The organism is Isoptericola sp. NPDC056618, from assembly GCF_042792715.1.
GTDB classification, from domain to species: Bacteria; Actinomycetota; Actinomycetes; order Actinomycetales; family Cellulomonadaceae; genus Isoptericola; species Isoptericola nanjingensis.
This window is the reverse complement of sequence record NZ_JBHTVZ010000014.1, coordinates 1-54,040: the sequence shown is the minus strand read 5'-3', so window position 1 is coordinate 54,040 and position 54,040 is coordinate 1. Positions and strand designations below refer to the sequence as shown.

65 protein-coding genes (1 of these 65 cut by a window edge) are annotated in these 54,040 nt (G+C 71.3%); 11 read left to right on the top strand and 54 right to left on the bottom strand.

The features are described from left to right. A protein-coding gene (locus ACFQ8T_RS15915) for a pseudouridine synthase (RefSeq protein ID WP_430547452.1) crosses the window boundary here: on the bottom strand, positions 1-516 show its 5' portion. The gene continues 510 nt to the left of window position 1, outside the view; only the first 516 of its 1,026 coding nucleotides appear in the window; it begins with the start codon at positions 514-516; the stop codon falls past the left edge of the window. Positions 517-548: 32 nt separating this feature from the next. Between ACFQ8T_RS15915 and ACFQ8T_RS15910 the strand changes: the two genes are divergently transcribed. Next, complete coding sequence (locus ACFQ8T_RS15910) at positions 549-1,031, top strand: glutathione peroxidase (protein WP_430547451.1); 483 nt, start codon at positions 549-551, stop codon at positions 1,029-1,031. Positions 1,032-1,138: 107 nt separating this feature from the next. Here ACFQ8T_RS15910 and ACFQ8T_RS15905 read toward each other — a convergent pair whose 3' ends face one another. Then, positions 1,139-2,740 (bottom strand): bifunctional ADP-dependent NAD(P)H-hydrate dehydratase/NAD(P)H-hydrate epimerase, encoded by a 1,602-nt coding sequence (locus ACFQ8T_RS15905; protein WP_430547450.1) that lies wholly within the window; start codon positions 2,738-2,740, stop codon positions 1,139-1,141. Positions 2,741-2,809: 69 nt separating this feature from the next. On the opposite strand from ACFQ8T_RS15905, the gene ACFQ8T_RS15900 reads away from it, so the two are divergent. Beyond that, positions 2,810-3,865: an LLM class F420-dependent oxidoreductase gene (locus ACFQ8T_RS15900; protein ID WP_430547449.1), complete on the top strand. Its 1,056-nt coding sequence runs from the start codon at positions 2,810-2,812 to the stop codon at positions 3,863-3,865. A gap of 3 nt (positions 3,866-3,868) precedes the next feature. Then, a complete protein-coding gene (locus ACFQ8T_RS15895; protein WP_430547448.1) occupies positions 3,869-4,702 on the top strand; it encodes an alpha/beta fold hydrolase in 834 nt (277 codons plus the stop codon). Positions 4,703-4,708: 6 nt separating this feature from the next. Here ACFQ8T_RS15895 and ACFQ8T_RS15890 read toward each other — a convergent pair whose 3' ends face one another. Continuing rightward, positions 4,709-5,059 (bottom strand): holo-ACP synthase, encoded by a 351-nt coding sequence (locus ACFQ8T_RS15890; protein ID WP_429764727.1) that lies wholly within the window; start codon positions 5,057-5,059, stop codon positions 4,709-4,711. Positions 5,060-5,126: 67 nt separating this feature from the next. On the opposite strand from ACFQ8T_RS15890, the gene ACFQ8T_RS15885 reads away from it, so the two are divergent. Next, positions 5,127-5,951, top strand: a complete 825-nt coding sequence (locus ACFQ8T_RS15885) for an alpha/beta fold hydrolase (protein ID WP_430547447.1) — start codon at positions 5,127-5,129, stop codon at positions 5,949-5,951. A gap of 19 nt (positions 5,952-5,970) precedes the next feature. Here ACFQ8T_RS15885 and ACFQ8T_RS15880 read toward each other — a convergent pair whose 3' ends face one another. Further along, positions 5,971-6,318, bottom strand: coding sequence for a pyrophosphatase (locus ACFQ8T_RS15880; protein WP_430547446.1), 348 nt, complete (start codon positions 6,316-6,318; stop codon positions 5,971-5,973). Between the two features lie 93 nt (positions 6,319-6,411). Between ACFQ8T_RS15880 and ACFQ8T_RS15875 the strand changes: the two genes are divergently transcribed. Continuing rightward, a complete protein-coding gene (locus tag ACFQ8T_RS15875; protein WP_430547445.1) occupies positions 6,412-7,248 on the top strand; it encodes a DUF72 domain-containing protein in 837 nt (278 codons plus the stop codon). A gap of 137 nt (positions 7,249-7,385) precedes the next feature. Continuing rightward, positions 7,386-8,345 (top strand): type I pantothenate kinase, encoded by a 960-nt coding sequence (coaA, locus tag ACFQ8T_RS15870; RefSeq protein WP_430547513.1) that lies wholly within the window; start codon positions 7,386-7,388, stop codon positions 8,343-8,345. 6 nt (positions 8,346-8,351) lie between these two features. Here the strand turns inward: coaA and ACFQ8T_RS15865 are convergent, their stop codons facing one another. The 5 genes from ACFQ8T_RS15865 to rplM form a co-directional block, all read right to left on the bottom strand. Further along, on the bottom strand, positions 8,352-9,107 hold the full coding sequence (locus tag ACFQ8T_RS15865) for a DedA family protein (RefSeq protein ID WP_430547444.1): 756 nt from the start codon (positions 9,105-9,107) through the stop codon (positions 8,352-8,354). A gap of 74 nt (positions 9,108-9,181) precedes the next feature. After that, the gene (locus ACFQ8T_RS15860; RefSeq protein ID WP_430547443.1) at positions 9,182-9,862 is read right to left on the bottom strand and encodes a peptide deformylase; all 681 of its coding nucleotides are present in this window, start codon (positions 9,860-9,862) and stop codon (positions 9,182-9,184) included. Continuing rightward, entirely contained in the window at positions 9,859-11,223 is a 1,365-nt protein-coding gene (gene glmM, locus ACFQ8T_RS15855; protein ID WP_430547512.1) for a phosphoglucosamine mutase, read from the bottom strand. The genes ACFQ8T_RS15860 and glmM overlap by 4 nt, the downstream gene beginning before the upstream one ends. 182 nt (positions 11,224-11,405) lie before the next feature. Then, a complete protein-coding gene (gene rpsI / locus ACFQ8T_RS15850; protein WP_429764736.1) occupies positions 11,406-11,894 on the bottom strand; it encodes a 30S ribosomal protein S9 in 489 nt (162 codons plus the stop codon). Positions 11,895-11,926: 32 nt separating this feature from the next. Further along, positions 11,927-12,376 (bottom strand): 50S ribosomal protein L13, encoded by a 450-nt coding sequence (gene rplM / locus ACFQ8T_RS15845; protein WP_429764738.1) that lies wholly within the window; start codon positions 12,374-12,376, stop codon positions 11,927-11,929. A gap of 288 nt (positions 12,377-12,664) precedes the next feature. On the opposite strand from rplM, the gene ACFQ8T_RS15840 reads away from it, so the two are divergent. Further along, on the top strand, positions 12,665-13,078 hold the full coding sequence (locus ACFQ8T_RS15840) for a DUF5709 domain-containing protein (RefSeq protein ID WP_429764740.1): 414 nt from the start codon (positions 12,665-12,667) through the stop codon (positions 13,076-13,078). Between the two features lie 16 nt (positions 13,079-13,094). On the opposite strand, the gene truA is transcribed toward ACFQ8T_RS15840, so the two are convergent. Further along, a complete protein-coding gene (truA, locus tag ACFQ8T_RS15835) occupies positions 13,095-13,997 on the bottom strand; it encodes a tRNA pseudouridine(38-40) synthase TruA (RefSeq protein ID WP_430547442.1) in 903 nt (300 codons plus the stop codon). Positions 13,998-14,027: 30 nt separating this feature from the next. Between truA and ACFQ8T_RS15830 the strand changes: the two genes are divergently transcribed. Next, positions 14,028-14,858, top strand: coding sequence for an ROK family protein (locus tag ACFQ8T_RS15830; RefSeq protein ID WP_430547511.1), 831 nt, complete (start codon positions 14,028-14,030; stop codon positions 14,856-14,858). 3 nt (positions 14,859-14,861) lie between these two features. Here the strand turns inward: ACFQ8T_RS15830 and ACFQ8T_RS15825 are convergent, their stop codons facing one another. The 42 genes from ACFQ8T_RS15825 to ACFQ8T_RS15620 form a co-directional block, all read right to left on the bottom strand. Continuing rightward, entirely contained in the window at positions 14,862-15,653 is a 792-nt protein-coding gene (locus ACFQ8T_RS15825; protein WP_430547441.1) for an alpha/beta fold hydrolase, read from the bottom strand. A gap of 82 nt (positions 15,654-15,735) precedes the next feature. Continuing rightward, positions 15,736-16,272, bottom strand: a complete 537-nt coding sequence (gene rplQ, locus ACFQ8T_RS15820) for a 50S ribosomal protein L17 (protein ID WP_430547440.1) — start codon at positions 16,270-16,272, stop codon at positions 15,736-15,738. A gap of 76 nt (positions 16,273-16,348) precedes the next feature. Next, entirely contained in the window at positions 16,349-17,365 is a 1,017-nt protein-coding gene (locus ACFQ8T_RS15815) for a DNA-directed RNA polymerase subunit alpha (protein ID WP_429727860.1), read from the bottom strand. Between the two features lie 160 nt (positions 17,366-17,525). Further along, positions 17,526-17,930 (bottom strand): 30S ribosomal protein S11, encoded by a 405-nt coding sequence (gene rpsK / locus ACFQ8T_RS15810; RefSeq protein ID WP_380321664.1) that lies wholly within the window; start codon positions 17,928-17,930, stop codon positions 17,526-17,528. 74 nt (positions 17,931-18,004) lie between these two features. Further along, positions 18,005-18,379 (bottom strand): 30S ribosomal protein S13, encoded by a 375-nt coding sequence (gene rpsM, locus ACFQ8T_RS15805; protein WP_380321661.1) that lies wholly within the window; start codon positions 18,377-18,379, stop codon positions 18,005-18,007. Positions 18,380-18,574: 195 nt separating this feature from the next. After that, on the bottom strand, positions 18,575-18,688 hold the full coding sequence (rpmJ, locus tag ACFQ8T_RS15800; protein WP_009740505.1) for a 50S ribosomal protein L36: 114 nt from the start codon (positions 18,686-18,688) through the stop codon (positions 18,575-18,577). Positions 18,689-18,759: 71 nt separating this feature from the next. Then, entirely contained in the window at positions 18,760-18,981 is a 222-nt protein-coding gene (infA, locus tag ACFQ8T_RS15795) for a translation initiation factor IF-1 (protein ID WP_012867920.1), read from the bottom strand. A 258-nt stretch (positions 18,982-19,239) separates the two neighbouring features. Next, on the bottom strand, positions 19,240-20,124 hold the full coding sequence (gene map / locus ACFQ8T_RS15790) for a type I methionyl aminopeptidase (protein ID WP_430547439.1): 885 nt from the start codon (positions 20,122-20,124) through the stop codon (positions 19,240-19,242). A 13-nt stretch (positions 20,125-20,137) separates the two neighbouring features. Beyond that, positions 20,138-20,695 carry an adenylate kinase gene (locus tag ACFQ8T_RS15785; RefSeq protein ID WP_430547510.1) on the bottom strand — a complete coding sequence of 186 codons (558 nt, stop codon included), beginning with the start codon at positions 20,693-20,695 and terminating at the stop codon, positions 20,138-20,140. Between the two features lie 101 nt (positions 20,696-20,796). Next, complete coding sequence (secY, locus tag ACFQ8T_RS15780) at positions 20,797-22,095, bottom strand: preprotein translocase subunit SecY (RefSeq protein WP_429764750.1); 1,299 nt, start codon at positions 22,093-22,095, stop codon at positions 20,797-20,799. A 304-nt stretch (positions 22,096-22,399) separates the two neighbouring features. Continuing rightward, positions 22,400-22,867: a 50S ribosomal protein L15 gene (gene rplO / locus ACFQ8T_RS15775; protein WP_429764752.1), complete on the bottom strand. Its 468-nt coding sequence runs from the start codon at positions 22,865-22,867 to the stop codon at positions 22,400-22,402. Positions 22,868-22,869: 2 nt separating this feature from the next. Continuing rightward, positions 22,870-23,052, bottom strand: a complete 183-nt coding sequence (rpmD, locus tag ACFQ8T_RS15770; RefSeq protein WP_079573239.1) for a 50S ribosomal protein L30 — start codon at positions 23,050-23,052, stop codon at positions 22,870-22,872. Next, on the bottom strand, positions 23,052-23,729 hold the full coding sequence (gene rpsE / locus ACFQ8T_RS15765) for a 30S ribosomal protein S5 (RefSeq protein WP_430547438.1): 678 nt from the start codon (positions 23,727-23,729) through the stop codon (positions 23,052-23,054). The genes rpmD and rpsE overlap by 1 nt, the downstream gene beginning before the upstream one ends. A gap of 43 nt (positions 23,730-23,772) precedes the next feature. Next, positions 23,773-24,144 (bottom strand): 50S ribosomal protein L18, encoded by a 372-nt coding sequence (rplR, locus tag ACFQ8T_RS15760; protein ID WP_429764754.1) that lies wholly within the window; start codon positions 24,142-24,144, stop codon positions 23,773-23,775. Beyond that, positions 24,144-24,680 carry a 50S ribosomal protein L6 gene (gene rplF, locus ACFQ8T_RS15755; RefSeq protein ID WP_429764756.1) on the bottom strand — a complete coding sequence of 179 codons (537 nt, stop codon included), beginning with the start codon at positions 24,678-24,680 and terminating at the stop codon, positions 24,144-24,146. Before rplF ends, rplR begins: the two co-directional genes overlap by 1 nt. Before the next feature lie 20 nt (positions 24,681-24,700). After that, positions 24,701-25,099: a 30S ribosomal protein S8 gene (gene rpsH / locus ACFQ8T_RS15750; RefSeq protein ID WP_429764758.1), complete on the bottom strand. Its 399-nt coding sequence runs from the start codon at positions 25,097-25,099 to the stop codon at positions 24,701-24,703. Positions 25,100-25,172: 73 nt separating this feature from the next. Further along, entirely contained in the window at positions 25,173-25,358 is a 186-nt protein-coding gene (locus ACFQ8T_RS15745) for a type Z 30S ribosomal protein S14 (protein ID WP_013837851.1), read from the bottom strand. 1 nt (position 25,359) lies between these two features. Next, positions 25,360-25,932 (bottom strand): 50S ribosomal protein L5, encoded by a 573-nt coding sequence (gene rplE / locus ACFQ8T_RS15740; RefSeq protein WP_429727852.1) that lies wholly within the window; start codon positions 25,930-25,932, stop codon positions 25,360-25,362. Then, positions 25,932-26,273, bottom strand: coding sequence for a 50S ribosomal protein L24 (rplX, locus tag ACFQ8T_RS15735; protein WP_429764760.1), 342 nt, complete (start codon positions 26,271-26,273; stop codon positions 25,932-25,934). Before rplX ends, rplE begins: the two co-directional genes overlap by 1 nt. 2 nt (positions 26,274-26,275) lie before the next feature. After that, on the bottom strand, positions 26,276-26,644 hold the full coding sequence (gene rplN / locus ACFQ8T_RS15730; RefSeq protein ID WP_079572436.1) for a 50S ribosomal protein L14: 369 nt from the start codon (positions 26,642-26,644) through the stop codon (positions 26,276-26,278). A gap of 145 nt (positions 26,645-26,789) precedes the next feature. Further along, positions 26,790-27,080, bottom strand: a complete 291-nt coding sequence (gene rpsQ, locus ACFQ8T_RS15725) for a 30S ribosomal protein S17 (protein WP_429764762.1) — start codon at positions 27,078-27,080, stop codon at positions 26,790-26,792. Positions 27,081-27,087: 7 nt separating this feature from the next. Further along, positions 27,088-27,327 (bottom strand): 50S ribosomal protein L29, encoded by a 240-nt coding sequence (gene rpmC, locus ACFQ8T_RS15720; RefSeq protein ID WP_079572432.1) that lies wholly within the window; start codon positions 27,325-27,327, stop codon positions 27,088-27,090. After that, positions 27,327-27,746 (bottom strand): 50S ribosomal protein L16, encoded by a 420-nt coding sequence (gene rplP, locus ACFQ8T_RS15715; RefSeq protein WP_380244191.1) that lies wholly within the window; start codon positions 27,744-27,746, stop codon positions 27,327-27,329. The genes rpmC and rplP overlap by 1 nt, the downstream gene beginning before the upstream one ends. A 3-nt stretch (positions 27,747-27,749) precedes the next feature. After that, complete coding sequence (rpsC, locus tag ACFQ8T_RS15710) at positions 27,750-28,583, bottom strand: 30S ribosomal protein S3 (protein ID WP_430547437.1); 834 nt, start codon at positions 28,581-28,583, stop codon at positions 27,750-27,752. Beyond that, positions 28,583-28,951: a 50S ribosomal protein L22 gene (rplV, locus tag ACFQ8T_RS15705; RefSeq protein WP_079572426.1), complete on the bottom strand. Its 369-nt coding sequence runs from the start codon at positions 28,949-28,951 to the stop codon at positions 28,583-28,585. Before rplV ends, rpsC begins: the two co-directional genes overlap by 1 nt. 59 nt (positions 28,952-29,010) lie before the next feature. Next, entirely contained in the window at positions 29,011-29,292 is a 282-nt protein-coding gene (rpsS, locus tag ACFQ8T_RS15700) for a 30S ribosomal protein S19 (protein ID WP_075829208.1), read from the bottom strand. A gap of 15 nt (positions 29,293-29,307) precedes the next feature. Then, positions 29,308-30,144, bottom strand: coding sequence for a 50S ribosomal protein L2 (gene rplB, locus ACFQ8T_RS15695; RefSeq protein WP_429764765.1), 837 nt, complete (start codon positions 30,142-30,144; stop codon positions 29,308-29,310). Between the two features lie 29 nt (positions 30,145-30,173). After that, complete coding sequence (gene rplW / locus ACFQ8T_RS15690; RefSeq protein WP_079572420.1) at positions 30,174-30,476, bottom strand: 50S ribosomal protein L23; 303 nt, start codon at positions 30,474-30,476, stop codon at positions 30,174-30,176. Further along, positions 30,473-31,171: a 50S ribosomal protein L4 gene (rplD, locus tag ACFQ8T_RS15685; protein WP_430547436.1), complete on the bottom strand. Its 699-nt coding sequence runs from the start codon at positions 31,169-31,171 to the stop codon at positions 30,473-30,475. The genes rplW and rplD overlap by 4 nt, the downstream gene beginning before the upstream one ends. A gap of 4 nt (positions 31,172-31,175) precedes the next feature. Further along, positions 31,176-31,829 (bottom strand): 50S ribosomal protein L3, encoded by a 654-nt coding sequence (gene rplC / locus ACFQ8T_RS15680; protein WP_429764768.1) that lies wholly within the window; start codon positions 31,827-31,829, stop codon positions 31,176-31,178. A gap of 13 nt (positions 31,830-31,842) precedes the next feature. Beyond that, positions 31,843-32,151, bottom strand: a complete 309-nt coding sequence (rpsJ, locus tag ACFQ8T_RS15675; protein WP_013837837.1) for a 30S ribosomal protein S10 — start codon at positions 32,149-32,151, stop codon at positions 31,843-31,845. Positions 32,152-32,645: 494 nt separating this feature from the next. Beyond that, the gene (gene tuf, locus ACFQ8T_RS15670; protein WP_429764770.1) at positions 32,646-33,842 is read right to left on the bottom strand and encodes an elongation factor Tu; all 1,197 of its coding nucleotides are present in this window, start codon (positions 33,840-33,842) and stop codon (positions 32,646-32,648) included. A gap of 129 nt (positions 33,843-33,971) precedes the next feature. Continuing rightward, positions 33,972-36,074, bottom strand: a complete 2,103-nt coding sequence (gene fusA / locus ACFQ8T_RS15665) for an elongation factor G (protein WP_430547435.1) — start codon at positions 36,072-36,074, stop codon at positions 33,972-33,974. Positions 36,075-36,186: 112 nt separating this feature from the next. Continuing rightward, on the bottom strand, positions 36,187-36,657 hold the full coding sequence (gene rpsG, locus ACFQ8T_RS15660) for a 30S ribosomal protein S7 (protein ID WP_429764774.1): 471 nt from the start codon (positions 36,655-36,657) through the stop codon (positions 36,187-36,189). Next, positions 36,657-37,031 carry a 30S ribosomal protein S12 gene (gene rpsL / locus ACFQ8T_RS15655; RefSeq protein WP_416342463.1) on the bottom strand — a complete coding sequence of 125 codons (375 nt, stop codon included), beginning with the start codon at positions 37,029-37,031 and terminating at the stop codon, positions 36,657-36,659. The genes rpsG and rpsL overlap by 1 nt, the downstream gene beginning before the upstream one ends. Before the next feature lie 392 nt (positions 37,032-37,423). Further along, complete coding sequence (locus tag ACFQ8T_RS15650) at positions 37,424-41,305, bottom strand: DNA-directed RNA polymerase subunit beta' (protein WP_430547434.1); 3,882 nt, start codon at positions 41,303-41,305, stop codon at positions 37,424-37,426. A 56-nt stretch (positions 41,306-41,361) separates the two neighbouring features. Next, positions 41,362-44,874, bottom strand: coding sequence for a DNA-directed RNA polymerase subunit beta (gene rpoB / locus ACFQ8T_RS15645; RefSeq protein ID WP_430547433.1), 3,513 nt, complete (start codon positions 44,872-44,874; stop codon positions 41,362-41,364). Positions 44,875-45,436: 562 nt separating this feature from the next. Continuing rightward, complete coding sequence (gene rplL / locus ACFQ8T_RS15640; RefSeq protein ID WP_429764780.1) at positions 45,437-45,829, bottom strand: 50S ribosomal protein L7/L12; 393 nt, start codon at positions 45,827-45,829, stop codon at positions 45,437-45,439. 83 nt (positions 45,830-45,912) lie between these two features. Next, a complete protein-coding gene (gene rplJ / locus ACFQ8T_RS15635; protein WP_429764782.1) occupies positions 45,913-46,443 on the bottom strand; it encodes a 50S ribosomal protein L10 in 531 nt (176 codons plus the stop codon). A 288-nt stretch (positions 46,444-46,731) separates the two neighbouring features. Beyond that, the gene (locus ACFQ8T_RS15630) at positions 46,732-46,854 is read right to left on the bottom strand and encodes a hypothetical protein (RefSeq protein ID WP_281251988.1); all 123 of its coding nucleotides are present in this window, start codon (positions 46,852-46,854) and stop codon (positions 46,732-46,734) included. Between the two features lie 101 nt (positions 46,855-46,955). Next, positions 46,956-49,508 (bottom strand): CHAT domain-containing protein, encoded by a 2,553-nt coding sequence (locus ACFQ8T_RS15625; RefSeq protein WP_430547432.1) that lies wholly within the window; start codon positions 49,506-49,508, stop codon positions 46,956-46,958. Positions 49,509-49,524: 16 nt separating this feature from the next. After that, positions 49,525-50,640, bottom strand: a complete 1,116-nt coding sequence (locus ACFQ8T_RS15620) for a S8 family serine peptidase (RefSeq protein ID WP_430547431.1) — start codon at positions 50,638-50,640, stop codon at positions 49,525-49,527. A 148-nt stretch (positions 50,641-50,788) separates the two neighbouring features. Here ACFQ8T_RS15620 and ACFQ8T_RS15615 point away from each other — a divergent pair, with 148 nt between their 5' ends. Further along, positions 50,789-50,965 (top strand): hypothetical protein, encoded by a 177-nt coding sequence (locus ACFQ8T_RS15615; RefSeq protein WP_430547430.1) that lies wholly within the window; start codon positions 50,789-50,791, stop codon positions 50,963-50,965. A gap of 582 nt (positions 50,966-51,547) precedes the next feature. On the opposite strand, the gene ACFQ8T_RS15610 is transcribed toward ACFQ8T_RS15615, so the two are convergent. Together ACFQ8T_RS15610 and ACFQ8T_RS15605 are read right to left on the bottom strand one after the other, a co-directional pair. Continuing rightward, positions 51,548-52,069, bottom strand: coding sequence for a carboxypeptidase-like regulatory domain-containing protein (locus ACFQ8T_RS15610; protein WP_430547429.1), 522 nt, complete (start codon positions 52,067-52,069; stop codon positions 51,548-51,550). Further along, positions 52,066-52,701 (bottom strand): RNA polymerase sigma factor, encoded by a 636-nt coding sequence (locus tag ACFQ8T_RS15605; protein ID WP_429764791.1) that lies wholly within the window; start codon positions 52,699-52,701, stop codon positions 52,066-52,068. The genes ACFQ8T_RS15610 and ACFQ8T_RS15605 overlap by 4 nt, the downstream gene beginning before the upstream one ends. A 281-nt stretch (positions 52,702-52,982) precedes the next feature. Between ACFQ8T_RS15605 and ACFQ8T_RS15600 the strand changes: the two genes are divergently transcribed. Beyond that, positions 52,983-53,390, top strand: coding sequence for a DUF4383 domain-containing protein (locus tag ACFQ8T_RS15600; RefSeq protein WP_430547428.1), 408 nt, complete (start codon positions 52,983-52,985; stop codon positions 53,388-53,390). Beyond that, positions 53,387-53,977 carry a hypothetical protein gene (locus ACFQ8T_RS15595; RefSeq protein WP_430547427.1) on the top strand — a complete coding sequence of 197 codons (591 nt, stop codon included), beginning with the start codon at positions 53,387-53,389 and terminating at the stop codon, positions 53,975-53,977. Before ACFQ8T_RS15600 ends, ACFQ8T_RS15595 begins: the two co-directional genes overlap by 4 nt. Positions 53,978-54,040 lie beyond the last annotated feature (63 nt).

Here is a 54,040-nt window from a genome sequence, read left to right as displayed (position 1 = left end):
GCCGCGCACCTCGGGCCGCACGGTGAGCACGAGCACGCCGGCGGTGGGGCGGTCGAGCCGGTGGGCGGGCACCAGCTCGGGCAGGTCGAGCGTCGCGCGCAGGTGCACGAGCACCGTGCGGGTCACCCACCGCCCGCGCGGCATCGTCGCGACGAGGTGCGGCTTGTCCACGACCAGCAGGTCGTCGTCACGGTGCAGGACGTCCAGGTCCGCGAGCGCGGGCACCTCCGGCTCGTCGGCGGGCGGGTCGCGGTAGAGGTAGAGGAAGCCCCGCGGCTCGTACGGCGTCGCGTCGTCGACGACGGCGCCCGCGCCCGTGACGACCTCGCCCGCGGCGAGCTTCTCCCGCAGCCGGGCGGCGTCACCGACGTCATGGCCGAACCGCTCCAGGAGGTACTGCGCCGCCGTCGCGTACCGGGCGACGGCGGCCGCGTCGTGGGGCAGCACCAGGCGCGTCGGGTTGAGGCCGTCCCGCACGGGCAGGGGCGGGACGTGCTTGCGCGGACCGGGTGGCACCGGACCATTGTCGCGCGCGGCATGATGGCCGCATGAGCCTCTACGACATCCCGTTCGAGCGCATGGACGGCACGACGACGACCCTCGCGGAGCACTGCGACGACGTCGTGCTGGTGGTCAACGTCGCCTCGCGGTGCGGCCTCACCCCGCAGTACGAGGCGCTGGAGCAGCTGCAGAAGACGTACGGCGACCGCGGGTTCACCGTGATCGGCTTCCCGTCCAACCAGTTCCTCCAGGAGCTCTCCACCGACGAGAAGATCGCCGAGTTCTGCTCCACCACCTACGGCGTCACGTTCCCCGTGGTCTCCAAGGTCCGCGTGAACGGCCGGCACACGCACCCGCTGTACGCGGAGCTGAAGAAGACGGCCGACGACGGCGGGCACGACGGCCGCATCCGCTGGAACTTCGAGAAGTTCGTCGTGCTGCCCGGCGGCGACGTGCACCGGTTCTCCCCGCAGACCGTCCCCGACTCCCCCGAGATCGTCGACCTCGTCGAGAAGTCCCTGCCGCGGTAGTACCCAGCAGGGCGAGGTAGTACCCAGCACGGCGAGGTAGTCCAGGACTCCGCGCGGTAGTACGACCCGCCGACGGGCGGCCCTGGTCAGGCAGCGTCCGACCGTCGTCAGACCTCGGACAGCAGCGCGGCGACCTCGCCGGGCACCGCGGCCGCGACGTCGAGGGCCGCCACGGGACCGCCCGGGTTCGCGCGGCGGGCGGCGCGGCCGTGCACCAGCGCCGCCGCGGCGGCGACCTCGGCCGCGAGCGCCGGGTCCGCGACGACGTCGCGCGACCGGGCGGCGAGCATCGCGCCGAGGATGCCGGCAAGCACGTCCCCCGCGCCCGCGGTGGCGAGCCAGCCCGGCCCGTCGGCCTGCGCGTACGCCGCGCCCGTCCCGACGACGACGGTCACGCCGCCCTTGAGCAGCACCGTCGCGCCGGTGAGCTCGTGCGCCCGCCGCGCCCAGCGCAGCGGCTCGGCCTCGACGTCCTGGCGGCGCACGTCCTCGCCCCGCGAGCGCAGCAGCGCCGTCAGCTCGCCCGCGTGCGGGGTGAGCACGAACCACGCCGGGACGCGACCGTCGAGCAGCCCCAGCCCGCCGGCGTCGACGACCGCCGGCACGGGGCCGCCCGCGGTCCCGGCGAGCTTGCCGGCCGCCGCGGCGAGCCCTGCCCGGCCGCGCTCGTGCTGGCCGTCGTCCAGGCCGTCGCCCTCCCCCTCGTGCGCGGCCTCCGGCCCGCCGGGGACGCCCGGCCCCACCACCCACGACTGCACCCGGCCTGGCGCGGTGACGACCTCCGGGCGGGCGTCGAGCACGCGTCCGCCCACCGCGGCCGACCCCCGGTACCGCACCATCCCGGCCCCGCTCCGCACGGCGGCCGTGGTGGTGAGCACCGCCGCCCCGGGATACGTCGCCGTGCCCGCGACGACGCCGACCACGCCGCGCGTGTACTTGTGGTCTGCGGGCCCGGGCACCGGCCACGACGCGGCGACGTCGGCCGGCTCCAGCTGACGCACGGCCGGCCTGCCGGCGAGGTCGAGGCCGATGTCGGCGACGCTCACCTCGCCCGCGAGCCCCGACGCCGGCGGGAGCAGCAGCCCGGGCTTGGCCGCGCCGAACGTCACCGTGCGGTCGGCCGGCAGCACCGGGCCGGGCACCGCGCCGTCGTCCACCCCGATGCCCGACGACGCGTCCACCGCCACCACCCACGGCCGCCCCGGCCCCGACGCCGTGAGCGGGCCATCGGCCCCGACACGCCGGTCGATGCGGGCCGAGAGCCCGCTCACGACCTCCTGGGCGAGGCCGCGCAGGGGGCCGCGCGCGCCGATGCCGACGAGGCCGTCGAGCACGACGTCGGCGCGGGCGGCGTCGTCGGCCACCGCGTCGAGTCCCTCGGGCGCGGCGAAGAGCTCCACGACCCGCCCGCCCGCACGCTCCAGCGCCGCGCGGCCCTCCGCATGGAACTTCTCGGCGACCAGCACCGCCGTCACCGCGAGCCCGCGCCGCGCCAGCACCGCGCCCGCGTGCAGCGCGTCGCCGCCGTTGTTGCCCGCCCCCGCGAGCACCACGACCCGCGCGCCCCGCACCGGCCCCCGGCGGGCGGCGACGTCGCGGAGCACGTGCGTCGCGAGCGCGAACGACGCCCGCTCCATCAAGGGCGTCCCCGCCGCGAGGAGCGGCTCCTCGGCGGCACGGACGTCGGCGGCGGACCAGGCGGAGATCATGGGACGCATCCTGCCGCGCGTCGTCGCGCCCCGCAGCGTCGCCGCAGGTCCGGGCATAGGCTCGAGCCCATGCGATTCGGACTCTTCATCCCGCAGGGCTGGCGCCACTCGCTCACCGACGTCCCCCCGGAGCAGCACTGGGAGACCATGCTGTCCCTGCTCCACTACGCCGACAACGCCGCGGCGGGCGAGCCGATCCCCGGCGGCCCCTGGGCCTGGGACTCGGTCTGGGTGTACGACCACTTCCACACCGTCCCGGTCCCCAGCACCGAGGCGACGCACGAGGCGTGGACGCTGATGGCGGCGTTCGCGGCGGCGTCCCAGCGCGTCAAGCTGGGCCAGATGTGCACGTGCATGTCGTACCGCAACCCCGCCTACCTGGCGAAGGTCGCCTCCACGGTGGACGCGATCTCCGGCGGACGCACGCAGCTCGGCATCGGCGCCGGCTGGTACGAGCACGAGTGGCGCGCGTACGGGTACGGCTTCCCCCGCGCGGGCGAGCGCCTGCGCGCCCTGGACGAGGGCCTGCAGATCATCACCCAGATGTGGCGCACCGGGTCGTCCGGCACGTTCGACGGCGAGCGCTACCAGGTGGACGGCGCGCTCTGCTACCCGCAGCCGCTGCAGCAGCTCCCGGTGGGCGACGGCGGCGCCGAGGTGCCGAGCATCCCGCTGTGGGTGGCGGGCGGCGGCGAGAAGAAGACGCTGCGGATCGCCGCGCGGTTCGCGCAGTACACGAACTTCGCGGGCGACCCCGAGACGTTCGCGCACAAGTCGTCGATCCTGGAGCAGCACTGCCGCGACCTGGGCCGCGACTTCGGGGAGATCACCCGCTCGTCCGACTACAACGTGGTCATCGGGGAGAACCAGGCGGAGGTGGACGACCGGTTCGCCTGGATCGAGTCGCACTTCCGCAAGCACGCCCCCGGCGAGCGCGGTGAGCAGGAGATCGCGAACTGGCGCAACAGCCCCCTGGTGGGCACGCCCGAGCAGGTCGTCGAGAAGCTCTCGGCCCTGCGCGACCTCGGCATGACGTACGCCATCACGTACTTCCCGAACGCCGCGGGCGACCGCGACCAGATCGAGCTCTTCCAGCGGCAGGTCATCCCCGCCCTGCAGGACTGAACGATGGGCTCGCGGCACGAGCTGGGCCTCCCGGACGGTCGACGTCTCGTCGTGCACGACGACGGCCCTCCGTCCGCCGACGCGGTCGTCTGGCACCACGGCTCGCCCCAGTCCGGCGAGCTGCTGCCCCCGGTCGCCGAGGCCGCCCGGGCGCGCGGGCTGCGGGTGGTCTCCGCGGCCCGTGCCGGGTACGGCGGGTCCACCCCTCGTCCCGGGCGCACCGTGGCGGACGCCGCGTCGGACGTGGCGCACGCCCTGGACGCCCTCGGCGTGGCCCGGTGCCTCGCCGTCGGCGCCTCGGGCGGCGGCCCGCACGCCCTGGCCCTCGCCGCGCTCCGGCCCGACCTGGTGTCGGGCGCGGTGACCCTCGCGGGCGTCGCGCCCTACCCCGGCCGCGGTCACGACGACCTCTGGTTCGCCGGGATGGCCGACGACGGCGGCCTGCGCTCGGCACTCCACGGCCGGGAGGCCCGCGCCCGGCACGCGGAGACGGCGGAGTTCGACGAGTCGAGCTTCACGGCGGACGACTACGCGGCGCTCGCGGGGACGTGGGCCTCGCTCGGCGCCGACGCCTCGCGGTCCGGCCAGGCGTGGCCCGGCGGGCAGGTCGACGACGACCTCGCGTTCGTGCGGCCGTGGGGCGTCGGGCTGGGCGACGTCGCGCCCCCGACCCTGGTCGTGCAGGGCGGCGCCGACCGGGTCGTGCCGCGGCACCACGCCGCCCTGCTGGTCGACGCCCTGCCCGCCGCGGAGCTGTGGCTGCGCCCGCGCGACGGCCACGTCAGCGTGCTCACCGCGCTCCCGGTCGCGCTCGACTGGTGGCGGTCCGCCGCCTGACCGTCGTCAGCCCTCCGCGACCACCATGGCGGACGCGATGCCGGCGTCGTGGGAGATGGACAGGTGCCACGCCTTGACGCCCAGCTCGTCGGCGCGGGCCTGGACCGTGCCGCGGAGCTCGACCTCGGGCGGACCGCCGACGGTGCGGTGCACGGTCGCGTCGTGCCAGTGCATGTTCCCGGGGGCGCCCAGGGCCTTGGCGATGGCCTCCTTGGCCGCGAAGCGCGCCGCGAGGGACGACGCCGGCAGGTCCCGCTCGGCCTCGGTGAAGAGCTTCTCGCGCAGGCGCGGCACCCGCTCCACCGTCGCCATGAACCGGGCGACGTCCACCACGTCGATGCCCACGCCGATGATCATGGCCCTCAGCCTAGGTCCGTCGACCGTCAGGTCGGTGGTGTCGGTGCCGTGACCTAGCGTGCGCGCCATGCCCGACCACCTCGCAGCCCCGCTCCATCACGTCGAACGCGGCGCTCCGGCGGCGCCCGGGACCCCCACCATGGTGCTGCTGCACGGGTTCCCCGTGGACCACCGCCTCATGCTGACGCCCTTCGAGGCCGCCCTCGCCGACCGCCCGGGCTGGCGGCGGGTCTACCTGGACCTCCCGGGGATGGGCGCGAGCCCGCCGTCGGGCGTGGCGAGCACGGACGACGTGCTCGCGGTCGTGCGGGAGGCGGTCGACCGGCTCGTGCCCGGGCCGTACGTCCTCGTGGGCGAGTCGTTCGGCGGCTACCTCGCGCGCGGGCTGGTCGCCGTGGAACCGGACCGCGTCCACGGGCTCGCCCTCCTGTGCCCCCTGATCGTCCCGGAGCACGACCGGCGCGACGTCCCGCCGCACCACGTGCTGGTCCGCGACGACGCGCTGCTGCGGGAGGTCGGCGCGGCGGCCCTGGCCGCCGACGACGTCGGCGTCGTGCAGACGTGCGAGACGTGGCGGCGCACCGAGGCCGAGGTGACGCCCGGGCTCGACGCCGCGGACCCTGCGACGGTCGCGCGGGTCGGTGAGCGCTACGCCGGCACCTTCGCGGTCGAGCCGCGGCCCTACGGCGGCCCCACGCTGTTCCTCACCGGCCGCCAGGACTCCTCGACCGGCTACCGCGACGCCTGGCGGGTCCTCGAGCACTACCCGCGCGCGACGTTCGCCGTGCTGGACCGCGCCGGCCACAACCTGCAGATCGAGCAGCCCGCGCTGTTCGACGCCCTCGTGGGCGAGTGGCTCGACCGGGTCGAGGAGGCGGCGTCGGGCCTCTAGGACGACAAGGGGCCAGGCGTCACCCCTCCGGGCGGACCCCTGCCTCGTCCGCCGGCTCCACGAGGTGCCGCCACCGGAACCACTTGCGCTCGATCTCCGCCTCGAGGTCGACGTCGAACCGCCGCGCGACGAGCAGCACCTGCGCGAGCACGTCCGCGAGCTCGGCCCGGAACGCGGCGTCCACCGCCTCCTCGCCCACGCCCCGGTCCCGCGAGCGACCCGACCGCGCGAGGTACGCCTGCGTGAGCTCCCCGACCTCCTCGTGCAGCTTCAGGACGAGCCAGTCGTCGGTGCGCGGGACGCCGAAGCGGCGCTCGTACACCCGCGAGATGATCTCCAGCTCGTCCGACAGCTCACCCAGCTCCATGCGCCGATCATGCCTCCTGCCCTCCCGCGACGGGGCGCGCCACCACGGCCGCCCCGGACGGCGACCATGTCGGCACGCTCGTAGGCTCGCGCCGTGGTCAGCGTCCGCGTCGGTCTGTCGGGGTGGCAGTACCGCCATTGGCGCGGGGACTTCTACCCGGCCGGCACCCGTCGCGCCGACGAGCTGACCTACGCCGCGGGGCGGTTCTCGACGCTCGAGCTCAACGGCACCTTCTACGGGCTCCAGCAGCCCGCATCCTTCCTGCGCTGGCGGGACTCGGTGCCGCAGGGCTTCACGTTCGCGGTCAAGGGCAGCCGCTACGTCACCCACCTCAAGCGCCTCCGCGACCCTCGCACGGCCCTGGCGAACTTCGTCGCGAGCGGCCTCCTCGCCCTCGGCGACCGGCTCGGGCCGGTCCTGTGGCAGCTCCCGGAGCGCGCCGAGTTCGACGCCGAGGTGCTCGCGGCCTTTCTCGACGCGCTGCCCCGCACGACGACGGACGCCGCGCGCCTGGCCGCGGACCACGACGACCGGCTCCGGGCGGAGGCCTGGACCGAGGCGGGCACGTGCCGCCCCCTGCGGCACGCCCTGGAGCCGCGCCACGCGTCGTTCGAGGACCCCGAGGCGCTCCGGCAGCTGCGCGACCACGACGTCGCGCTCGTCGCCTCGGACGGCGCCGGGCGATGGCCGCTCCTCGACCACCCCACGGCGGGCCTCGCCTACCTCCGGCTGCACGGTCCGACTACCCTGTACGCGAGCCGTTACGACGACGCACGCCTCGACGCGTGGGCGGCCTGGATACGGCGGCGGGCGGACGCCGGCCAGGACGTCGTGGCGTACTTCGACAACGACGGCCACGCCCACGCCCCGCGGGACGCCCTGCGCCTCGCGGACCGGCTCGGCGACGTCGTCGATCCGTGGCCGGCGTGAGCCACGCGCCGTCGACGACACCCGCGGTTGTCGTTCCCCGCCCGGCCTCGGGCAGAATCGTGCAGGTGGCACCGCAGTCCCCCGACACCGCACCCGGCACGACGCCCAGCCCTGCCCCCGGCACGGCCCCCCAGCCGTTGGGCGAGCACCTCACCCGGCTCGCTCCGGCGTCCCCGTACGTCGACCTCGACCGCGCGGCATGGAGCCGCCTGTCGGCGTCGACCCCGCTGCCGCTGACGGACGCCGACGTCGAGCGGCTGCGCGGCCTGGGCGACCCGATCGACCTCGCCGAGGTGGACGCCGTCTTCCGCCCGCTGTCACGACTGCTCAACCTGTACGTGGCCGCGAGCGCGGGCCTGCACCGCGCCACGTCGACGTTCCTGCACGAGGAGCCGCCGCGCACCCCGTACGTCATCGGCGTCGCGGGGTCCGTCGCGGTCGGCAAGTCGACGACGGCGCGCATCCTGCGCGAGATGATGGCGCGCTGGCCCGACACCCCGCACGTCGAGCTGATCACGACCGACGGCTTCCTGTACCCGAACGCCGAGCTGCAGCGCCGCGGGATCATGGACCGCAAGGGCTTCCCCGAGTCCTACGACAGGAGGGCCCTCATCCGCTTCCTGTCGCGCGTGAAGGCGGGGCAGGCCGAGGTGCGTGCCCCGGTGTACTCGCACGTCGTCTACGACATCGTGCCCGGCGAGGAGGTCGTGGTGCGCAAGCCGGACGTGCTCATCGTCGAGGGTCTCAACGTGCTGCAGCCCGCGCGCCCGTCGGCGATCGACGAGTCGACCGTGGCGGTGAGCGACTTCTTCGACTTCTCGATCTACGTCGACGCCCGCACGCGCAACATCCGGCAGTGGTACGTGGAGCGCTTCCTGCAGCTGCGCAGGACGGCGTTCAGCAGGCCGGAGTCGTACTTCCGGCGCTACGCGGACCTGTCCGACGCCGAGGCGACGGAGCGGGCGCTGTCCATCTGGGAGTCGATCAACGCGCCGAACCTGGAGCACAACGTGCTCCCCACCCGGGGTCGCGCCACCCTCGTGCTCACCAAGGGGTCGGACCACTCCGTCCAGCGGGTGCGGCTGCGCAAGCTCTGAGGCCGGTCAGGCCGCCCGGCTCGTGGGCTCGGCGTCGGCCTCGTCGCCCTCGTCCTCGTCGGCGGGCACCGGCTCCGCCCTGGGCGGACCGGCGACGCGCTGCACCACCTGGTCGACCAGGACGCCGAGCAGGATGCCCGCCACGACGCCGACGGCCATGGCGAGCAGCGTGTTGTGCCCGAGCCAGGAGGCCGCGGCGAGGCCGATGAGCATCGAGTAGATGCCCCACGTCACGGCGGCGATGCCCGAGTAGAGCATGAACCGGTGGCGCGGGTAGCCCACGGCGCCGGCGGTCATGTTGACGGCCACGCGCCCGATGGGCACGTACCGCGCGGCGAGGATGAACGACGCCCCGCGGTGCTCCAGGGCGTGCCGCGCCCAGTCGACGGCCTTGCGACCGCGGGCCGAGCGCAGGAACGCGAACCGCTCCGTGCCGACGGCGCGGCCGATCTGGTAGGCGATCTGGTCGCCCGTCCACGCGCCGGCGATGGCGAGGGCGAGGACGCCGGGGAGCCACGGCTCGCCCTCGGAGTGGGCGAGCACGGTGAGGGTGATGACCACGGACTCGCTGGGAATCGGGGGGAAGAAGCCGTCGATCGTCGCGAAGACGTACATGGCCGGGTAGATCCACAGGGACGCGCCGAGGTCGAGGACCCAGCCCTCCAGCTGTGCCAGCATCGTCGACAGGTTCACCAGGTCGGTCCTCGGTTCGTCGGCCGGGAGGTGGGCCTCCGGCGGTCGCACGACGCCGGGCGGCGTCACGGCACCAGCCTAGGCAGAACCAGGGCACCGGCTGCATGGGGAATTCCCCCGGTTCCACCCTGAGTGCCGAATGTTCACCCGAGGTCCACGAACCCCGGGTCCACGACCTGGCCGTAGCGCAGGAGGTTCTCGTTCGAGGTGAGCGTCCGCAGCAGCGCGTGGTCGAGGTACAGCTCGCCCGCGAGGTGGTCCGTCTCGTGCTGGACGATCCGAGCGGGCCAGCCGGTGAGGACCTCGTCGATCGGCGCCCCGGTCTCGTCGCGGCCGGTGAGCCGGACGCGACGGTGCCGCGCGACGACGGCCTGCCACCCGTGCACCGACAGGCAGCCTTCGTGGAACGCCGCCCGCTCCGGCTCCCCGTCCGGGCCGGGCAGCGGCTCGTACGCGGGGTCGAGCAGCACCCGGTACGGCAGCGGGGCCCGCTCCCGGGGGTCGTCGGCCCCGGCGCCGCCGTCCTCGACGACGGCGATCGCCAGCGCGATCCCGACCTGGGGCGCCGCGAGGCCCACGCCCGGCGCGGCGTGCATGGTGCGGCGCATCGCGTCGAGCAGCCGCGGCAGCGCGTCGCCGAGCTGCCCGGTGTAGGGGGCCGCGGGGGCGCGCAGCACCGGCGCACCGGCCTGCACGATCGGCAGGAGCCCGGTGCCCGGCCCGCCCGCCGCCGCGTCCGCCCGGTCCAGCAGGTCGACGACGGCGGCCCGCAGGGCCTCGTCCACGCCGGCCGCCGGGCGCGCGGCCGGCGCGCCCTCGGTCACAGTGCCAGCCGGTCGCGCACGACGGCGGCGAGCGTGTCCGCCACACCGTCGGCCTGCGTCTGCGTCGCCGCCTCGACCATGACCCGCACGAGGGGCTCGGTGCCCGACGGGCGGAGCAGCACACGACCCGTCTCCCCCAGGAGCGTCTCCGCGCTCTCGATCGCGGCGCGCACGCCCTCGTCGTCGGCCGCGCGGGCCTTGTCCACGCCCTTGACGTTGACCAGCGTCTGCGGCAGGCGCGGGACGTCGGAGGCGAGGTCGGCCAGGCGACGCCCGGTCGCCTTCACGCGCGCGGCGAGGTGCAGCGCGGTGAGGACGCCGTCGCCGGTCGTGGCGTGGTCGGCCAGGATGATGTGGCCCGACTGCTCGCCCCCGAGCCCGTAACCGTGCGCCCGCATCTCCTCGAGCACGTACCGGTCGCCCACGCCCGTCTGGATCGTGGTGATGCCCGACTCTCGCATCGCGAGCAGGAGGCCGAGGTTGCTCATCACGGTGACGACCAGGGTGTCCGACGGCAGCCGGCCCTCGTCCTTGAGCCCGCGGGCGAGGATCCCGAGGATCTGGTCGCCGTCCACCAGCACGCCGCCGTGGTCGACGGCGAGGCAGCGGTCCGCGTCGCCGTCGAACGCGACACCGAAGTCGGCCTCCGCGGCTACGACGACGGCCTGCAGCTGCTCCGGGTGGGTGGATCCGGCCTTCTCGTTGATGTTGCGGCCGTCGGGGCTCGCGTTGATGACGACGACGTCGGCCCCCGCCTCGCGCAGCGCCTCCGGGCCGACCTGGCTCGCGGCGCCGTTGGCGGCGTCGACGGCGATGCGCAGGCCCTCCAGCGGGCGGACGTCCGCCGTCGTGCCGATGCTCGCCACGAGGTGCTCCACGTACTGCTGGGCGGCGATGCCGGTGTCGGAGCGCATGCGCCCGACGTCGGCGCCGATCGGCCGCTCCCAGTCCTGGCCGAGGCGTGCCTCGATCTGGTCCTCGACGTGGTCCGCCAGCTTGAAACCGCCGCGCGCGAAGAACTTGATGCCGTTGTCCGGCATCGCGTTGTGGGACGCGGAGATCATGACGCCGAGGTCCATGTCCATCGCCCCCACGAGGTGGGCCAGCGCCGGGGTGGGCAGCACGCCCAGGTTGACCACGTCCACGCCGGAGCTCGCGAGGCCCGCGCCGACCGCGGCGGACAGGAACTCCCCGGACGCGCGCGGGTCGCGCCCGACGACGGCGCGCGGGCGGTGCCCGGCGAAGTCGCCCGACGTGCCGAGCACGTGGGCCGCCGCGCTGCCGAGCCCGAGGGCCAGGTCCGCGGTGACGTCCCGGTTGGCCAGCCCACGGACCCCGTCGGTGCCGAACAGTCGCACGATGTCTCCTCCTCCGGGCGCGGCGGTGGATCCGCACGCACACCCCACGACGCCCCTGCGGACGCCGCACCGATCGTAGCCGGACGTGCGGACGGCCCCGCCGGAAGAGTTCCGACGGGGCCGTCCGTGGCGCTGACGCTCCTGTCGACGCCCGAGGGCAGCGCCCTCGAGCAAGGAGCGCTCGATCAGCGCTTCGAGTACTGCGGCGCCTTGCGCGCCTTCTTGAGACCGGCCTTCTTGGACTCGACCGCACGCGGGTCACGCGTGAGGTAGCCGGCCTTCTTCAGCGCGGGGCGGTTCGCCTCGGCGTCGATCACGTTGAGCGCGCGGGCGATGCCCAGGCGCACCGCGCCGGCCTGGCCCGAGGGGCCGCCGCCGGTGATGCGGACGATGACGTCGAAGCGGCCCTCGACCTCGACCAGCTTCAGCGGCGAGTTCACGAGCTGCTGGTGCACCTTGTTCGGGAAGTAGTCCTCGAGGGTGCGACCGTTGATCTTCCACGTCCCGGTGCCGGGGACGAGGCGCACGCGCGCCACGGCCTCCTTGCGGCGGCCGACGGCCGCGCCGGGAGCGGTGATGGACTGGCCGCCGTCCGCGACGGGCGCGGCGGACTCAGAGGTGTAGGTGCTGGGCGTGTTCTCGTCCAGCTCGGTGTCGACGGTGGTCTCGGCCACTGTGAATCCTTCGCTTTGCATCCGGCAGCGGCTCAGGCCTGCTGCGAAACCTGGGTGATCTCGAACTGCTTGGGCTGCTGCGCCGCGTGCGGGTGCTCCGCGCCGCGGTAGACCTTCAGCTTGCCCAGCTGGTCGCGACCGAGGGACGTCTTGGGGAGCATGCCGCGCACGGCCTTCTCCACGGCCCGCTCGGGGTTCTTCTCGAGAAGCTCGCCGTAGTTGACCGAGCGGAGACCGCCCGGGTAGCCGGAGTGGCGGTAGGCCAGCTTGGTCTCCCGCTTGTTGCCGCTCAGGGCGACCTTGTCCGCGTTGATGACGATGACGAAGTCACCGCCGTCGACGTGCGGGGCGAAGGTCGGCTTGTGCTTCCCGCGCAGGAGGGTGGCGACCTGGCTCGCCAGGCGGCCGAGGACGACGTCGGTCGCGTCGACGACGTACCAGTCGCGCTGGACGTCGCCGGGCTTGGGGGTGTAAGTACGCACGGTTGCGTCACCTTTTCATGTTCGGTGTCGTCGGGCGAGAAGCGGCGCCCGATGAGTCAGGTGTTGTGCGCGGGTGCTCCGGTGGCGTCCTGGCCGGGGCATCGTCGGTGCGAGTGGGCGCGCTGACGACGCGGGACGCCGGAGGCATAGCACAACGACGAGCCAGTTTAGCCGGGGCCGGGTGCGGGGGTCAAAGCGACGCCGGTCACGCCCGCGCCGGGGACGGGAACGGGTCGGCGCCGGCCGCCCCTCGTTGCAGCGCCACCGCCGCGGGTGCACCGTGGTGACATGACCCAGGAGACACCCGGCACCACCCCTGACCCCGAGACCGGAGCCGAGGGCGACGAGGACCAGCTTCCTCAGGAGGACACGCTCCTCGACCCCGAGCTCGACGACGTCCTCGACGAGGGCTACTCCCCCCTGGAACGGTCGCGCTCGAACCACTGGGGCGAGACGGCGTGGGAGGAGTCCGCCGGCGAGCCCCTGGACCGGCGCCTCGCCGAGGAGCAGCCGGACGTCTGGGAGCGCGACCCGCTGGACCGCCCGGACACGACCCGCGCCGGCCGGCTCGCGGAGGACCCCTTCGCCGACCCCGGGGAGGACGGCGACCGCGAGAACGACGTCTACGGCGAGGACGCGGGCATCGACGGCGCGGGCGCCAGCGCCGAGGAGGCCGCCGTGCACTGGGTCGAGGAGCCGTAGGCCGGAGCCCCGCGCGTCAGCCGGCGTCGACCTCGCCCGGGTCCCGCCTCGCGCGGACGCGCTCGGCGCGCGCCGCGAGCTCGTCGTCGTCCGGGTAGGCGACGCTCTCGAGGGTCAGCCCCCGTGCGGCGACGACACCGGCCGCCGCCGAGCGGGACCGGCCCGCCAGCACCGCGGCGGGATCGTCCGGGCCACGGCGCCCCTCCCCCACGGCCAGCGACATGCCGACCAGCGCGCGCACCATCGAGTGGCAGAACGCGTCGGCCTGCACGGTCGCGACGACGAGCCCGGCGTCGGGCCCGTCCGCGGGGCGCTCCCACGACAGGTGGGTGAGCTCGCGGATGGTCGTGGCGCCCTCGCGAGGCTTGCAGAAGGCGGCGAAGTCGTGCAGCCCGACGAGCGGCTGCATCGCCCGGTGCATCGCCTCGACGTCGAGCCGGCGGCGGTGCCAGAGCACCCAGTCCCGGCGCAGGGGGTCGCGCAGGTCCGGACGGTCGGCCACCCGATAGGCGTAGCGGCGGTGCAGCGCGGAGAACCGCGCGTCGAACCCTTCGGGGGCCTCGACCGCCCGGTGCACGACGACGTCGGGCGGCAGCACGCCGGCCAGCCGGTCGGCGAGCGCGACGCCGGGCTCCCGGTCGGAACGACCGGGCATCTCCTCCCAGCGTCCGCGCGCCACGTCGACGTGCGCGACCTGGCCGCGCGCGTGCACCCCCGCGTCGGTGCGACCGGCCACCGTCAGCCGCGGCCGGGGCAGGCCGAGCGGCTCCGTGCGGAGGATGGTCGCGAGGGCGTCCTCCAGCACCCCCTGCACGGTGCGCAGCCGCGGCTGGGTGGCCCAGCCCGCGAAGTGGGTGCCGTCGTAGGCGAGGTCGAGCCGGACCCGGAGGGTGTCGGCGGGAGGTGTCGGCGTGCTCACCGACCCATTGTGGCCGGATGATGTCCCGTGATGGTCGACCCAGGCGCCCCGGCGCGCACCCCCGCTCCCCGCCCCGACGACGGCGCCTCCCGGACGCCGCCGCCCTCCGACGTGCTCACCCTCGCCGTCGACTGCGGCGGCGGAGGCATCAAGGCGGCGGTCCTGGACTCCGCGGGCACCGCGCACGCGTCGCCGGTGCGGGTCCCCACGCCCTACCCGCTGCCCCCGCAGCTGCTGCTCGACACCGTGGCCGGCATCGCGGACCGCCTTCCCGCCGCGCACCGCGTGACGCTCGGGATGCCCGGCATGATCCGCCACGGCGTGGTCGTCCACACGCCGCACTACGTCACCCGCTCGGGTCCCCGTTCGCGGGTGCTGCCGGAGCTCGTGGAGGCGTGGGCCAGCTTCGACGTCCGCGGCGCGCTCGCCCACCGGCTCGGCGTGCCCGCCCTCGTGCTCAACGACGCCGAGGTGCACGGCGCCGGCGTCGTGGCGGGCTCCGGCGTCGAGCTGGTGCTCACCCTCGGCACGGGGCTCGGGTCCGCGCTGTTCGACGGCGGCCTGCTCGCACCCCACCTGGAGTGGTCGCACGCCCCCGTGCGGCGCGGCGCGACGTACGACCAGTACGTCGGCGAGCCGGAGCGCCGCCGCCTGGGCGACGGGCTGTGGTCGCGGCGCGTCGTCGCGACGGTCGACGGGCTGCGCCCGGTGTTCCGCTGGGACCGTCTGTACCTGGGCGGCGGGAACTCCCGCCGCATCACGCCCGCCGCCCTCGACCGCCTGGGCGACGACGTCGTCGTCGTGCCCAACTCGGCCGCGCTCGTCGGCGGCGCGCGGGCGTGGGACCTGACCCTGCCCTGACCGTCACCGGTGGACGGGTGACGTCACGACGCCTGCCTCCTCGGACGTGACGACGGTCTCCGCCTCGAGGAGGGCCCGCGTGAACGCGACCGGCGCGTCGAGGCTGACGAGGTGCCGGGCGTGCGGCACGACGACGAGCCGGGCGGCCGCCCCGCCGGCCCGGGCCGCGGCGACGAACGCACGCTCCTGGGCGCGGAAGTGGTCGTAACGCCCGTTGACGAACCACACGGGGCTGCGCGCGGCCGCGAGGGCGCCGAGGGTGTCGGTCGGGCCGAGCTCCCGCAGCACCGCGGCCATGGCGGTGAGCGCGTACCCGCCGGCCCCCAGGTCCCCCGCACCTTCGGCGTCGAGGGCGAGGCGCACGAACGTGTCGTTCAGGCGGGCGCCGTGGTCCGGCCAGCCCTCGATCCACCGGGCGAGCGAGAGCCACGCCGGCCGCAGCGCCGACGAGGACTCCGTGCAGCACGACGCCGCCACGAGGCCCGCGCTCTGCTCGGGATGGCGCGCGCGGTGCTCGATGCCGACGTAGCCCCCGAGCGACAGGCCCGCGACGAGGGCCCGCCCGCCGAGCCCCTCCACGGCGTCGTGCACGGCGTCCACCGCGCCGTCGAGCGTGAACGGCTCGCCCCGTCGCGCACCGTGGCCCGGCAGGTCGGTCGCGACGGCGGGGACCCCGGCGCGGCCCAGCGCCTCGAGCTGACGCCGCCACATGGTCGCCGACGTGCGGGAGCCGTGCACGAGCACGACCGGCACGGGGGCCCGGGGTCGGGGCGGCGCGTCGGAGCGGGCGGGCATCCTCCCAGCCTAGGAACGACGAGGCCCCGCGCCACCTCGAGAGGTGGCACGGGGCTCGTCGTGGTGCGGGGGACGCGGGAGGTCAGGCCTCCTTGGTCTCCTCGGCCTTCTCGTCAGCCTTGTCCTCCGCGGGCGCCTCGGCCGGGGCCTCGGTGGCCTCCTCGACGGCGGCCTCGTCCTTGGCGGGCTTCTCGTCCTCGACCTTGGCAGCCTTCTCGGCGGCCTTCGTGGCCTCCTTGACGACGGCCTGCTTCGGGCTCACAGGCTCGGTGACGAGCTCGATGACCGCCATGGGGGCGTTGTCGCCCTTGCGGTTGCCGATCTTGGTGATGCGCGTGTAGCCACCGTTGCGCTCGGCCATGGCCGGGGCGATCTCGGTGAACAGCGTGTGCACCACGGACTTGTCACGGACGACGGTCAGCACCCGGCGACGGGCGTGCAGGTCGCCGCGCTTCGCGAAGGTGATGAGGCGCTCGGCCAGGGGGCGCAGGCGCTTCGCCTTCGTCTCCGTGGTCGTGATGCGGCCGTGCTCGAAGAGCGACGTCGACAGGTTCGCGAGGATCAGTCGCTCGTGAGCCGGGCTGCCACCGAGCCGCGGACCCTTGGTGGGGGTAGGCATTTCTGGTTCTCCTTGAGGGTGGTTCCGCACCGCGCGGCCCGGTCAGGTCGAGCGGGCTGCTGCGGGCGCGGAGACGTCAGTACGACTGCTCGTCCGAGTACGTGGCCTCGTCGTCCCCGCCGCTGAAGTACGCGGAGCTGGACGGGTCGAAGTCGAGGGGCGAGTCCTTCAGCGAGAGGCCCAGCTCGGCGAGCTTCTCCTTGACCTCGTTGATGGACTTCGCGCCGAAGTTCCGGATGTCGAGCAGGTCGGCCTCGCTGCGAGCCACGAGCTCACCCACCTGGTGGATGCCCTCGCGCTTGAGGCAGTTGTACGAGCGGATCGTGAGGTTGAGCTCCTCGATCGGCAACGCCAGGTCCGCGGCCAGCGCGGAGTCCGTCGGCGACGGGCCGATCTCGATGCCCTCGGCCTCGACGTTCAGCTCGCGGGCGAGACCGAACAGCTCGACGAGCGTCTTGCCGGCCGAGGCGAGCGCGTCGCGCGGGGCGATCGCGGCCTTCGTCTCGACGTCGACGATCAGCTTGTCGAAGTCCGTGCGCTGCTCGACACGCGTGGCCTCGACCTTGTAGGTGACCTTGAGGACCGGCGAGTAGATCGAGTCGACGGGGATCCGACCGATCTCGGCCTCGTCGTTCTTGTTCTGCGCCGCGGACACGTAGCCACGACCGCGCTCGACGGTGAGCTCGATCTCGAGCTTGCCCTTGTCGTTGAGCGTGGCGACGTGCAGGTCCGGGTTGTGCACCTCGACGCCCGCCGGCGGCACGATGTCCGCGGCGGTGACCACGCCCGCACCCGTCTTGCGCAGGTACATCACGACGGGCTCGTCGTTCTCCGAGGAGACGACGAGGTTCTTGATGTTGAGGATGATCTCGGTGACGTCCTCCTTCACACCCGGCACGGTGGAGAACTCGTGGAGCACTCCGTCGATGCGGATGGAGGTGACGGCCGCGCCCGGGATGGACGACAGGAGGGTCCGGCGCAGGGAGTTGCCGAGCGTGTAGCCGAAGCCAGGCTCGAGCGGCTCGATGGAGAAGCGCGAACGGTACTCCGAGATGACCTCTTCGGTCAGGGAGGGGCGCTGTGCGATCAGCACGGTCAGGTCCTTTCAGTGTGCGTCCGCCATATGACGCATCACGGATCCGCGAGTACTCGCGGCCCCGGGTGGGACTCGGTCCACCCGCCCGGGCAGGCTGCGGCGTCGTACGAGCCCGGGGCCGATCCCTCGGCCCCGGGGCCCGACGACGTCGGGAGGGTCAGACGCGGCGGCGCTTCGGGGGACGGCAGCCGTTGTGCGCCTGGGGCGTCACGTCCTGGATCGAGCCGACCTCGAGGCCGGTCGCCTGCAGGGAGCGGATCGCGGTCTCACGACCGGAACCCGGGCCCTTGACGAAGACGTCGACCTTCTTGACACCGTGCTCCTGGGCGCGGCGGGCGGCCGACTCGGCGGCGAGCTGCGCGGCGTACGGCGTGGACTTGCGGGAGCCCTTGAAGCCGACGTGGCCGGCGGACGCCCACGAGATCACGGCGCCCGACGGGTCGGTGATCGAGACGATCGTGTTGTTGAAGGTGCTCTTGATGTGCGCCTGGCCGAGCGGGACGTTCTTCTTGTCCTTGCGGCGCGGCTTGCGCGCGGCCGTGGCACGAGTCTTGGGAGGCATGTGTTCTCTGATCTCCTGGTCTGATCGGACCGGGGCGGTTCAGCTCAGGGAGCCGACCGCACCACGGACTGCTATCAGCGGGCCTTCTTCTTGCCCGCCACGGTGCGCTTCGGACCCTTGCGGGTACGCGCGTTGGTCTTGGTGCGCTGACCGCGCACCGGGAGGCCGCGGCGGTGACGCAGGCCCTGGTAGGTGCCGATCTCGACCTTGCGGCGGATGTCGGCGGCGACCTCGCGGCGCAGGTCGCCCTCGAGCTGGAAGTTGCCCTCCAGGTAGTCGCGGAGCGCGACGAGCTGGTCGTCGCCGAGGTCCTTGACCCGCAGGTCCGGGTTGATCCCGGTCGCGGCCAGCGTCTGCTGGGCGCGGGTACGGCCGACGCCGTAGATGTAGGTGAGCGCAACCTCGAGCCGCTTCTCGCGGGGGAGGTCGACGCCGATCAGACGTGCCATGTGCCTTCCGGCTCCTGTACTTCTTCCAGAGGTCTGCCGCACCGCCCTCCCGCGAAGACCGCGGGCCCCGGCCCCTGGACCGGAGGTTCCCCCCGACCTGCCCCGTGAGGAGCCCGCTCCGAGAGAGCGGTGTCGAGGTTCGTGGTGGTGCGCTGTGTCCGACGGCGAGCGCGTGCCGTCAGCAGGTGGCTGCGATCAGCCCTGGCGCTGCTTGTGGCGCAGGTTCTCGCAGATCACCATGACGCGACCGTGCCGGCGGATCACCTTGCACTTGTCGCAGATCTTCTTGACGCTCGGCTTGACCTTCATCAGTGGTTCCTCCGCCGCCGTACGCACGCCGGCGGGTGCCGGCGCCACGACGGCGCTCGATGGGGTGGTGGTTACTTGTAGCGGTAGACGATCCGACCGCGGGACAGGTCGTACGGGCTGAGCTCGACCACGACACGGTCCTCCGGGAGGATCCGGATGTAGTGCTGACGCATCTTGCCCGAGATGTGCGCGAGGACCTTGTGGCCGTTCGCCAGCTCCACACGGAACATCGCGTTCGGCAGGGCCTCGACCACGCTGCCCTCGATCTCGATGACGCCGTCCTTCTTTGCCATGTCCTCCGCTAACTCTCGTCTGTCCCCGGGCGCCCGTCAGCAACGTGACGGAGGTCCGGATGTCGTGCGTGCCGCCTGCTCACCCTCGTCCCGACCGGCCGACGTGACGTCGAGCCGGTGCTGGTCTGCAGCGCCACCAACTCGCGCCTGCATCTCGAGGAACTGCCGAACGGACTACACCCGACAGACCATCGTACTCCATGGTTCCAGCAGCTGCGAACGTGGGGTGGACGGTCGTCGGTCACACGCTTTCGTCGGTCACACGTCGAGGGGCACGGGCACGACCTCGAACGGGGCGAGCCCCGCACGCCCGCCGTCGGCGGCCGTCAGCACGCTGATGCCGTCCTCGAGCAGGGCGACGCTGTGCTCCCAGTGCGCGGCGCGGGAGCCGTCCTGCGTCACGACCGTCCAGTCGTCCGCGAGGACCCGGGTCGCCCCGCTCCCCCGCGTGACCATCGGCTCGACGGCGAGGCACATGCCGGGCCGGAGCCGAGGACCGCGGTCCGAGGTGCGGAAGTTCACGACGTCGGGCGGCTGGTGCATCGCCGTGCCGATGCCGTGACCGACGTAGTCCTCGACGATCCCGTACTCGACGCCGGAGACGCCCCCGGCGAGCTCGACGGCGGCCTCGACCGCCGTCCCGACGTCGCCGAGCCGCTTGCCGCCCGCCAGCGCCGCGATTCCCGCCCACATGGCCGTCCGCGTGGCGCGGACGAGGTCGAGGTCCGCCGCGTCGACGCCGTCGACCGCCGTCGTGCCCTCGACGTCCAGGGCGCCGTCCGGGCCCAGCACGACGCTGATCGCGGAGTCGCCGTGCCAGCCGTCCACGATCGCGCCGCAGTCGATCGACACGACGTCACCGACCTCGAGCACGCGGGTGCCGGGGATGCCGTGGATGACCTCCTCGGAGACGGAGACGCAGATCGTCGCGGGGTAACCCTCGTAGCCGAGGAACGACGGCGTCGCCCCCGCCTCCGCGATGACCCGCGCCGCGACCGCGTCGAGGTCCGCCGTCGTCAGGCCCGGGCGGGCCGCGGAACGCACCGCGTCGAGCGCCGACGCGACGACCAGGCCGGCGCGCCGCATGACGCGCACCTGGTCCGGCGTCTTGAGCTCGATGCGCTCGCGCGAACCGAAGATCATGGCGTCGCGGGCCTCAGCCGAGCTCGGCGGCCAGCGCCTGGACGATGCGCTCGGTGACCTCGGAGACGTCGCCGATGCCGTCCACCTTCGCGAGGATGCCCCGCTCGGAGTACGCGGCGGTCAGCGGCGCGGTCTGCTCGTCGTAGATGTCGAGCCGGCGCGCGATCGCCTCCGGGGTGTCGTCCTCGCGGCCCTCGATCTCGGCGCGCTTGGCGATCCGCGACAGGAGCTCGTCCCGCGCGGCGGTGAGCTCGATGACGCCGTCCAGCTCCCAGCCGAGGTTGGCCAGGATGCCGTCGAGGGCCTCGACCTGGTGCGCGTTGCGCGGGTAGCCGTCGAGCAGGAACCCGGCCTTGACGTCGTCCTCACCGAGGCGCGAGCGCACCATCTGGTCGGTGACCTCGTCGGGCACGAGCTCGCCCTTGGCGCTGTACTCCTGCGCGAGCCTGCCGAGCTCCGTGCCACCCTTGATGTTGGCGCGGAAGATGTCGCCCGTCGAGATGGCGGGGATGCTGAACAGCTCGGCGAGGCGCGCGGCCTGCGTGCCCTTGCCCGCCCCCTGCGGCCCCATGATCACCAGGCGCGTCACCCGCGCCTCGGCGCTGGGGGCACCGTGGAGCTCGCGGCGGGTGGTCGGCGTGGCAGCGGCGGGGCCGCCTTCGTTCGTCTCGGTCAACGGAGGAACCCTTCGTAATGACGCTGCTGGAGCTGGGAGTCGATCTGCTTCACGGTCTCGAGCCCGACGCCCACGATGATGAGGATCGACGTGCCGCCGAACGGGATGTTCGTGGTGACTCCCAGCACCACGAGCACGATCGTGGGGATGAGCGCCACGATCGCCAGGTAGATCGAGCCCGCGGAGGTGATGCGGGTGATCACGTAGTCGAGGTACTCGGCCGTGGGCCGGCCGGCGCGGATGCCCGGGATGAAGCCGCCGTACTTCTTCATGTTGTCGGCGACCTCGTCCGGGTTGAACGTGATCGACGTGTAGAAGAACGCGAAGAAGATGACCATCAGCACGTACAGCACGATGTACAGCGGGTCGGACTGCTGGACCAGGTTCTCCGAGATCCAGAGCACCCAGCCCGCGGTCGGCTCGCCGAACTGGGCGATCAGCCCGGGGATGGCGAGGATCGACGCCGCGAAGATGACCGGGATGACGCCGGCCATGTTGATCTTGATCGGGATGTAGGTGCTGGTGCCGCCGTACATGCGGCGTCCCACCATGCGCTTCGCGTACTGCACCGGGATGCGGCGCTGCGACTGCTCGACGAACACGACCAGCCCGACGACGAGCACGATGACGAGGATCATCACGATGAAGTTCAGGGGACCGTTCGAGCCGCCGGCGATCGACCAGAGGGCCGACGGGAAGCTCGCGGCGATCGACGTGAAGATCAGCAGGGACATGCCGTTGCCGACGCCGCGCTCGGTGATCATCTCGCCGAGCCACATGACCAGGCCGGTACCGGCCGTCATCGTGATGACCATCAGCGTGGCCGTCACGAAGCTGTCGTCCGTGATCACGTCGACGGGGCAACCCTGGAAGAGCATCCCGGTGCGGGCGGTCGTGATGATCGTCGTCGACTGCAGGATCGCGAGGGCGATCGTCAGGTAGCGCGTGTACTGCGTCAGCTTCGCCTGGCCCGACTGGCCCTCCTTGTGCAGGGCCTCGAACCGAGGGATGACCACGCGCAGCAGCTGCACGATGATGCTCGCGGTGATGTACGGCATGATGCCGAGCGCGAAGATCGACAGCTGCAGCAGGGCACCGCCGCTGAAGACGTTGACGAGACCGAGCAGCGAGGTGCTGCCCTCGAGGGCCGCGACGCACTGCTGCACGTTGCCGTAGTCGACGCCGGGTGTGGGCACGAGCGACCCCACCCGGAAGAGCGCCATGATCGCGATCGTGAACAGCAGCTTGCGCCGCAGGTCCGGTGTCCGGAAAGCCCGGCCGAATGCGCTGAGCACCTATCCTCCTGGCCCGCCGCGGCGGGTTGTCGTGTCGCCGGGGACCGGCGAGGTGTGGCGCGAGCTCCCGACACCGCGGCCCGTGGGCCACGCCGCCGTCACGCCGACTCGGTCAAGGTCCGACCGAGGAGACCCCGGCCTCGCCGTCACCCGGATCAGGTGCGTGGCGCGGACCGTGACGGATTCTACGTGCCCCGGACCAGTGATCCAGACCACACGCCGTCGCGGTGGGCTGGCCTGCCGGAGCACGCCGGGAGCACACAGGGCCGGCAGCGCGTGTGCGCCGCCGGCCCTGTTGCGGATGTCAGTCCTCGGAGACCGTGCCGCCGGCCGCCAGGATCTTGTCCTTGGCGGAGCCGGAGACGCGGTCGACCGTGACGTCCAGCTTGACGGTGATCTCGCCGTTGCCGAGCACCTTCACCGGCTGACCCTTGCGGACCGCGCCCTTGGCGACGAGGCCCTCGACGGTGACGGAGCCACCCTCGGGGTACAGCGCGGCGAGCTTGTCCAGGTTGACGACCTGGTACTCGACGCGGAACGGGTTCTTGAACCCGCGCAGCTTCGGGAGGCGCATGTGCAGAGGCATCTGCCCACCCTCGAAGCCGGCGGGAACCTGGTAGCGAGCCTTCGTACCCTTGGTACCGCGACCCGCCGTCTTGCCCTTCGACGCCTCACCACGACCCACGCGGGTCTTGGCGGTCTTGGCGCCGGGGGCCGGACGCAGGTGGTGGACCTTGAGCGGCTGACCCGCCTTCTCGGTGTTGTCCGCCATGATCACTCGACCTCCTCGACGGTGACGAGGTGCGCCACCGTGGTGACCATGCCACGGATCTCCGGACGGTCCTCCTTCACGGCGGTGTCGCCGATCCGCTTGAGGCCGAGGGTCCGCAGCGTGTCACGCTGGTTCTGCTTGCCGCCGATGGCGGACTTGACCTGGGTGACCTTCAGTCGAGGCATCACGCACCCACCTTCTCGTCAGCCTTGGCCGCCTTCTCGGCGAGCCCGGCGGCCTGCGCACGCAGGAGCGCGGCCGGGGCCACGTCCTCGAGCGGCAGACCACGGCGGGCGGCCACGGCAGCCGGCTCCTCGAGGCCCTTGAGGGCCGCGACGGTGGCGTGCACGATGTTGATCGAGTTGGACGAGCCGAGCGACTTGCTCAGCACGTCGTGGATGCCGGCGCACTCCAGCACGGCGCGCACCGGACCACCGGCGATCACACCGGTACCCGGCGAGGCCGGACGCAGGAACACGACGCCGGCGGCCTCCTCACCCTGGACGGGGTGAGGGATGGTGCCCTGGATGCGCGGGACGCGGAAGAAGTTCTTCTTCGCCTCCTCGACACCCTTGGCGATCGCCGCGGGCACCTCCTTGGCCTTGCCGTAGCCGACACCGACGGTGCCGTCGCCGTCGCCCACCACGACCAGCGCGGTGAAGCTGAAGCGACGACCGCCCTTGACGACCTTCGAGACGCGGTTGATCGTCACCACGCGCTCGAGGAAGGCGTTCTTGTCGGCCTGGTCGCGGCCACCGCCACGGCGGTCGTCACGACGACCGCCACCGCCGCCGCGGCGGCCGTCGGTCTTGTTGGACTCGTTGGCGCCCTGGGGGGCGCCGGTGCGCTGCCCTGCAGCCATCAGAGGATCCTCATCTTCCGTGCGAAATCGCGGACGTCGGCCATCACAGCTCCAGCCCCGCTTCCCGGGCGCCGTCGGCGACCGCAGCCACCCGACCGTGGTACTTGTTGCCACCGCGGTCGAAGACCACGGTCTCGACGCCGGCGGCCTTGGCACGCGCGGCGACGAGCTCGCCGACCTTGCGGGCCTTCGCCGTCTTGTCGCCGTCGAGGGCGCGCAGGTCGGCCTCGAGGGTCGAGGCCGAGGCGACGGTCTTGCCGACCGTGTCGTCGACGATCTGCGCCACCATGTGGCGCGAGGAGCGGGTCACGACGAGGCGCGGACGCGCCGCGGTGCCCTTGATCTTCTTGCGCAGGCGCAGGTGACGGCGCTGACGAGCGACGGCCTTGCCCTTGCCCAGAACCTTGAGAGCCATCACTTACCAGCCTTTCCGACCTTGCGGCGGACGACCTCGCCGGCGTAGCGCACGCCCTTGCCCTTGTAAGGCTCGGGCTTGCGGATCTTGCGGATGTTCGCTGCGACCTCGCCGACCTGCTGCTTGTCGATGCCCGCGACCGAGAACTTGGTCGGGCTCTCCACCGCGAAGGTGATGCCCTCGGGTGCGGTCACGGTGACCGGGTGCGAGAAGCCGAGAGCGAACTCCAGGCTCTGCCCCTTGGCCGCGACGCGGTAACCGGTACCGACGATCTCGAGCTTCTTCTCGTAGCCCTGGGTCACACCGGTGACGATGTTGGCCAGGAGGGTGCGGGTGAGGCCGTGCAGCGCACGGGACTCACGCTCGTCGTCCGGGCGCGACACCACGAGGGAGCCGTCGTCCTGGGCGACCGTGATGGGGGCGGGCACCGCGTGCTCCAGGGTCCCCTTGGGGCCCTTGATGGTCACGAGCGCACCGCTGATGGTGACGTCCACGCCGGCCGGGACCGGAACGGGGAGCTTGCCGATTCGAGACATGGCGATATCTCCTTTCCGGATTACCAGACGTAGGCGAGGACTTCGCCGCCCACGCCCTTGGCCTGGGCCTGGCGGTCGGTCAGCAGGCCGGAGGACGTGGACAGGATCGCCACGCCGAGGCCGCCGAGGACCTGGGGCAGGTTGGTGGACTTCGCGTAGACGCGGAGGCCGGGCTTCGACACGCGGCGGACGCCGGTGAGGGCGCGCTCGCGGCTCGGGCCGTACTTGAGGGTCAGGGTGAGGGACTTGCCGACCTTCGCGTCCTCGACGCTCCAGCCGGTGATGTACCCCTGCGCCTGCAGGATCTCCGCGATGTTCGACTTCAGCTTCGAGTGCGGCATGGTGACCGTCTCGTGGTGCGCCGAGTTCGCGTTACGCAGACGCGTGAGCATGTCTGCGATGGGGTCTGTCATGGTCATTGGGCTCCAGCCCTTCCTCGCCGGGGTATCCAGTCAGTGCGTGCGCACCGCCCGGACCTGCGGCGTAGTGGTTTTACCAGCTGCTCTTGGTGACGCCGGGGAGCTCGCCGCGGTGGGCCATCTCCCGCAGGCAGATCCGGCAGAGGCCGAACTTGCGGTAGACCGAGTGCGGACGGCCGCAGCGCTGGCACCGGGTGTAGGCGCGGACGGCGAACTTCGGCTTGGCGTTCGCCTTGTTGATCAGGGCCTTCTTCGCCATGTCAGTTCTCCTTGAAGGGGAAGCCGAGACGGCGCAGCAGGGAGCGGCCCTCGTCATCGGTCGTCGCCGTGGTCACGACCGTGATGTCCATGCCGCGGACGCGGTCGATCTTGTCCTGGTCGATCTCGTGGAACATCGACTGCTCCGTGAGACCGAAGGTGTAGTTGCCGTGCCCGTCGAACTGCTTCGGGCTCAGCCCGCGGAAGTCGCGGATACGGGGCAGCGCGATCGACAGCAGCCGGTCGAGGAACTCCCACATCCGGTCGCCGCGCAGCGTGACGTGCGCACCGATCGGCATGCCCTCGCGCAGCTTGAACTGCGCGATGGACTTCTTGGCCCGGGTCACCTGGGGCTTCTGCCCCGTGATCGCCGTGAGGTCGCGGATCGCGCCCTCGATGAGCTTGGAGTCCTTGGCGGCGTCACCGACACCCATGTTGACGACGATCTTGGTCAGACCGGCGACCTGCTGGATGTTCTGGTGGCCGAACTCCTCGCGCAGCGCCGCGATGATCTCCTCGCGGTACTTCTGCTTGAGGCGCGGGGTGGCCGGGGCCTCGAGAGTGGTCTCGGTCATCAGATGTCCTTCCCGGAACGCTTGGCGACGCGCACGCGGACGGTGCGGGTACGGCCGTCGCGCTCGACCTGCTCGGTACGGAACCCGACGCGCGTGCCCTTCTTGGTCTCCGGGTCGACGACCATCACGTTCGAGACGTGGATCGGCGCCTCGACGGTCTCGATGCCACCCGTGCGGGTGCCGCGAGCCGTCTGGCCGGCCTTGACGTGCTTGGTGACGCGCTGCACGCCCTCGACCACGATGCGGTCGGAGTCCTTGAGGACCTCGAGCACGCGGCCCGTCTTGCCCTTGTCGCGACCGGCGATGACGATCACCTGGTCGCCCTTCTTGATCTTCGCCATGGTCAGAGCACCTCCGGCGCCAGCGAGATGATCTTCATGAACCGCTTGTCGCGCAGCTCGCGCCCGACCGGGCCGAAGATGCGGGTGCCACGGGGCTCACCGTCGTTCTTGAGGATCACGGCGGCGTTCTCGTCGAACTTGATGTAGGAACCGTCGGGACGACGGCGCTCCTTGGCGGTCCGGACGATGACGGCCTTGACCACGTCGCCCTTCTTCACGTTGCCGCCGGGGATCGCGTCCTTGACGGTGGCGACGATCGTGTCGCCGATACCGGCGTAGCGACGGCCGGATCCACCGAGAACACGGATGCAGAGGATCTCCTTGGCACCCGTGTTGTCGGCGACCCGAAGTCGCGACTCCTGCTGGATCATCGATTGATCTCCTGTCGTCGAGCCGGTTCTCGTCCCAGGCTGTCCCGGGCGAGCCTTGCCGAACGGATAGTTGCTGTGGTGGCCGGGGCGGGCCGCATACGTGTGTCACGGCCTGCCCCGGCCGAAGGTCAGAAGACCTTCTGGATCACTTGGCCTTCTCGAGGATCTCCGTCAGGCGCCACCGCTTGGTCGCGGACAGCGGACGGGTCTCCATGATCTCGACCAGGTCGCCGATACCGGCGGAGTTCTGCTCGTCGTGCGCCTTCACCTTGGTGGTGGTGCGCAGGACCTTGCCGTACAGAGGGTGCTTCTTGCGGTCCTCGACCTCGACGACGATGGTCTTCTCCATCTTGTCGCTGACGACGTAGCCACGACGGACCTTGCGCGTGCTGCGCTCGGTCGTCTCAGCGGCCACCGCGTTGGTGTTCTCGCTCATCGATGCCTCACTCACTCACGCTCGGGGCCGTGCGGATCCCGAGCTCGCGCTCGTGCAGGACCGTGTAGATCCGCGCGATGTCGCGCTTGACGGCCTTGATCCGACCGTGGGACTCCAGCTGGCCGGTGGCCGACTGGAAACGGAGGTTGAAGAGCTCCTCCTTGGCCTTCTTCAGCTCGGCGACCAGCTTCTCGTCGTCGAACCCGTCGAGGTCAGCGGGGGCCATGCCCTTGGTTCCGACTGCCATCAGTTCGCACCACCCTCGCGCACCACGAAACGGCACTTCATCGGGAGCTTGTGGATCGCGCGGCGCATGGCCTCACGGGCCAGCTCCTCGTCGACACCGGCCAGCTCGAAGACGATGCGGCCGGGCTTGACGTTGGCGACCCACCACTCGGGCGAGCCCTTGCCGGAACCCATGCGGGTCTCGGCGGGCTTCTTGGTCAGGGGACGGTCCGGGTAGATGTTGATCCAGACCTTGCCGCCACGCTTGATGTGGCGGGTCATCGCGATACGAGCAGCCTCGATCTGGCGGTTGGTGACGTAGGCGGGCTCGAGGGCCTGGATGCCGAAGTCGCCGAACGCGATCGTGGTGCCACCCTTGGCCGCGCCGGAGCGCTTCGGGTGGTGCTGCTTGCGGTGCTTGAGCCTGCGGGGGATCAGCATGACTCAGGCCTCCGTTCCGGACTCGGGGGCCGCAGCCTGCTCCGGCGCCGGGGCCGCGTCGGACGCGGGGGCGCTCTCGGCGGCCGGCTGGGCCTGACGCTCGGGGCGACGACCGCCACCACGGCGCTCCCCACGCTCCGGACGACCACCACGACCCCCGCGGGGGGCGGCAGTCGCCTGCTGCGCGGCGAACTCCTTCTCGGTCATGTCGCCCTTGTAGATCCACACCTTCACGCCGATACGGCCGAAGGTGGTGCGGGCCTCGAAGAAGCCGTAGTCGATGTTCGCGCGCAGCGTGTGCAGCGGCACACGACCCTCGCGGTAGAACTCCGAACGGCTCATCTCGGCGCCGCCGAGACGACCCGAGACCTGCACGCGGATGCCCTTGGCACCGGCGCGCTGCGCGGACTGGATGCCCTTGCGCATGGCGCGACGGAACGAGACGCGGCTCGCGAGCTGCTCGGCGATGCCCTGCGCGACCAGCTGCGCGTCGATCTCCGCGTTCTTGACCTCGAGGATGTTGAGCTGGACCTGCTTGCCCGTGAGCTTCTCGAGCTCGCCGCGGATGCGGTCGGCCTCGGCACCCCGGCGACCGATGACGATGCCCGGACGCGCCGTGTGGATGTCCACGCGGACGCGGTCGCGGGTGCGCTCGACCTCGACCTTGGAGATGCCGGCCCGCTCGAGACCGGTGCTCATGAGCTTGCGGATCGCCACGTCCTCGCGGACGTAGTCGCGGTACCGCTGACCAGGCTTGGTGCTGTCGGCGAACCAGCGCGACCGGTGGTCGGTGGTGATGCCGAGGCGGTACCCGTGCGGGTGAACCTTCTGCCCCACTATCGGGCCCCTTCCTTCTGCTCACGCGGTGCGACGACCACGGTGATGTGGCTGGTGCGCTTGAGGATCTGGCTCGCACGCCCCTGCGCCCGCGGACGGAACCGCTTGAGCGTCGGCCCCTCGTCGACGAACGCCGCCGAGACGAAGAGCTCCGTCTCGTCGAAACGCTCGCTGGCGCGGTCGGCCTTCACCCGGGCGTTCGCGACGGCGCTCTCCACAACCTTGCGGATCGGCTCGCTCGCCGCCTGCGGCGCGAACTTCAGCACCGCGACGGCCTCGGCGGCCTGCTTGCCACGGATGAGGTCCACGACGCGCCGGGCCTTCTGGGGCGTGACACGGACGAACCGCGCCTGCGCCTTGGCTTCCATTGCTGTCCTGCTTCCTTTTCTCAGACCGTCGGGGCCTGTCGTCCGGCTGACCCGGGGGGTCAGCGGCGACGGCCCTTCTTGTCGTCCTTCACGTGGCCGCGGAAGGTTCGCGTGGGAGCGAACTCGCCGAGCTTGTGGCCGACCATCGCCTCGGTGACGAAGACCGGGGTGTGCTTCCGGCCGTCGTGCACGGCGAAGGTGTGACCGAGGAAGTCGGGCGTGATGACCGACCGACGGGACCAGGTCTTGATGACGTTCTTGGTCCCCTTCTCGTTCTGAGCGTCCACCTTCTTCTGCAGGTGGTCGTCGACGAAGGGGCCCTTCTTCAGGCTACGAGGCATCTGTCAGGCTCCTTTTCAGCGCTTCTTGCCGGTGCGGCGACGGCGGACGATCAGCTTGTCGCTCGGCTTGTTCGGGCGGCGGGTCCGGCCCTCGGGCTGGCCCCACGGGCTGACCGGGTGGCGACCACCGGAGGTCTTGCCCTCACCACCACCGTGCGGGTGGTCGACCGGGTTCATGACCACGCCACGGACGGTCGGGCGGACGCCCTTCCACCGCTTGCGGCCGGCCTTGCCCCAGTTGATGTTCGACTGCTCGGCGTTGCCCACCTCGCCGACCGTGGCGCGGCAGCGCAGGTCGACGTTGCGGATCTCGCCGGACGGCATGCGCAGCTGCGCGTACGGGCCGTCCTTCGCGACGAGCTGCACGGAGGCACCCGCGGAGCGGGCGATCTTCGCGCCGCCACCGGGGCGGAGCTCGACGGCGTGGATGACCGTACCGGTCGGGATGTTGCGCAGCGGCAGGTTGTTGCCGGGCTTGATGTCGGCGCCGGCACCGGCCTCGACGACGTCGCCCTGCGACAGCTTGTTCGGCGCGACGATGTAGCGCTTCGTGCCGTCCGCGTAGTGCAGGAGCGCGATCCGAGCCGTGCGGTTCGGGTCGTACTCGATGTGCGCGACCTTGGCGGGCACGCCGTCCTTGTCGTGGCGACGGAAGTCGATCACGCGGTAGGCACGCTTGTGGCCACCGCCCTTGTGACGGGTCGTGATGCGACCGGAGTTGTTGCGCCCACCCGTCTTGGACAGCGGACGGACCAGAGACTTCTCCGGCTGCGAGCGCGTGATCTCGACGAAGTCGGCGACGCTGGAGCCGCGGCGTCCGGGCGTCGTCGGCTTGTACTTACGGATTCCCATGGGTTAGTCCTCGATCTGCTCTCTGCGCCTCAGGAAGCCGGACCGCCGAAGATGTCGATCGTGCCCTCACGGAGGGTCACGATCGCGCGCTTCGTGTCCTTGCGCTTGCCCAGGCCGAAGCGCGTGCGACGCGCCTTGCCCTTGCGGTTGATCGTGTTGACCGAGTCGACCTTGACGCCGAAGACCTGCTCGACCGCGATCTTGATCTCGGTCTTGTTGGCCCGCGGGTCCACGACGAAGGTGTACTTGCCCTCGTCGAGGAGGTTGTAGGACTTCTCGGAGACGACCGGCGCGATCAGGATGTCGCGCGGGTCCTTCGTCACGGCGGTCACTTGGTGGCCTCCTCGGTCTCGGCCGCCTCGGACTCCGTGGCGACAGCCTTCACGCTCTTGCCCGTGGCCGGGCCGGCGAGGAACGCGGCGAGCGCGCCCTCGGTGAAGACGACGTCGTCGGAGACGAGCACGTCGTAGGTGTTGAGCTGGTCCGCGGTCAGCAGGTGGACCTGCTCGACGTTGCGGAGCGACAGGATCGTCAGCTCGTCCGAGCGCTCGGTGACCACGAGGACGTGCGTGCGCTCGGTGAGCGCCGCGATCGTCTTGACGGCGGTCCGGGTCGACGGCGCACCGTCGAGGCCGAAGCCGGAGACCACGTGGACGCGGCCGGCGCGAGCCCGGTCGGAGAGGGCGCCACGGAGCGCGGCGGCCTTCATCTTCTTCGGGGTCCGCTGGTCGTACTTGCGCGGCTGCGGGCCGTGGACGGTGCCACCGCCGGCGAACTGCGGGGCGCGGGTCGAACCCTGACGGGCGCGGCCGGTGCCCTTCTGCTTGTACGGCTTGCGGCCACCGCCGCGGACGTCGCCGCGGGTCTTGGTGGCGTGCGTCCCCTGGCGGGCGGCGGCGCGCTGCGCCACGACCACCTGGTGGATCAGCGGGACGTTGGTGACGGTGTCGAACACCTCGGCGGGAAGCTCGGCGGTGCCGGCCTTCTTGCCCTGGGCGTCGAGCACGTCGACGGTCTGGTTGGCCATGGGGTCACGCACCCTTCGCAGCGGTACGCACGACGACGACGCCACCCTTGGGGCCGGGAACCGCGCCCTTGACGAGCAGCAGACCCTTCTCGGCGTCGACCGCGTGGACGGTCAGGTTCTGGACGGTCATGCGCTCGTGGCCCATGCGACCGGCCATCCGCAGACCCTTGAACACGCGCGACGGCGTCGAGGCGCCGCCGATCGAGCCGGCCTTGCGGTGGTTGCGGTGAGCACCGTGGGAGGCGCCGACGCCGGAGAAGCCGTGGCGCTTCATGACACCGGCGGTGCCCTTGCCCTTGGTGGTGCCGACGACGTCGACCACGGCACCGGCCTCGAAGGCCTCGGCGGTGATCTCCTGGCCGAGCGTGAACTCGGCGGCGTCCTCGGTGCGGACCTCGGCGACGTGACGACGCGGCGTGACGCCGGCCTTCTCGAAGTGGCCCTTGAGCGGCTTGGTGACCTTGCGCGGGTCGATCTGGCCGGCGGCGAGCTGCACGGCCGCGTAGCCGTCGGCGTCCGCGGAGCGGACCTGCGTCACGACGTTGGTCGGGACGGCCACGACGGTGACGGGGACCAGACGACCGGCGTCGTCCCACAGCTGCGTCATGCCGAGCTTGGTGCCGAGCACCGCGGTCACGTTCTTCTGCTGGTTGGTCATATCTATCCCAGCCTCAGAGCTTGATCTCGATGTTCACGTCGGCAGGCAGGTCGATCCGCATGAGCGAGTCGACGGCCTTCGGCGTGGGATCGATGATGTCGATGAGCCGCTTGTGCGTGCGCATCTCGAAGTGCTCGCGGCTGTCCTTGTACTTGTGAGGCGACCGGATGACGGTGAAGACGTTCTTCTCCGTCGGCAGCGGCACCGGACCCACGACCGTCGCACCAGCGCGCGTCACCGTGTCGACGATCTTGCGCGCCGAGCTGTCGATGACCTCGTGGTCGTAGGACTTGAGCCGGATGCGGATCTTCTGTCCCGCCATGGCGTCGTCTGACTCTCTCTCTCGAACCGCTACTGTCCGACCCCCGCGCTCGGGCGTGTCGCGCTAGGCGACGTACCCGGGCGCACACCGAACCGGCGTGGGGCCGTTGATTGTGGTCCGCGGGGCGGACCACGACGTTTGTCGGGCCTGTCGAGACATGTGTCCCGCGGGGCGCTCTAGCGCGTCGACAGCCGGCAACCCCGCGACCCCTCTCCGGGAGGGGATCCGCTCCAGGTGACGGGACCGTTCCGGAGATCCGGACCGGCACACGCACCGTGGTGCTACACACTGTTCGACACGAGAAAGAACGCGCCCGTGACAGGCAACCTGAACATCTTGCCACAGGGAGCCCCGTGATTCCAAGCCGGAACGGGGTTCGACCGCTGTGACGCCGGACGCACCGCACCTCGGGCGGCACGCGCCGGGCGCGCAGGAGGCCCGGACCCTGTCGGGCCCGGGCCTCCTGCTCAGGCGATCAGCCGAGGATCAGCAGATCACTTGATGATCTTGGTGACCCGGCCGGAGCCCACGGTGCGCCCACCCTCACGGATGGCGAAGCCGAGGCCCTCCTCCATGGCGATCGGCTGGATCAGCGCGACCGTCATCTCGGTGTTGTCGCCGGGCATGACCATCTCGGTGCCCTCGGGCAGCGTGATGACGCCGGTGACGTCGGTGGTGCGGAAGTAGAACTGCGGACGGTAGTTCGAGTAGAACGGGTTGTGACGCCCACCCTCGTCCTTGCCCAGGATGTAGACCTGCGCCTCGAAGTCCGTGTGCGGGGTGATCGAGCCCGGCTTCACGACGACCTGGCCGCGCTCGACGTCCTCGCGCTTGATGCCGCGCAGGAGCAGACCGGTGTTGTCGCCGGCCTGAGCCTGGTCCATCTGCTTGTGGAACGTCTCGATACCGGTGACCGTGGTCTTCTGCGGCTCGCGGATACCGACGATCTCGACCTCGGAGTTGACGTCGAGCGTGCCACGCTCCACCTTGCCGGTCACGACGGTGCCGCGGCCGGTGATGGTGAAGACGTCCTCGATCGGCATGAGGAACGGCTTGTCGAGCTCGCGCACGGGGTCGGGGACGTTCTCGTCCACGGCCTCCATGAGCTCCAGGACCCGCTTGGTCCACTCGGGGTCACCCTCGAGGGCCTTGAGGCCGGAGACGCGGACGACGGGCGCGTTGTCGCCGTCGAACTCCTGCGACGACAGCAGCTCGCGGACCTCCATCTCGACGAGCTCGAGGATCTCCTCGTCGTCGACCATGTCGGCCTTGTTGAGCGCGACCAGCAGGTAGGGGACGCCCACCTGGCGGGCCAGCAGCACGTGCTCGCGCGTCTGGGCCATCGGGCCGTCGGTCGCCGCGACCACCAGGATCGCGCCGTCCATCTGGGCGGCACCGGTGATCATGTTCTTGATGTAGTCGGCGTGACCCGGAGCATCGACGTGCGCGTAGTGACGCTTGGGCGTCTCGTACTCGATGTGCGCGATGTTGATCGTGATACCGCGCTGCTTCTCCTCCGGCGCGGCGTCGATCTCGTCGAAGTTCCGCTGCGTGTTCGCCGGCAGGTCGGGGTACGTGTCCGCAAGCGTCTTCGAGATCGCGGCGGTCAGCGTCGTCTTGCCGTGGTCGACGTGCCCGATCGTGCCGATGTTGACGTGCGGCTTGGTCCGCTCGAACTTGGCCTTAGCCACTGGGGTCCTCCTGGGACTTGGGTAGATGTTCCCGAACGTTGCGAGACTCGGCGAGAGAGCCTACATCCCGCGGGGCGACGGGGGTTTCCTACAGGTTGATGGTTGTGCTGGTCGTCGACCTGTGGGGACTCACTCGCCCCGGGTCTTCTTGATGATCTCGTCAGCAACGTTGCGAGGAACCTCGGCGTAGCTGTCGAACTGCATCGAGTACACGGCACGGCCCTGCGTCTTGGAACGCAGGTCACCGATGTACCCGAACATCTCGCTCAACGGTACCTGGGCGCGCACGACCTTGACACCGGTCGCGTCCTCCATGGACTGGATCATCCCACGACGCGAGTTGATGTCGCCGATCACGTCGCCCATGTACTCCTCGGGCGTCCGGACCTCGACGGCCATCACGGGCTCGAGGATGACCGGGTCGGCCCGCTTGATGCCCTCCTTGAAGACCATCGAGCCGGCGATCTTGAACGCCATCTCCGAGGAGTCGACGTCGTGGTAGGCGCCGTCGAGCAGCGTGGCCTTGACCCCCACCACGGGGAACCCGGCCAGCACGCCCTGCTGCATCGCCGACTGGATACCGGCGTCCACGGACGGGATGTACTCGCGCGGGATACGACCACCGGTGACGGCGTTGGCGAACTCGTAGAGCTCGCCCTCCGTCGTCTCGAGCGGCTCGAAGGTCACCTGGACCTTGGCGAACTGGCCCGAACCACCGGTCTGCTTCTTGTGCGTGTAGTCGATCTTCTCCGCGGTACGGCGGATCGTCTCGCGGTACGCGACCTGCGGCTTGCCGACGTTCGCCTCGACCTTGAACTCGCGACGCATGCGGTCGACGAGGATGTCGAGGTGGAGCTCGCCCATGCCGCCGATGACGGTCTGGCCGGTCTCCTCGTCCAGCTTGACGCGGAAGGTCGGGTCCTCCTGGGCGAGCTTCTGGATCGCCGTGGAGAGCTTCTCCTGGTCGGCCTTCGTCTTCGGCTCGATGGCCACGTCGATGACCGGCTCCGGGAAGGTCATCGACTCGAGGATGACCGGGTTCGCCGGGTCGCAGAGCGTGTCACCGGTGGTGACGTCCTTGAGCCCGATGAAGGCGTAGATGTGCCCGGCGTGCGCCTCTTCGACCGGGTTCTCCTTGTTGGAGTGCATCTGGAAGAGCTTCCCGATGCGCTCCTTCTTGCCCTTGGTCGAGTTCTGGACCTGAGCGCCCTGCGCGACCTTGCCCGAGTAGACGCGGACGTAGGTGAGCTTGCCGAAGAACGGGTGCGTGGCGACCTTGAACGCGAGGGCCGAGAACGGCTCCGTCTCGTCCGGACGACGCTCGATGATCTTCTCGGCGTCCTTGACGTCGTGGCCCTGGACGGCCGGGACGTCGAGCGGGGTCGGCAGGTAGTCGATCACGGCGTCGAGCATGGGCTGCACGCCCTTGTTCTTGAACGCCGAGCCGCACAGGACCGGGAAGGCCTCGGACCGGATGACGAGCTTGCGGATGCCGGACTTGATCTCGGCGACCGTGAGCTCCTCGCCACCGAGGAACTTCTCGAGCAGCTCGTCGTCGGCCTCGGCGACGGCCTCGACGAGCTCGGCCCGGTACTGCTCGGCCTTCTCGACGAGGTCGGCCGGGATGTCCTCGACCGCGTACTCCTCGCCCATCTTGGTGTCGCCGCGCCAGGTGAGCGCCTTCATCTCGAGCAGGTCGACGACGCCCTCGAAGTCGTTCTCGGCGCCGATCGGCAGCTGGATGACCAGCGGCTTCGCCTTGAGGCGGTTGATGATGGTGTCGACCGTGAAGTAGAAGTCGGCGCCGAGCTTGTCCATCTTGTTGACGAAGCAGATGCGCGGCACGTCGTACTTGTCGGCCTGGCGCCACACGGTCTCCGACTGGGGCTCCACGCCCTCCTTGCCGTCGAACACCGCGACGGCACCGTCGAGCACGCGCAGCGAGCGCTCGACCTCGACGGTGAAGTCCACGTGACCCGGGGTGTCGATGATGTTGATCTGGTTGTTCTTCCAGTAGCAGGTCGTCGCGGCGGACGTGATCGTGATGCCGCGCTCCTGCTCCTGCTCCATCCAGTCCATCGTCGACGCACCGTCGTGCGTCTCACCGATCTTGTAGTTCACACCGGTGTAGAACAGGATGCGCTCGGTGGTGGTGGTCTTGCCGGCATCGATGTGGGCCATGATGCCGATGTTGCGGACCTTGTTCAGGTCGGTCAGCACGTCGAGTGCCACGGTGTCTTACCCCTTGTCGGTGGAAGGTCGGAAGCCGGGCCGGAGGGCCGGCTGCCGGCCGGTTCCGGATCCTCGGACGGCCCCGGGGGTCACCCGGGGCCGTCCGTGCGCATCACCAGCGGTAGTGCGCGAAGGCCTTGTTCGAGTCGGCCATCTTGTGCATGTCCTCGCGGCGCTTCACGGCGGCACCGAGGCCGTTGGAGGCGTCGAGGATCTCGTTCATGAGGCGCTCGGTCATCGTCTTCTCGCGGCGGGCGCGCGAGAAGTCCGTGAGCCAGCGCAGCGCGAGCGTCGTGGAACGCACGGGGCGCACCTCGACCGGCACCTGGTAGGTGGCGCCACCGACACGGCGGGAGCGGACCTCGAGGGCCGGGCGGACGTTCTCCAGCGCGCGCTTGAGCACGACGACCGGGTCCTGGTCCGTCTTGGCACGGACGCCCTCGAGGGCGCCGTAGACGATCGCCTCGGCGGTGGACTTCTTGCCGTCGAGCAGGACCTTGTTGATCAGCTGCGTGACGACGGGCGACCCGTAGACGGGGTCGACGATGAGCGGCCGCTTGGGGGCCGGACCCTTGCGAGGCATCAGGCCTTCTCCTTCTTCGCGCCGTACTTGCTGCGGGCCTGCTTGCGGTTCTTCACGCCCTGCGTGTCGAGCGCGCCGCGCACGATCTTGTAGCGGACACCCGGGAGGTCCTTCACACGGCCGCCGCGGACGAGCACGATCGAGTGCTCCTGCAGGTTGTGGCCGACACCGGGGATGTACGCCGTGACCTCGGTACCCGAGGACAGCTTGACGCGCGCGACCTTGCGGAGCGCGGAGTTCGGCTTCTTGGGGGTGGTGGTGTACACGCGGGTGCACACGCCGCGCCGCTGGGGCGAGTCCTTGAGGGCCGGCGTCTTCGACGCCACGGCCTTCGTGGACCGGCCCTTGCGGACGAGCTGCTGGATCGTAGGCACTACGTCTCCGTCGTCTTCTCGAGCTCACGAGGGCCGGGCGGCCCTCGACGGTGGTCTGTCTGGCTGGTGCGTGCCGATCGCATGCGGCACCCGCGGCCCTCACGGACCGCAACGCCACTTACCACCGGCTCGATGGCCCGGATCAGCTCAGCTCCCCCGCCCTCACGGACGGTCCGAGCGATCTTCCCGGGGTACCTGTGCGCTCAGGACGGCGACGCCTCCGGCAGCCGGCCCGAGCGAGGACGCTCTGGGCTGACAGCGGGATGCGCGCGCGACGGCACGGGCACGGCTTCCAAGATTACCCGCGGAAGCAAGCGGGGTCAAAGGATCGGGAGGGGCGCACGCTGTGACGTGCGCCCCTCCCGGACTACCTCGTGGTGAGGATCAGCGGACTAGCGGAAGTCGCCGAAGTCCAGGTCCTCCAGCGGGATCGCCTCGCCCGAGCCCATACCGAGCGTCGGGAAGTCGATCTCGTCGTAGCCGAAGCTCGGGTAGAGCTCGGCCTTGGCCTGCTCGGTCGGCTCGACCTCGATGTTCCGGTAGCGGGGCAGGCCCGTGCCGGCGGGGATGAGCTTACCGAGGATGACGTTCTCCTTGAGGCCCAGCAGCGGGTCACGACGACCGCTCATCGCCGCCTCGGTCAGCACGCGGGTCGTCTCCTGGAAGGAGGCGGCCGAGAGCCACGAGTCGGTGGCGAGCGACGCCTTCGTGATGCCCATGAGCTCCGGACGGCCGGAGGCCGGCTGGCCACCCTCCGCCACGGCCCGACGGTTCGCGTCCTCGAAGCGGACGCGCTCCGCCAGCTCGCCCGGCAGCAGGTGCGAGTCACCCGAGTCGAGCACGGTCACGCGACGCAGCATCTGCCGCACGATGACCTCGATGTGCTTGTCGTGGATGTCCACGCCCTGCGAGCGGTAGGTCTCCTGGACCTCGTCCACCAGGTGCTTCTGCGTGGCACGCGGGCCGAGGATGCGCAGCACCTTCTTCGGGTCGACGGCGCCCTGGACCAGCTGGGTGCCGACCTGGACCTGATCGCCGTCGGCGATCAGGAGGCGGGCACGCTTGGTCACCGGGTAGCGGATCTCCTCGCCGCCGTCGGCCGGCGTGAGGACCAGGTGGCGCGTGCGCTCCGTGTCCTCGATCGCCACGGTGCCGGTGTACTCCGCGATCGGGGCCTCGCCCTTGGGGGTGCGGGCCTCGAACAGCTCGGTGACACGGGGCAGACCCTGCGTGATGTCCTCCGCGGAGGCGACACCACCGGTGTGGAAGGTACGCATCGTCAGCTGCGTGCCCGGCTCACCGATCGACTGCGCCGCGATGATGCCGACGGCCTCGCCGATGTCCACCAGCTTGCCGGTGGCCAGGGAGCGGCCGTAGCACTTGGCGCAGGTGCCGACGCGCGACTCGCAGGTCAGCACGGACCGGACCTTGACGTTCTCGATGCCGGCGGCGATCACCTTGTCGATGATCACGTCGCCCGCGTCCGAGCCCGCCTCGGCCACGACGTTGCCGTCCGCGTCCACGACGTCCGTCGCGAACGTGCGCGAGTAGATGCTCGTCTCGACGCGCGGGTGCGGCACCAGCACGTCGCCGATGCGCTCGGCGACGGGCAGCGTGAGGCCGCGCTCGGTGCCGCAGTCCTCCTCGCGGATGATGACGTCCTGCGACACGTCGACGAGGCGACGGGTCAGGTAGCCGGAGTCCGCGGTACGCAGCGCCGTGTCGGCCAGACCCTTGCGGGCACCGTGCGAGGCGATGAAGTACTCGAGGACGGACAGGCCCTCGCGGTAGTTGGACTTGATCGGGCGGGGGATGATCTCGCCCTTCGGGTTCGCCACGAGGCCGCGCATACCGGCGATCTGGCGGACCTGCATCCAGTTACCACGGGCGCCCGAGGACACCATGCGGTACAGCGTGTTCCGCGAGTTGCTCTCGAGGTTCTCGCGCATGACCGACGCGATCTTGTCGGTGGCCTGGGTCCAGATCTCGATGAGCTCCTGACGGCGCTCGTCGTCGGTGATCAGACCCTTGTCGAACTGGTCCTGGACCTTCAGCGCACGCTGCTCGTGCTCGTCCAGGATGTCGTTCTTGACCTCCGGCATCGCGACGTCGGAGATCGCGATCGTGACGCCCGAGCGCGTGGCCCAGCGGTAGCCGGCGTCCTTCAGCGCGTCGAGCGACGTCGCGACGTCGACCTTCGGGTAGCGCTCCGCCAGGTCGTTGACGATCGTCGAGAGCTCCTTCTTGCCGACGACGCCGTTCTGGAACGGGTAGTCGATCGGGAGCGCCTCGTTGAAGATCGTGCGGCCCAGGGTGGTCTCGAACAGCAGCGGCTGCCCGGGCTCCCAGCCCTCGGGGGCCTCGAAGCCGCTGGTCGGCGGAACGAGGTCCGACATCCGCAGCTTGATCGTGGCGTTGAGGTCCAGCGCGCCGCGGTCGAGGGCCATGATCGCCTCGGCCTGCGAGGAGAAGACCCGCCCCTCCCCCGTCGCGCCGGGGCGGTCCGAGGTGAGGTGGTGCAGACCGATGATCATGTCCTGCGAGGGCATGGTCACCGGACGGCCGTCCGACGGCTTGAGGATGTTGTTGCTCGAGAGCATGAGGATGCGGGCCTCGGCCTGCGCCTCGGCGCTCAGGGGCAGGTGGACCGCCATCTGGTCGCCGTCGAAGTCCGCGTTGAACGCGGCGCACACGAGCGGGTGCAGGTGGATGGCCTTGCCCTCGACGAGCTGCGGCTCGAAGGCCTGGATGCCCAGGCGGTGGAGGGTGGGGGCACGGTTCAGCAGCACCGGGTGCTCCTGGATGACCTCCTCCAGCACGTCCCAGACCTCGCCGCGGGTGCGCTCGACCATGCGCTTGGCGCTCTTGATGTTCTGCGCGTGGTTGAGCTCGACGAGCCGCTTCATGACGAACGGCTTGAACAGCTCGAGCGCCATCTGCTTGGGCAGGCCGCACTGGTGCAGCTTGAGCTGCGGGCCGACCACGATGACCGAACGGCCCGAGTAGTCGACGCGCTTGCCGAGCAGGTTCTGGCGGAACCGGCCCTGCTTGCCCTTGAGCATGTCGGAGATCGACTTCAGCGGGCGGTTGCCCGGACCCGTGACCGGGCGGCCGCGGCGACCGTTGTCGAACAGCGAGTCCACGGCCTCCTGGAGCATCCGCTTCTCGTTGTTGACGATGATCTCCGGCGCGCCCAGGTCGAGCAGGCGCTTGAGCCGGTTGTTGCGGTTGATCACGCGGCGGTACAGGTCGTTGAGGTCCGACGTCGCGAAGCGGCCACCGTCGAGCTGCACCATCGGGCGCAGGTCCGGCGGGATGACCGGGACGGCGTCGAGCACCATCGCCGTGGGCGAGTTGGTCGTCGTGAGGAACGCGTTGACGACCTTCAGGCGCTTGAGCGCGCGCGTCTTGCGCTGGCCCTTGCCCGTCCGGATGGTCTCGCGCAGCGACTGGGCCTCGGCCTCCAGGTCGAAGCTCTCGAGGCGCTTCTGGATCGCCGCGGCGCCCATCGAGCCCTCGAAGTACGTGCCGTAGCGGTCGACGAGCTGGCGGTACAGCATCTCGTCGCCCTCGAGGTCCGCGACCTTGAGGTTCTTGAACCGGTCCCAGACCTGCTCGAGGCGGTCCAGCTCCTGGTCCGCACGCTTGCGCAGCTGCGCCATCTCGCGCTCGGCGGAGTCGCGCACCTTGCGGCGCGCGTCCGCCTTGGCGCCCTCGGCCTCCAGCTCGGCCAGGTCGGCCTCGAGCTTGGCGGCACGGGTGTTGATGTCGTTGTCGCGGCGGTCCGAGATCTCCTTCTTCTCCAGGTCGATCTCGTTCTGGAGGTTCGGGAGGTCCTCGTGGCGGGCCTCGTCGTCGACCCACGTGACCATGTAGGCCGCGAAGTAGATGACCTTCTCCAGGTCCTTCGGGGCCAGGTCCAGCAGGTAGCCGAGGCGCGACGGCACACCCTTGAAGAACCAGATGTGCGTGACCGGGGCGGCGAGCTCGATGTGGCCCATGCGCTCACGGCGCACCTTCGAGCGCGTCACCTCGACGCCGCAGCGCTCGCAGATGATGCCCTTGAAGCGCACGCGCTTGTACTTGCCGCAGTAGCACTCCCAGTCCCGGGTGGGGCCGAAGATCTTCTCGCAGAAGAGCCCGTCCTTCTCCGGCTTCAGGGTGCGGTAGTTGATGGTCTCGGGCTTCTTGACCTCTCCGTGCGACCAGGCACGGATGTCGTCGGCCGTGGCCAGGCCGATACGCAGCTCGTCGAAGACGTTGACGTCGAGCAAGATGTCCTACTTCCTCAAAGCTTTCGAATGTCCGTGGAGTTCAGCTGGTCGCTGGATCAGATCTCGTCGACCGTGGCAGCCGAGTTGGGGCGGCGCGACAGATCGATGCCCAGCTCCTCCGCGGCGCGGTACACCTCGTCGTCGGACTCCTTCATCTCGATGGAGGTCCCGTCGCTCGAGAGCACCTCGACGTTCAGGCACAGCGACTGCATCTCCTTGAGGAGCACCTTGAAGGACTCCGGGATGCCCGAGTCGGGGATGTTCTCGCCCTTGACGATCGCCTCGTAGACCTTCACGCGGCCCGGGACGTCGTCGGACTTGATGGTGAGCAGCTCCTGCAGCGTGTAGGCCGCGCCGTACGCCTCGAGGGCCCACACCTCCATCTCGCCGAAGCGCTGGCCGCCGAACTGCGCCTTACCACCCAGCGGCTGCTGCGTGATCATCGAGTACGGGCCGGTCGAGCGCGCGTGGATCTTGTCGTCGACCAGGTGGTGGAGCTTGAGGATGTACATGTAGCCCACCGACACCGGGTCCGGGAAAGGCTCGCCGGAGCGGCCGTCGAAGAGCCGGGCCTTGCCGTCGGTCGCGACCATGCGGTCGCCGTCGCGGTTCGGCAGGGTCGTGGAGAGCAGGCCGCGCAGGCCGGACTCCTCGAGGCCGTCGAACACCGGCGTCGCCACCGGCGTCCCCGGCTCCGACTTCGACGCGACCTCGGGCAGGGTCTCCTTCCAGGAGAGGTCCTCGCCCTCGGCCAGCTCGATGTCCCAGCCGCGGCTCGCGACCCACCCGAGGTGCGTCTCGAGAACCTGGCCGACGTTCATGCGGCCGGGCACGCCCAGCGGGTTGAGGATGACGTCGACCGGCGTCCCGTCGGGGAGGAACGGCATGTCCTCCTGCGGCAGGATCTTCGAGATGACGCCCTTGTTGCCGTGGCGGCCGGCGAGCTTGTCGCCGACGGTGATCTTGCGGCGCTGGGCGATGTAGACGCGGACCAGCTGGTTCACGCCGGCGGGCAGCTCGTCGCCGTCCTCGCGGTTGAACTCGCGGACGCCGATGACCGTGCCCTGCTCGCCGTGGGGCACCTTGAGGGACGTGTCGCGCACCTCGCGGGCCTTCTCGCCGAAGATGGCGCGCAGCAGGCGCTCCTCCGGGGTGAGCTCGGTCTCGCCCTTCGGCGTGACCTTGCCGACCAGCACGTCGCCCGCGCCGACCTCGGCACCGATGCGGATGACACCGCGCTCGTCGAGGTCCGCCAGGACGTCCTCGGAGACGTTCGGGATGTCCCGCGTGATCTCCTCGGGCCCGAGCTTGGTGTCGCGGGCGTCGACCTCGTGCTCCTCGATGTGGATCGAGGACAGGACGTCGTCCTCCACGAGGCGCTGCGACAGGATGATCGCGTCCTCGTAGTTGTGGCCCTCCCACGACATGAACGCGACGAGCAGGTTGCGGCCGAGCGCGAGGTCGCCCTCGTCGGTCGCCGGGCCGTCGGCCAGCACGGAGCCGACCTCGACCCGCTGGCCCTCGTCCACGAGCACGCGCTGGTTGTAGCTGGTGCCCTGGTTCGACCGGCGGAACTTCGCCGCGCGGTACGAGCCCGTGGTGCCGTCGTCGTTCGCGACGAGGACCAGGTCGGCGGACACCTCGGTGACCACACCGGGCTTGGTCGCGACGATGACGTCGCCGGCGTCGACCGCCGCACGACGCTCCATGCCGGTGCCGACCAGCGGCGCCTCGGAGCGCACCAGCGGCACGGCCTGGCGCTGCATGTTGGCGCCCATGAGCGCGCGGTTCGCGTCGTCGTGCTCGAGGAACGGGATGAGCGCCGTCGCGACGGACACCATCTGGCGCGGCGAGACGTCCATGTAGTCGACCTCGGCCGGCGGCAGGTCGTCGGTCTCGCCGCCCTTGGTGCGCACCAGGACGCGGTCGTTGAGGAACGTGCCGTCCACGGCGAGCTCGGTGTTCGCCTGGGCGATGATGTGCCGGTCCTCGTCGTCGGCGGTCAGGTAGACGATCTCGTCCGTGACCTTGCCGTCGGTGACCTTGCGGTACGGCGTCTCGATGAAGCCGAACGGGTTGATGCGACCGAACGACGCGAGCGAGCCGATGAGGCCGATGTTCGGGCCCTCAGGGGTCTCGATCGGGCACATGCGGCCGTAGTGCGACGGGTGGACGTCACGGACCTCCATGCCGGCACGGTCGCGGGACAGACCACCCGGGCCGAGGGCGTTCAGACGACGCTTGTGCGTCAGGCCCGCGAGCGGGTTGTTCTGGTCCATGAACTGCGACAGCTGCGAGGTGCCGAAGAACTCGCGGATCGACGCCACCACGGGGCGGATGTTGATCAGCGTCTGCGGCGTGATCGCCTCGACGTCCTGCGTCGTCATGCGCTCACGGACCACGCGCTCCATGCGGGACAGGCCCGTGCGCACCTGGTTCTGGATGAGCTCGCCGACGGCGCGGATGCGACGGTTGCCGAAGTGGTCGATGTCGTCGGTCTCGACGCGGACCTCGGTCGGCTGGCCGTCGCGGGTGCCGGGGATGGTCTCCAGGTCGGCGTGCAGCGCGGCAAGGTACTTGATCGTCGCGACGACGTCGGTCACGGACAGCGTCGAGTCCGCCAGCGGCGCGTCGACGCCCAGCTTCTTTCTGATCTTGTAGCGACCGACCTTCGCGAGGTCGTAGCGCTTCGGGTTGAAGTAGAAGTTCTCGAGCAGCGCGCGACCGGCCTCGACCGTGGGCGGCTCGCCCGGACGGATCTTGCGGTACAGGTCGACGAGGGCCTCGTCCTGGGTGTGGACGTGGTCCTTCTCGAGGGTGTCGAGCACGGACGGGAAGTCCGCGAACTCCTCGCGGATCTCCGCCTCCGTGAGGCCGAGGGCCTTCAGCAGGACGGTGACGGGCTGCTTGCGCTTGCGGTCGACGCGCACGCCGACGGCGTCGCGCTTGTCGATCTCGAACTCGAGCCAGGCGCCGCGCGACGGGATGACCTTCGCCGAGAAGACGTCCTTGTCGCTCGTCTTGTCGGGGGTGCGCTCGAAGTAGACGCCCGGGGAACGGACCAGCTGCGAGACGACGACGCGCTCGGTGCCGTTGATGATGAACGTGCCACGCGCGGTCATGAGCGGGAAGTCGCCCATGAACACCGTCTGGCTCTTGATCTCACCGGTCGTGTAGTTCACGAACTCGGCCGTCACGAACAGCGGGGCGGCGAAGGTGAAGTCCTTCTCCTTGCACTCGTCCGCGGTGTACTTCGGCGGCTCGAAGCGGTGGTTCGAGAAGGAGAGGGACATCGACTGGCCGAAGTCCTCGATCGGCGAGATCTCCTCGAAGATCTCCTCGAGGCCGGACGTCGCGGGGACGTCGGAGCGGCCGGCGGCGGTGGCCGCCTCGACCCGGGCCTGCCAGGCGGGGCTGCCGAGGAGCCAGTCGAAGCTCTCGGTCTGCAGCCCGAGGAGGTCGGGGACCTCGAGCGGCTCGTAGATCTTGGCGAAGGAGACGCGGCGGGAAGCGGTGCGGTTCGCGATGGCGTCGGCGGACGGAACAGAAGGGGTGCGCGAGGCAGCCAAGAGGGGTCCTTCCCTGCAGTTCGATGGCACGCTGTACGCTCTGCGAGGGCTGGAGGCGCCGGACCGCGGGAGTGGACCGCCTCAGGGGTCACGAAGACGTGATCACGGAGGGCGGGGCATCGTCGGCGGGGAGGCGTCGGGGCACAAGCGAGCGCAAAGCGCTAGCGTAGCCAGAACTTCATCGTTTGTCCAACTCGCGCGGGCACACGAGCGGACGCCCTCGGTTCTGGGTCTTGAGGACGTTGTCTCGGTGGCCGCCATATGCCGCCCAAGAAACGGTTGTCGGACCAGCCTAACCCGTGGTAGGCGGCTGCGGCCAGGCACCCGCGCGCGACGTCGGTCACGACACGACACCTCCACAACCGGCCCGCTCCCCCGCGCGCCGGACCGCGTTGCTCGCTCGCCGCGGCAGTCTGGGCTCACGGCGGCAGCTCGAACTGCCGCGCCGAGCCGGAAGTGCCGCGCCGACGACGTCGGACATCGGCGTCGGACGCAGCGAGGCCCGCACCCCCCGAAGGGGATGCGGGCCTCGCGGAAGCGATGCGCGGCTAGGCCGCGGCGATCACTTGAGGGTGACGGTGGCGCCGGCGCCCTCGAGGGCAGCCTTGGCCTTCTCGGCCGTCTCCTTGTTCGCGGCCTCCAGGACCGGCTTCGGGGCGCCGTCCACGAGGTCCTTGGCCTCCTTCAGGCCGAGGGACGTGAGCGCGCGCACCTCCTTGATGACCTGGATCTTCTTGTCGCCGGCGGCCTCGAGGATGACGTCGAACTCGTCCTTCTCCTCGGCGGCCTCGGCGCCACCGGCACCGCCGGCGGCGGGGGCGGCGACCGCGACGGCGGCGGGAGCGGCGGCGGTGACCTCGAACTTGTCCTCGAAGGCCTTCACGAACTCGTTGAGCTCGATGAGCGTGAGCTCCTCGAAGGCGGCCAGGAGCTCGTCGGTGCTGAGCTTCGCCATGATGGCGTTCCTTTCGGTTGGTGCGTCCTGGGGCCGGGGGCCCCGCAGAAGCAAGGGAGGGGGTTGTGCTTGCCGCACCGCCGTCAGGCGGCAGCGGCCTCCGATTCCTGCTTCTGACGCAGGGCATCGATGACGCGAGCGGCCTGGGCCGGCTTCGCGCTGAAGGCGTAGGCAGCCTGGAAGAGCTTGGCCTTCATCGCGCCGGCCGTCTTGGCCAGCAGGACCTCGCGGGACTCGAGGTCCGCGAGCTTGGTGACCTCTGCAGCGGTCAGCGGCTTCCCGTCAAGGACACCGCCCTTGATGACCAGTGCAGGGTTCGCCTTGGCGAAGTCACGCAGACCCTTGGCGGCCTCGACCGGGTCGCCGGTCACGAACGCGATCGCGGACGGACCCTTGAGGTCGGCCTCGAACGCGTCGATCCCGGCCTCCTTGGCCGCGATGGACGTCAGCGTGTTCTTCACCACGGCGTAGGTTGCGTTGCCGCTGAGCGACCGACGCAGCTCCTTGAGCTGTGCGACGGTGAGCCCGCGGTACTCGGTCAGCACGGCCGCGTTCGCGTCACGGAACTTGTCCGCGACCTCCGCGACAGCGGCTGCCTTGTCCGGCCTCGCCATGGCAATCCTTCCGGTGGTGGTGCCACCGGTACCTGCAAGAGAAAGAGCCCCGGCGCAGGTGCGCACGGGGCTCGGAGCTCACAGCCAGGCTGTGTGGTCGTCGTCGTGTCACCTACGCAGGCCCCCGCACTCTCACGGGACTTGGGTCTTCGGCTTGCTGGGGCGAGCCCGGGCAGCGTCGGACGACCGGCGGTCTTGGGTTACCCGAGAACTGTACACGACGACGGGCGGCGGTTCGGCACGCTCGCGCCGTCCCACCGCCCGCGCGCAGACGGCGTCGTGACGCCGTCAGTGGGAGCTGAACGGGTGCTGCGGGCCCGGGGGCTCCGCGGACGCCGTGGCGGCGGCGCCCACCACGGCGGTGGCGGCGAGCAGCAGACCAGCGATGACGCGGGTGGCACGTGTCTTCATCGAACATCCTTCCATCGGTCGTCCCCGCCTTGCGGCGGGCCGCCGGCATCGGCACCGACATCACAGCGGCGGCAGGAGGTGAGCACAAGGTGTCGTCCACATCACAGGACGAGCGGGCCGAAGCACACCAACGGCACGGGTTCCGGCTCGTCCGCGACGGCACGGGCAAGCGCCTCACCAGGGCGAAGCCCGTCGCGAAGTCCTCGATGGAGCGCCGGCATGACGCGCACCGCGACCTCGTCGCGCAGGGGTGCGACGCTCGCGACCACGGCACGCGCTCCCATGCGCAACAGCACGCTCGTCAGGCCGAGGGGCTCACCGCCGTGCTTGATGCTGACCGACCCCACGTCGCAGGCCGAGAGAACCATGACGGACCGGGCGAGATCCGTCCCGTCGAGCTCGTGCGCGAACAGCGGCCCGTCCGCGAGGCGCACGCTCGAGAAGACCGGGTTGTCGGGCTCGTGCTGACCGTGCGCTGCCAGGTGGACGATCGCGTGCCCGTCGAGCTCACGGGCCACGGTCTCGCACGTGGCCCGCGCGTCGGTCAGGACGGTCGTTCCTGCACCCCACACGTTCGCGACGGCATCTGCCTCGGCAGGGGCGTGCCGCAGCTCTGGCCCTGCGACGACGAGCGCCGGACCGGGTGACCACTCGGCCCTCCCCCGTGCGACCCACGAGTTCACCACCGTCGACGTCCCTCGACGCGACGGGAGCGACGCCCACGGCAGCGAGACCAGACGGCCACGGGCCGCGACGAAGAGGGGGACCCCGGGGTCGGTACCCCGGAGCAACGTGGCATCCAACCAGGCGAGGTCGCGCTCGAGCGATCGGAGGGCAGCCGCTCTCATCGGGGCGGGGATCAGCGGATTGGCGAGCACGTACTGGTCGGCACGGACGCGACGCGCTCGCTCCACGACGTCCTGGACCTGGCCGAGCTCCATGACCCGGGCACCGGACCGGTCCACGCGGACGGCGAGGACCTTCCCGCGATAGAGCGCAAAGTTGAGCACCACCCGATCCGACGGCGCGGCACGCAGCTCGGCGCGGATCATCCGCGCGGTCGCTGCACGCGGTGCCTCGATCTCACCCTCGACCTGCCAGGACCGTTCACGCGCCCGGTCCTGGAGCCGCCTCGCCTCGCGCCGGAGCTGCAAGGGTTCGCGCGACGATTCGGACTTCTCGAGCTCGAGCGCACGAGCCCGGTCCAGCAGGCTCCGCGCCGCCGACACCAGCGCGGCAGTCTCGCCGTCCGCCGACGGCCTCACCCGCCCTGACCCGGCGAACGTGGCGCGTCCTCGCTCGAGCGCGTCGAAGAGGGCATCCGCCCTCCCCTGGGACAGCGCCGCCACGATGTCGACGCCCTGGAGCCGGACGCCGTGGGCAGCCGCCGCCGTGACCGCCTCGACGGCGCCCAGCCGTTGGCGCTGCACAGCCAGCAGACCCTGCCCCCGACGGATTGCCGCAAGCCCGCGGCGCCGGTCGCCCTGCCCGAACGCGACGAGGGCTCGCACTGCCTCGGCGCGCAGCCGCGTCCCCAGAGCCAGACCGGTGCGGGCCGGAAGTCCCCGCAGGTGCCCCAGTGCCGCGTCGACGTCGCCCGCGCGCGCAAGTGCGTCGGCGGCGACGAGAGAGACGTCGGCGGCCAGTCGCGCACCTCCGGGCACGGTGGCGGCGCGGTCGAGCACTTGCTCCGCCGCCCGAGCGAGCCGCCGCACGCGCGCCGGTTGCGCGCCCTCGTCGATGATCTTCCCGTGCCGGGCATCCAGTCCGATCAGGTCCGCACGAAGCTCGAGGAGCCGATCTCCCGTACGACGCGCAGACGCCCGCACGCTCCGGGCGAGGGCCAATGCCTCCAGGTACTGCTCGAGCCCGACCAGGCACCGAGCGCGCGCGAGCCTCGCGTCGAGCAGGTCACGCCGGGCCGCGGTGGACGAGAGCAGCTGTCCCGCCTGCCGGAGCGCCTCCTCCGCATCGGTGAGCAGGCCCGCTTCGTAGAGCACCGCCGCCTTGTCCATCAGACCCACCCCGGCGTGCTCAGGCGGCGCGACACGGGCCGCCTCCGCCATCGAGCGCAGCGCGGCAGGGAGCTCGCCACGGAGGAAGAGCGCGTAGCCGAGGTTGTGGGCCGCCATCGCGTGGAGCGCCGGTTCGACCCCGTCGCCGGTGATCGACACACAGCGCTCGAAGTCACGCGCGGCCAGCTCCGTCTCGCCGCGCTCGAGACGGAGAGAGCCGCGGTTGAGGTAGACGGCGCCGAGGTCGGGACCGTCGGGGAGCCCCTTCTCCGCGCTGGAGAAGTCGATCAGGGCGTCATCGAGCTGTCCGCGCCTCAGAAGCAGCAGACCACGTCGACCGTCGACCAGCGCCACGAGCGCGGAGTCGCCGCTCATCTCCGCCCACCACCGCGCTTCGGCGAGCAGGGCCAGGCAGTCCTCCGTGGCCGCCCCTTGTTCAGACATGCACCGGGACTCACCCACCAGAGCGCGCACGTGCAGCTCCGCCACAGCCGCCGGGACAGCGAGCGCGAGGCGCCCGAGCTCACGACGCACCGCTCTGTACTGACGCACTGCCAGTCCGAATCGGCGCCGGACGCGATCGTTGTCGAGGGCTCGGTCGAGCGCCCCACGCAACGCGACGACGGGATCCTCGCCCAAGGCCTCGCCTCCCCGATCAGTTCATCGCAGCGCCCTCCGGAGGCGTGAGCCCCGTGTGCTCCGCGACGGCCGCCCAGGCATCATCCAGACGCAGCCGCTGTTCGGGCGAAACGCTACCGTCCCCTCCCGAAGGCGCGACGTCCGGCGTCCGTCCGCCGCGTCGCTCCACCAGCGTGGAGGCGATCTCGCCGGCCAGGACCGGCGCGGCGAACGACGTCCCGCTCCAGGTCGCGAACCCTCCCTGGAAGCCCTCGATATCGAGGGTAGCCCGGTGCCCGGTGCCATACCGGTCCTCGATCCGCAACGAGGGCGTGATCGGACCGTCGAGGGTGGTGGGAATCGTGCTCACCACCGCGGCGCCGCACCGCGTCGTCGTCACCCAGCGGCCGTCGTTGCTGAACAGAGCCGTCGTTCCGTCAGGATTCTCTGCGCCGACCGCGAGCACCGGCGGCGCGCCGTCGCGGTCCGCGGGTGTCGACCCGATCGCCCGAGCCCGGACACGGCCGTCGTGCGGGTCGCGCGTCCGCTCGACGAGGGGCGCGAGCGCGGCGGGAAAGCTCGGCCGGGTCGTGCCGTCGTTCCCGGCGGCCGTCACCACCACGACGCCGCTCGACCTCAGCTCGTCGATGACGACGCGCAGCGCGTCGGTCACGCCGAGCTGCTCGGCCTCCTCGTGGTAGTAGCCCAGGGAGAGCACGACGACGTCGACAGGGGCACCGCCGTCGCCAGGGACAGCGTCCGCCTCCAGCCCGAGCTGGTGGAACTCCAGCAGTCGGCTGAGGGTCATGACGAGGTCGGACTCCGCGCCGACGCCGTCGCCACCGACCACCCTGATGGGCAGGATGGCAGCGTCAGGGCACTTCTGGTGCACGATGCCGGCGATGAAGGTCCCGTGCCCGGCGACCGGGTCGAGAGGACCGGTCAGCGAGGAGGCGCTGGCTCCACCGATCTCGGCGTCCTCGCTCCGTCGTGCCGGGACGGGCTGGGTCCCGATCGGGCGGCCATCGGGCAGTACCGCGTCCCGCACGACAATCCCATTGCCGTCGAGCTCCGCACCATGGTCGTCCCCCTCGGCAATGTCGTAGGTGCCGAACCAGGGGTGGGTCCCGAGCCCGGTGTCGACGATCGCCACGAGCGGTCGGAGCATCCCGTCCGCGGTGACGTACGGCGTCGGGCCGTCCACGTGCTTCCGCGCAGGTCGGTCGCCCAGCCAGGCGACAGGTGCACGTCCGCCCCAGCCGGGCATCGCGTACTCCGCCATCCCTCGCATCGGGGACGAGGTGAACGGGGACGAGGTGAACGGCGAGCTCGTGAACGGAGACGAGGTGAACGGCGAGCTCGTGAACGGAGACGACGTGAAGGGCGAGCTCGTGAACGGAGACGACGTGAAGGGCGAGCTCGTGAACGGAGACGACGTGAAGGGCGAGCTCGTGAACGGGCGCGCCAGCATCACGTGATCGAGGCTGACGCGCCGGCACCCGTGCTCGCCACCGAGCTCGAGGGTGCCACCGAGAGCCTCGACGATCTCCCAGGCGTCGGGCTCGTCCCCGTCCCTCTCGGGGACCAGACGGAGCGCGAACGCAAAGTCGTCGTCACAGTCGTCCGCAGAGGGACCGCCGGACGAGCGGCGGCTTCGTCGCCGTCCGGCCGTCTCGAGAGCAAGGGTGCAGCCGCGTTCCCGCGCGAGTCGCTCGATCTCGGTGAGGCCGGAGGGCTCCGCGTCCTCCCCGGCGCTGGCGATCGACGCCACTCGACGCACGTCCGCCGGACCCTCCGGGCCCTCGGTGAAGCGCCGGGGCGGAGGCCCCTGAACGATCACCCTGTCGGCGACGTACCAGGTGGGGCGCACCTGCGGGACGCCAGGTCGGCGCCGCACAAGCGACGGATCCAGGAAGCGCACCGGCCGGTAGTCATGGTTCGGGTCCGGCGCCGCCGCTCCGGCGGCCTGGTCTGGGGTCTCGCTCACCTGCTCCTCCTCGAGTGGGCACGCCCACGGGCGTGCAAGAGTCGTCGCCCGTCGTGCGGGCGGGTCGGCACGGTCAGAGCTCGATGACCGGCGTGGCGACGGTGACGTCGCCGCCGTCGGGCAGGCGCACGAGCAGGCTGGTGGGGCCGCGATCGACGGCGGTGAAGGCGAAGCGGCCGTCGTCGTCCGCCGTGGTGGAGCGCTCGCCGCCGGGCTGGCGCAGCTCGACGACGAGCGTCGCGGCGGGCGCGACCCAGCCGTCGAGGCGCACGTGGGTGCCGTCGTCGTCGGTGGACAGCGCGATCATCACGGTGAGGCGCTCGTGCGTGAACGTGATGGTGCGCGCCTCGAGCGGCGGGGCGTCGCCGCGCACGGACCCGACGGGGGCCTCGATCTGCTGCAGCTCCATCACGTCTGCCTCGAGCCGTGCGAGCGTCATCGCGAACAGCGACCGCTCGACGAGCCCTCGGGGCACGGGGTCGACCACCTCGACGGCGCGGCCGAGCCGCCCCAGGACGGCGACGTCGCGCGCGTCCAGGGCCTCGTCCTCACCGGGCACGGGCTCGCCCCACGCGTTCTCGTGCTTCTGGCTCATGTCCACGAGGCCTCCCCATGCTCCGTGAGGACGGCGCGCAGCTTCGCCAGGCACCGTCCCCGTGTGGCGCCGATGCTTCCCACCGGCATGCCGATCGACGCCGAGATCGCCTTGTAGTCCGGGCGGTCGGCGAGCGAGACGAGTCGCAGCAGCTCCTGGCAGCGCTCCGGGAGCCGGCGGAGCGACGACCAGAGGATCCGGTCGCGCTCGTCGGTCAGCACCTCGGCCTCCGGGCCTGGACGGGCGTCCGGCAGCGCCGCGGCGCCCTCGGTCACGTCGTCCGGCAGCTCGGTGCGCCGGCGCAGGTCCGCACGCCCCTTGCGCACCGTCTCCCAGGCGGCCCGCCGGGCCGTCACGAGGAGCCACTTCAGCACGGCCTTCGGCTCGGCGATCGTGTCCGCGTGCCGCACGAGCGCCGCCCACGTGGACTGCACCACGTCGTCGGCGACGTCCCGGTCGACGCCCTGGGCGCGCACCGTGTGCCACAGCAACGGCGTCGCCTCCCGGACCAGGTCCGACAGGGCGTCGGTGCGGCCCTCCCGGAACTCCAGGACGGCCCGCGCGGCCCGGTCGCCCAGGCTCTCGTCGGCGTCGGGCGTCCCACCGAGTGGTTCCTCAGCGGCTCGTGTCATGGCTGTTCGCACCTCGTGAGGGCTCGTCGAGAAGCCGGGGCGGCCGCGCCCCGGAGCCTCCGAGCCTACGGCGCGGCCCGACGACGCGGCAGGAGGAAGTTGCATCGACATGCAAGGACCTCCTCCTGCAGCGCTCGTGCGGTGCTGCGTACTCGTCATCGCACGGAAAGAGGACGACCCGCGCCGCGTGATACACCGGGGCCCATCCGACCGGCCGACCGCTCCGAACCACCTCCGAGCGCGGGACCACCCCGCGCCCGACAGATGAAGGAGCAGCCACCATGGGCTCGTCCGCGAACCGTCTCCTCGCCGCAGTCTTCGGCGCCGTCTACCTGCTGGTCGGCCTCGCCGGGTTCGTCGTCACCCCGGGCGTCGGCTTCGCCGCCACGGAGGGCGAGAAGCTCCTGTTCTTCGAGGTGAACCCGCTGCACAACATCATCCACGTCGCGATCGGCGCCGCCCTGCTCCTGGCCTCGCGCTCGGTCGCGGCGGCCAAGGGCGTCAACGTGACCGTCGGCGCGGTCTACCTGCTGGTCGGCGTCCTCGGCCTCTTCCTCGTCGGCACCGGCGCGAACATCATCGCGCTGAACGGCGCCGACAACGTGCTGCACCTGGCCAGCGCCCTCCTCCTGCTCGGCGTCGGGCTGGGCGCGGACCGCCGCGCCGAGACGGGCGTCGCGACGGCATGACCCGGACCGCGCCCCTGGCCCGCCTGCTCGTCGCGTTCGCGCTGGTCGGCGCCGGCCTGGTCAACATGGGCCTGGTGCGGGGCGCGTTCCCCCGTCCCCACGGCGTGTTCTCGCTGGTCGTCGGCGCGGCCGAGCTCGTGGTGGCGGTGCTCGTCCTGCGCGGGACGGCGACACGGGGCGCCGATCCCGCCGTGCTCGCGCGAGTCGCCGTCGGGGCTCTGGCCGTGACGAGCGTCCTCGGGATCGCGATGGCCGTCGCGGAGGGGACCCATGTCGGCGCGGCCGCCGCGGCGGCCTCCCTCCAGCTCGCCGCCGCCTGCGTGGTGGGTGCCACGGCCCGACCGGCGCGAGGCAGGCCGGGCGCCGACCGGCCCGACCGGTCCCGGACAGGGCCTGCGGCGACGGCCGCCGGGCGGAGGCCGCGAGCCGCCGTGTCGCTCGCGATCCTCTTCGTGGGTGCCGTGGCCGTCTCCACGGTCGCGTCCGCGGGCCTGACCGACACGGAGGCGGGAGCACGGGCCGTGCCCCACGGCCAGCACCACCTCCCCGACCTGCCCGGCCTCGAGGGCCATCACCACGGTCGGTGACCCGGACCCACCGCCGGGTCCCGGTGGGACGCCGACGGCCCGGCACCCTCGCGGGTGCCGGGC

What these genes read in the sequence shown, in the direction of transcription:
- rplL (WP_429764780.1), bottom strand. Translation starts at nt 45,829, where the DNA reads ATGGCGAAGCTCAGCACCGACGAGCTCCTGGCCGCCTTCGAGGAGCTC.
- rpsH (WP_429764758.1), bottom strand. Translation starts at nt 25,099, where the DNA reads ATGACCATGACAGACCCCATCGCAGACATGCTCACGCGTCTGCGTAAC.
- rplX (WP_429764760.1), bottom strand. Translation starts at nt 26,273, where the DNA reads ATGGCGAAGATCAAGAAGGGCGACCAGGTGATCGTCATCGCCGGTCGC.
- ACFQ8T_RS15880 (WP_430547446.1), bottom strand. Translation starts at nt 6,318, where the DNA reads ATGGAGCTGGGTGAGCTGTCGGACGAGCTGGAGATCATCTCGCGGGTG.
- ACFQ8T_RS15785 (WP_430547510.1), bottom strand. Translation starts at nt 20,695, where the DNA reads ATGGGGCCGCAGGGGGCGGGCAAGGGCACGCAGGCCGCGCGCCTCGCC.
- ACFQ8T_RS15630 (WP_281251988.1), bottom strand. Translation starts at nt 46,854, where the DNA reads ATGAAGACACGTGCCACCCGCGTCATCGCTGGTCTGCTGCTCGCCGCC.
- ACFQ8T_RS15840 (WP_429764740.1), top strand. Translation starts at nt 12,665, where the DNA reads ATGACCCAGGAGACACCCGGCACCACCCCTGACCCCGAGACCGGAGCC.
- ACFQ8T_RS15825 (WP_430547441.1), bottom strand. Translation starts at nt 15,653, where the DNA reads ATGCCCGCCCGCTCCGACGCGCCGCCCCGACCCCGGGCCCCCGTGCCG.
- ACFQ8T_RS15910 (WP_430547451.1), top strand. Translation starts at nt 549, where the DNA reads ATGAGCCTCTACGACATCCCGTTCGAGCGCATGGACGGCACGACGACG.
- rpsG (WP_429764774.1), bottom strand. Translation starts at nt 36,657, where the DNA reads ATGCCTCGCAAGGGTCCGGCCCCCAAGCGGCCGCTCATCGTCGACCCC.
- ACFQ8T_RS15830 (WP_430547511.1), top strand. Translation starts at nt 14,028, where the DNA reads ATGGTCGACCCAGGCGCCCCGGCGCGCACCCCCGCTCCCCGCCCCGAC.
- rplV (WP_079572426.1), bottom strand. Translation starts at nt 28,951, where the DNA reads ATGGAAGCCAAGGCGCAGGCGCGGTTCGTCCGTGTCACGCCCCAGAAG.
- rpmJ (WP_009740505.1), bottom strand. Translation starts at nt 18,688, where the DNA reads ATGAAGGTCAAGCCGAGCGTCAAGAAGATCTGCGACAAGTGCAAGGTG.
- infA (WP_012867920.1), bottom strand. Translation starts at nt 18,981, where the DNA reads ATGGCAAAGAAGGACGGCGTCATCGAGATCGAGGGCAGCGTGGTCGAG.
- ACFQ8T_RS15895 (WP_430547448.1), top strand. Translation starts at nt 3,869, where the DNA reads ATGGGCTCGCGGCACGAGCTGGGCCTCCCGGACGGTCGACGTCTCGTC.
- rpsK (WP_380321664.1), bottom strand. Translation starts at nt 17,930, where the DNA reads ATGCCTCCCAAGACTCGTGCCACGGCCGCGCGCAAGCCGCGCCGCAAG.
- ACFQ8T_RS15885 (WP_430547447.1), top strand. Translation starts at nt 5,127, where the DNA reads ATGCCCGACCACCTCGCAGCCCCGCTCCATCACGTCGAACGCGGCGCT.
- rplR (WP_429764754.1), bottom strand. Translation starts at nt 24,144, where the DNA reads ATGGCTCTCAAGGTTCTGGGCAAGGGCAAGGCCGTCGCTCGTCAGCGC.
- rplJ (WP_429764782.1), bottom strand. Translation starts at nt 46,443, where the DNA reads ATGGCGAGGCCGGACAAGGCAGCCGCTGTCGCGGAGGTCGCGGACAAG.
- rplB (WP_429764765.1), bottom strand. Translation starts at nt 30,144, where the DNA reads ATGGGAATCCGTAAGTACAAGCCGACGACGCCCGGACGCCGCGGCTCC.
- ACFQ8T_RS15890 (WP_429764727.1), bottom strand. Translation starts at nt 5,059, where the DNA reads ATGATCATCGGCGTGGGCATCGACGTGGTGGACGTCGCCCGGTTCATG.
- ACFQ8T_RS15610 (WP_430547429.1), bottom strand. Translation starts at nt 52,069, where the DNA reads ATGAGCCAGAAGCACGAGAACGCGTGGGGCGAGCCCGTGCCCGGTGAG.
- ACFQ8T_RS15905 (WP_430547450.1), bottom strand. Translation starts at nt 2,740, where the DNA reads ATGATCTCCGCCTGGTCCGCCGCCGACGTCCGTGCCGCCGAGGAGCCG.
- ACFQ8T_RS15745 (WP_013837851.1), bottom strand. Translation starts at nt 25,358, where the DNA reads ATGGCGAAGAAGGCCCTGATCAACAAGGCGAACGCCAAGCCGAAGTTC.
- ACFQ8T_RS15600 (WP_430547428.1), top strand. Translation starts at nt 52,983, where the DNA reads ATGGGCTCGTCCGCGAACCGTCTCCTCGCCGCAGTCTTCGGCGCCGTC.
- rplN (WP_079572436.1), bottom strand. Translation starts at nt 26,644, where the DNA reads ATGATCCAGCAGGAGTCGCGACTTCGGGTCGCCGACAACACGGGTGCC.
- ACFQ8T_RS15595 (WP_430547427.1), top strand. Translation starts at nt 53,387, where the DNA reads ATGACCCGGACCGCGCCCCTGGCCCGCCTGCTCGTCGCGTTCGCGCTG.
- map (WP_430547439.1), bottom strand. Translation starts at nt 20,124, where the DNA reads ATGATCTTCGGTTCGCGCGAGCGCATCGAGCTCAAGACGCCGGACCAG.
- rplP (WP_380244191.1), bottom strand. Translation starts at nt 27,746, where the DNA reads ATGCTGATCCCCCGCAGGCTCAAGCACCGCAAGCAGCACCACCCGAAG.
- rpsM (WP_380321661.1), bottom strand. Translation starts at nt 18,379, where the DNA reads ATGGCACGTCTGATCGGCGTCGACCTCCCCCGCGAGAAGCGGCTCGAG.
- rpsJ (WP_013837837.1), bottom strand. Translation starts at nt 32,151, where the DNA reads ATGGCGGGACAGAAGATCCGCATCCGGCTCAAGTCCTACGACCACGAG.
- rplC (WP_429764768.1), bottom strand. Translation starts at nt 31,829, where the DNA reads ATGACCAACCAGCAGAAGAACGTGACCGCGGTGCTCGGCACCAAGCTC.
- rpmC (WP_079572432.1), bottom strand. Translation starts at nt 27,327, where the DNA reads ATGGCAGTCGGAACCAAGGGCATGGCCCCCGCTGACCTCGACGGGTTC.
- rpmD (WP_079573239.1), bottom strand. Translation starts at nt 23,052, where the DNA reads ATGCCTCGACTGAAGGTCACCCAGGTCAAGTCCGCCATCGGCGGCAAG.
- rplO (WP_429764752.1), bottom strand. Translation starts at nt 22,867, where the DNA reads ATGGCGGACAACACCGAGAAGGCGGGTCAGCCGCTCAAGGTCCACCAC.
- rpsS (WP_075829208.1), bottom strand. Translation starts at nt 29,292, where the DNA reads ATGCCTCGTAGCCTGAAGAAGGGCCCCTTCGTCGACGACCACCTGCAG.
- rplQ (WP_430547440.1), bottom strand. Translation starts at nt 16,272, where the DNA reads ATGCCTACCCCCACCAAGGGTCCGCGGCTCGGTGGCAGCCCGGCTCAC.
- rpsE (WP_430547438.1), bottom strand. Translation starts at nt 23,729, where the DNA reads ATGGCTGCAGGGCAGCGCACCGGCGCCCCCCAGGGCGCCAACGAGTCC.
- rplD (WP_430547436.1), bottom strand. Translation starts at nt 31,171, where the DNA reads ATGGCCAACCAGACCGTCGACGTGCTCGACGCCCAGGGCAAGAAGGCC.
- rpsQ (WP_429764762.1), bottom strand. Translation starts at nt 27,080, where the DNA reads ATGAGCGAGAACACCAACGCGGTGGCCGCTGAGACGACCGAGCGCAGC.
- rplE (WP_429727852.1), bottom strand. Translation starts at nt 25,932, where the DNA reads ATGACCGAGACCACTCTCGAGGCCCCGGCCACCCCGCGCCTCAAGCAG.
- ACFQ8T_RS15605 (WP_429764791.1), bottom strand. Translation starts at nt 52,701, where the DNA reads ATGACACGAGCCGCTGAGGAACCACTCGGTGGGACGCCCGACGCCGAC.
- rplF (WP_429764756.1), bottom strand. Translation starts at nt 24,680, where the DNA reads ATGTCTCGAATCGGCAAGCTCCCCGTTCCGGTCCCGGCCGGCGTGGAC.
- ACFQ8T_RS15900 (WP_430547449.1), top strand. Translation starts at nt 2,810, where the DNA reads ATGCGATTCGGACTCTTCATCCCGCAGGGCTGGCGCCACTCGCTCACC.